46 protein-coding genes are annotated in these 46,898 nt (G+C 56.5%); 37 read left to right on the top strand and 9 right to left on the bottom strand.

The window, feature by feature from the left end:
* Nucleotides 1–172: 172 nt before the first annotated feature.
* Nucleotides 173–1,132 carry an IS5 family transposase gene (locus ACR0CE_RS18785; protein WP_480773483.1) on the top strand — a complete coding sequence of 320 codons (960 nt, stop codon included), beginning with the start codon at nucleotides 173–175 and terminating at the stop codon, nucleotides 1,130–1,132.
* Nucleotides 1,133–1,185: 53 nt separating this feature from the next.
* On the opposite strand, the gene ACR0CE_RS18790 is transcribed toward ACR0CE_RS18785, so the two are convergent.
* Nucleotides 1,186–2,172, bottom strand: a complete 987-nt coding sequence (locus tag ACR0CE_RS18790) for a YeiH family protein (RefSeq protein WP_480484736.1) — start codon at nucleotides 2,170–2,172, stop codon at nucleotides 1,186–1,188.
* Nucleotides 2,173–2,251: 79 nt separating this feature from the next.
* Nucleotides 2,252–3,268, bottom strand: a complete 1,017-nt coding sequence (gene cuyA / locus ACR0CE_RS18795) for a D-cysteate sulfo-lyase (protein ID WP_480833439.1) — start codon at nucleotides 3,266–3,268, stop codon at nucleotides 2,252–2,254.
* A gap of 121 nt (nucleotides 3,269–3,389) precedes the next feature.
* On the opposite strand from cuyA (ACR0CE_RS18795), the gene ACR0CE_RS18800 reads away from it, so the two are divergent.
* Nucleotides 3,390–4,286 (top strand): LysR family transcriptional regulator, encoded by an 897-nt coding sequence (locus tag ACR0CE_RS18800; RefSeq protein WP_480484734.1) that lies wholly within the window; start codon nucleotides 3,390–3,392, stop codon nucleotides 4,284–4,286.
* Between the two features lie 231 nt (nucleotides 4,287–4,517).
* On the opposite strand, the gene ACR0CE_RS18805 is transcribed toward ACR0CE_RS18800, so the two are convergent.
* The 3 genes from ACR0CE_RS18805 to ACR0CE_RS18815 form a co-directional block, all read right to left on the bottom strand.
* Nucleotides 4,518–5,768, bottom strand: coding sequence for a dicarboxylate/amino acid:cation symporter (locus ACR0CE_RS18805; protein ID WP_480833440.1), 1,251 nt, complete (start codon nucleotides 5,766–5,768; stop codon nucleotides 4,518–4,520).
* Nucleotides 5,769–5,970: 202 nt separating this feature from the next.
* Entirely contained in the window at nucleotides 5,971–7,404 is a 1,434-nt protein-coding gene (cuyB, locus tag ACR0CE_RS18810) for a cysteate racemase (protein WP_480833441.1), read from the bottom strand.
* A complete protein-coding gene (locus tag ACR0CE_RS18815; RefSeq protein ID WP_480833442.1) occupies nucleotides 7,401–8,798 on the bottom strand; it encodes an aspartate ammonia-lyase in 1,398 nt (465 codons plus the stop codon). Before ACR0CE_RS18815 ends, cuyB begins: the two co-directional genes overlap by 4 nt.
* A gap of 181 nt (nucleotides 8,799–8,979) precedes the next feature.
* On the opposite strand from ACR0CE_RS18815, the gene ACR0CE_RS18820 reads away from it, so the two are divergent.
* Nucleotides 8,980–9,873, top strand: a complete 894-nt coding sequence (locus ACR0CE_RS18820; RefSeq protein ID WP_480484730.1) for a LysR family transcriptional regulator — start codon at nucleotides 8,980–8,982, stop codon at nucleotides 9,871–9,873.
* Nucleotides 9,874–9,930: 57 nt separating this feature from the next.
* Here ACR0CE_RS18820 and ACR0CE_RS18825 read toward each other — a convergent pair whose 3' ends face one another.
* Nucleotides 9,931–10,818 carry a LysR family transcriptional regulator gene (locus ACR0CE_RS18825; RefSeq protein ID WP_480484729.1) on the bottom strand — a complete coding sequence of 296 codons (888 nt, stop codon included), beginning with the start codon at nucleotides 10,816–10,818 and terminating at the stop codon, nucleotides 9,931–9,933.
* Between the two features lie 129 nt (nucleotides 10,819–10,947).
* Between ACR0CE_RS18825 and cuyA (ACR0CE_RS18830) the strand changes: the two genes are divergently transcribed.
* The 7 genes from cuyA (ACR0CE_RS18830) (at nucleotide 10,948) to ACR0CE_RS18860 (ending at nucleotide 16,559) form a co-directional block, all read left to right on the top strand.
* Nucleotides 10,948–11,994 (top strand): D-cysteate sulfo-lyase, encoded by a 1,047-nt coding sequence (gene cuyA, locus ACR0CE_RS18830; protein ID WP_480484749.1) that lies wholly within the window; start codon nucleotides 10,948–10,950, stop codon nucleotides 11,992–11,994.
* A gap of 30 nt (nucleotides 11,995–12,024) precedes the next feature.
* Nucleotides 12,025–12,888 carry an amino acid ABC transporter substrate-binding protein gene (locus ACR0CE_RS18835; RefSeq protein WP_480484728.1) on the top strand — a complete coding sequence of 288 codons (864 nt, stop codon included), beginning with the start codon at nucleotides 12,025–12,027 and terminating at the stop codon, nucleotides 12,886–12,888.
* A 76-nt stretch (nucleotides 12,889–12,964) separates the two neighbouring features.
* Nucleotides 12,965–13,681, top strand: coding sequence for an amino acid ABC transporter permease (locus tag ACR0CE_RS18840; protein ID WP_480484727.1), 717 nt, complete (start codon nucleotides 12,965–12,967; stop codon nucleotides 13,679–13,681).
* A gap of 3 nt (nucleotides 13,682–13,684) precedes the next feature.
* Nucleotides 13,685–14,341, top strand: coding sequence for an amino acid ABC transporter permease (locus ACR0CE_RS18845; protein WP_480484726.1), 657 nt, complete (start codon nucleotides 13,685–13,687; stop codon nucleotides 14,339–14,341).
* Nucleotides 14,338–15,066, top strand: coding sequence for an amino acid ABC transporter ATP-binding protein (locus ACR0CE_RS18850; RefSeq protein ID WP_480508367.1), 729 nt, complete (start codon nucleotides 14,338–14,340; stop codon nucleotides 15,064–15,066). The genes ACR0CE_RS18845 and ACR0CE_RS18850 overlap by 4 nt, the downstream gene beginning before the upstream one ends.
* Nucleotides 15,067–15,559: 493 nt before the next feature.
* Nucleotides 15,560–16,270 carry an IS6 family transposase gene (locus tag ACR0CE_RS18855; protein WP_480833443.1) on the top strand — a complete coding sequence of 237 codons (711 nt, stop codon included), beginning with the start codon at nucleotides 15,560–15,562 and terminating at the stop codon, nucleotides 16,268–16,270.
* A 100-nt stretch (nucleotides 16,271–16,370) separates the two neighbouring features.
* A complete protein-coding gene (locus ACR0CE_RS18860) occupies nucleotides 16,371–16,559 on the top strand; it encodes an integrase core domain-containing protein (RefSeq protein WP_480484748.1) in 189 nt (62 codons plus the stop codon).
* Between the two features lie 75 nt (nucleotides 16,560–16,634).
* Here the strand turns inward: ACR0CE_RS18860 and ACR0CE_RS18865 are convergent, their stop codons facing one another.
* Both ACR0CE_RS18865 and ACR0CE_RS18870 read right to left on the bottom strand, forming a co-directional pair.
* The gene (locus ACR0CE_RS18865; protein WP_480833444.1) at nucleotides 16,635–17,519 is read right to left on the bottom strand and encodes an amidohydrolase family protein; all 885 of its coding nucleotides are present in this window, start codon (nucleotides 17,517–17,519) and stop codon (nucleotides 16,635–16,637) included.
* On the bottom strand, nucleotides 17,516–18,517 hold the full coding sequence (locus tag ACR0CE_RS18870) for a nuclear transport factor 2 family protein (protein ID WP_480833445.1): 1,002 nt from the start codon (nucleotides 18,515–18,517) through the stop codon (nucleotides 17,516–17,518). The genes ACR0CE_RS18865 and ACR0CE_RS18870 overlap by 4 nt, the downstream gene beginning before the upstream one ends.
* Nucleotides 18,518–18,677: 160 nt before the next feature.
* On the opposite strand from ACR0CE_RS18870, the gene ACR0CE_RS18875 reads away from it, so the two are divergent.
* From ACR0CE_RS18875 to ACR0CE_RS18945, 15 genes are all read left to right on the top strand, one after another.
* Nucleotides 18,678–19,727 carry an ABC transporter ATP-binding protein gene (locus ACR0CE_RS18875; RefSeq protein ID WP_480833446.1) on the top strand — a complete coding sequence of 350 codons (1,050 nt, stop codon included), beginning with the start codon at nucleotides 18,678–18,680 and terminating at the stop codon, nucleotides 19,725–19,727.
* A gap of 83 nt (nucleotides 19,728–19,810) precedes the next feature.
* Nucleotides 19,811–21,037: an ABC transporter substrate-binding protein gene (locus ACR0CE_RS18880; RefSeq protein WP_480477924.1), complete on the top strand. Its 1,227-nt coding sequence runs from the start codon at nucleotides 19,811–19,813 to the stop codon at nucleotides 21,035–21,037.
* Nucleotides 21,038–21,102: 65 nt separating this feature from the next.
* The gene (locus tag ACR0CE_RS18885; protein WP_480833447.1) at nucleotides 21,103–22,131 is read left to right on the top strand and encodes a carbohydrate ABC transporter permease; all 1,029 of its coding nucleotides are present in this window, start codon (nucleotides 21,103–21,105) and stop codon (nucleotides 22,129–22,131) included.
* A gap of 1 nt (nucleotide 22,132) precedes the next feature.
* Nucleotides 22,133–23,014 (top strand): carbohydrate ABC transporter permease, encoded by an 882-nt coding sequence (locus ACR0CE_RS18890; RefSeq protein WP_209507350.1) that lies wholly within the window; start codon nucleotides 22,133–22,135, stop codon nucleotides 23,012–23,014.
* Between the two features lie 179 nt (nucleotides 23,015–23,193).
* Nucleotides 23,194–24,219, top strand: a complete 1,026-nt coding sequence (locus ACR0CE_RS18895; protein WP_480833448.1) for an ester cyclase — start codon at nucleotides 23,194–23,196, stop codon at nucleotides 24,217–24,219.
* Between the two features lie 135 nt (nucleotides 24,220–24,354).
* Nucleotides 24,355–24,885 (top strand): ester cyclase, encoded by a 531-nt coding sequence (locus ACR0CE_RS18900; RefSeq protein WP_209507348.1) that lies wholly within the window; start codon nucleotides 24,355–24,357, stop codon nucleotides 24,883–24,885.
* Nucleotides 24,886–24,896: 11 nt separating this feature from the next.
* On the top strand, nucleotides 24,897–26,237 hold the full coding sequence (hisD, locus tag ACR0CE_RS18905) for a histidinol dehydrogenase (protein ID WP_480833449.1): 1,341 nt from the start codon (nucleotides 24,897–24,899) through the stop codon (nucleotides 26,235–26,237).
* A gap of 83 nt (nucleotides 26,238–26,320) precedes the next feature.
* Nucleotides 26,321–27,370 (top strand): ester cyclase, encoded by a 1,050-nt coding sequence (locus ACR0CE_RS18910; protein ID WP_480833450.1) that lies wholly within the window; start codon nucleotides 26,321–26,323, stop codon nucleotides 27,368–27,370.
* A gap of 1 nt (nucleotide 27,371) precedes the next feature.
* On the top strand, nucleotides 27,372–28,139 hold the full coding sequence (locus tag ACR0CE_RS18915; protein WP_480484716.1) for an SDR family NAD(P)-dependent oxidoreductase: 768 nt from the start codon (nucleotides 27,372–27,374) through the stop codon (nucleotides 28,137–28,139).
* A complete protein-coding gene (locus tag ACR0CE_RS18920; protein ID WP_209599322.1) occupies nucleotides 28,139–29,158 on the top strand; it encodes a LacI family DNA-binding transcriptional regulator in 1,020 nt (339 codons plus the stop codon). Before ACR0CE_RS18915 ends, ACR0CE_RS18920 begins: the two co-directional genes overlap by 1 nt.
* Complete coding sequence (locus tag ACR0CE_RS18925; RefSeq protein WP_480833451.1) at nucleotides 29,155–30,129, top strand: nuclear transport factor 2 family protein; 975 nt, start codon at nucleotides 29,155–29,157, stop codon at nucleotides 30,127–30,129. The genes ACR0CE_RS18920 and ACR0CE_RS18925 overlap by 4 nt, the downstream gene beginning before the upstream one ends.
* Nucleotides 30,130–30,280: 151 nt before the next feature.
* Complete coding sequence (locus tag ACR0CE_RS18930) at nucleotides 30,281–31,243, top strand: cupin domain-containing protein (RefSeq protein WP_480833452.1); 963 nt, start codon at nucleotides 30,281–30,283, stop codon at nucleotides 31,241–31,243.
* A gap of 102 nt (nucleotides 31,244–31,345) precedes the next feature.
* The gene (locus tag ACR0CE_RS18935) at nucleotides 31,346–32,470 is read left to right on the top strand and encodes a cobalamin-independent methionine synthase II family protein (protein WP_480484713.1); all 1,125 of its coding nucleotides are present in this window, start codon (nucleotides 31,346–31,348) and stop codon (nucleotides 32,468–32,470) included.
* Nucleotides 32,467–33,162, top strand: coding sequence for an alpha/beta fold hydrolase (locus ACR0CE_RS18940; RefSeq protein ID WP_480484712.1), 696 nt, complete (start codon nucleotides 32,467–32,469; stop codon nucleotides 33,160–33,162). Before ACR0CE_RS18935 ends, ACR0CE_RS18940 begins: the two co-directional genes overlap by 4 nt.
* Nucleotides 33,159–33,854: an RraA family protein gene (locus ACR0CE_RS18945; protein WP_480833453.1), complete on the top strand. Its 696-nt coding sequence runs from the start codon at nucleotides 33,159–33,161 to the stop codon at nucleotides 33,852–33,854. Before ACR0CE_RS18940 ends, ACR0CE_RS18945 begins: the two co-directional genes overlap by 4 nt.
* A gap of 175 nt (nucleotides 33,855–34,029) precedes the next feature.
* Here ACR0CE_RS18945 and ACR0CE_RS18950 read toward each other — a convergent pair whose 3' ends face one another.
* Nucleotides 34,030–34,575, bottom strand: a complete 546-nt coding sequence (locus ACR0CE_RS18950) for a TetR/AcrR family transcriptional regulator (RefSeq protein ID WP_480484710.1) — start codon at nucleotides 34,573–34,575, stop codon at nucleotides 34,030–34,032.
* Nucleotides 34,576–34,683: 108 nt separating this feature from the next.
* Here ACR0CE_RS18950 and ACR0CE_RS18955 point away from each other — a divergent pair, with 108 nt between their 5' ends.
* The 12 genes from ACR0CE_RS18955 (at nucleotide 34,684) to ACR0CE_RS19010 (ending at nucleotide 46,675) form a co-directional block, all read left to right on the top strand.
* Nucleotides 34,684–35,385: a type 1 glutamine amidotransferase domain-containing protein gene (locus tag ACR0CE_RS18955; RefSeq protein ID WP_480474287.1), complete on the top strand. Its 702-nt coding sequence runs from the start codon at nucleotides 34,684–34,686 to the stop codon at nucleotides 35,383–35,385.
* 57 nt (nucleotides 35,386–35,442) lie between these two features.
* Nucleotides 35,443–36,423: an MBL fold metallo-hydrolase gene (locus ACR0CE_RS18960; protein ID WP_480474286.1), complete on the top strand. Its 981-nt coding sequence runs from the start codon at nucleotides 35,443–35,445 to the stop codon at nucleotides 36,421–36,423.
* A 15-nt stretch (nucleotides 36,424–36,438) separates the two neighbouring features.
* Entirely contained in the window at nucleotides 36,439–37,116 is a 678-nt protein-coding gene (locus ACR0CE_RS18965; protein WP_480474285.1) for a cupin domain-containing protein, read from the top strand.
* 4 nt (nucleotides 37,117–37,120) lie between these two features.
* Nucleotides 37,121–37,795: an SDR family NAD(P)-dependent oxidoreductase gene (locus tag ACR0CE_RS18970; RefSeq protein ID WP_480474284.1), complete on the top strand. Its 675-nt coding sequence runs from the start codon at nucleotides 37,121–37,123 to the stop codon at nucleotides 37,793–37,795.
* Entirely contained in the window at nucleotides 37,795–38,880 is a 1,086-nt protein-coding gene (locus tag ACR0CE_RS18975; RefSeq protein WP_480833454.1) for a flavin monoamine oxidase family protein, read from the top strand. The genes ACR0CE_RS18970 and ACR0CE_RS18975 overlap by 1 nt, the downstream gene beginning before the upstream one ends.
* Nucleotides 38,881–39,334: 454 nt before the next feature.
* The gene (locus tag ACR0CE_RS18980) at nucleotides 39,335–40,366 is read left to right on the top strand and encodes an ABC transporter substrate-binding protein (protein WP_480833455.1); all 1,032 of its coding nucleotides are present in this window, start codon (nucleotides 39,335–39,337) and stop codon (nucleotides 40,364–40,366) included.
* A 68-nt stretch (nucleotides 40,367–40,434) separates the two neighbouring features.
* A complete protein-coding gene (locus tag ACR0CE_RS18985; protein ID WP_480833456.1) occupies nucleotides 40,435–41,478 on the top strand; it encodes an ABC transporter ATP-binding protein in 1,044 nt (347 codons plus the stop codon).
* On the top strand, nucleotides 41,478–42,323 hold the full coding sequence (locus ACR0CE_RS18990) for an ABC transporter permease (protein ID WP_480833457.1): 846 nt from the start codon (nucleotides 41,478–41,480) through the stop codon (nucleotides 42,321–42,323). The genes ACR0CE_RS18985 and ACR0CE_RS18990 overlap by 1 nt, the downstream gene beginning before the upstream one ends.
* Entirely contained in the window at nucleotides 42,316–43,152 is an 837-nt protein-coding gene (locus ACR0CE_RS18995) for an ABC transporter permease (protein ID WP_480833458.1), read from the top strand. The genes ACR0CE_RS18990 and ACR0CE_RS18995 overlap by 8 nt, the downstream gene beginning before the upstream one ends.
* A gap of 17 nt (nucleotides 43,153–43,169) precedes the next feature.
* On the top strand, nucleotides 43,170–44,240 hold the full coding sequence (locus ACR0CE_RS19000) for an adenosine deaminase family protein (RefSeq protein ID WP_480833460.1): 1,071 nt from the start codon (nucleotides 43,170–43,172) through the stop codon (nucleotides 44,238–44,240).
* Nucleotides 44,237–45,643: an MmgE/PrpD family protein gene (locus tag ACR0CE_RS19005; RefSeq protein WP_480833461.1), complete on the top strand. Its 1,407-nt coding sequence runs from the start codon at nucleotides 44,237–44,239 to the stop codon at nucleotides 45,641–45,643. The genes ACR0CE_RS19000 and ACR0CE_RS19005 overlap by 4 nt, the downstream gene beginning before the upstream one ends.
* A gap of 84 nt (nucleotides 45,644–45,727) precedes the next feature.
* The gene (locus tag ACR0CE_RS19010) at nucleotides 45,728–46,675 is read left to right on the top strand and encodes a LysR family transcriptional regulator (protein ID WP_480833462.1); all 948 of its coding nucleotides are present in this window, start codon (nucleotides 45,728–45,730) and stop codon (nucleotides 46,673–46,675) included.
* Nucleotides 46,676–46,898: the final 223 nt, after the last annotated feature.

Raw genomic sequence — 46,898 nt, forward strand, 5'->3', positions numbered from 1 at the left:
AGAGCGGCCGGGTTATTTTCAACAAGCCGATCAAGCGCGCGAAGCTACTGGCCTTTTTTGAGACGCTTCCGCCCTGCGTCGTAGGCATGGATGCCTGCGGTTCATCCGACCGTGTTGCACGGATCGTTTCATCGGCGTAGCCAGTTGCTTGATTTAATGACGGGATGGCGGGATGCCTTTCAAGCACAACGCGACGCGGCGGGACAAGTTTGAGAAGGCCAAGTACCGGGTCACGAACTGGCCTGAGTACAACGAGGCGCTTCGCCAGCGTGGTGATGTTACGGTCTGGTTCAGCGAGGATGCGGTATCCGGGTGGTGCGCCCCAAGGTCGGGGAAACGTGGTGGTCAGCGGCAGTATTCTGACCTGGCGATTGAGACCTGCCTGACCCTGCGCGCCGTCTTCGGCCTGCCGCTTCGGCAAACGCAAGGGTTTGTACGAAGCCTACTACGGCTCATGCAGATCGACGTTCCCGTTTCGGATTTTTCCACGCTCTGCCGGCGCGCACAATTGCTTCGGATCACACCGAACACCCGGCCCACGAACGGCCCAGTGACGCTGATCGTAGACAGCACAGGGCTTCGCGTTCACAGCGGTCGAGACTGGATGCAGAAGAAACACGGGTTACCGAAGGCCCGTAAAACATGGTGCAAACTGCACATCGGCTTCGTTCCCGAGAGCGCGGAGCTTATGGCCTCCTGCCTGACAACCGAGCACATCGGAGACGCCGGCGCACTGCCCGAATTGCTGGCTGATGTGGCAGGTCCTGTTCATCGTATCATCGGCGACGGCGCCTATGATGGTGCGCCGACCACAGCGACGATCCGGCAGGCGTTGGGATCGGATGTCGAACTGATCGTACCGCCGCCGAAGAATGCCGTCCCAGGTGATTGCAAAACACGCAACGCCCATATCGACATGATCGCCAAGGGAGGTCGTATGGCCTGGAAGAAGGCCACTGGCTATGGCCAAAGATCACGCGGCGAGGCCCAGATCGGGCGCTACAAACAGGTCATCGGACCGGAGCTGCGCAGCCGCAAAATGGAGAGTCAGACAACCGAAACCAAGATCGCTGTCAAAGCTCTCAACCGCATGACCCATCTCGGTCGTGCGACCTATGAACGTGTCGCATAACGAACCGGGGAAAGGGGCAAATGCGGCCCAGCCGCTATTCGTGCAACACAGTCTTAAAAGCCAAAGCCCATGACAAATGCCACGGCAATCGCAAGAAGGAAGAGGGTTTCGACGACAAGAATAAGGCCATAGCTGGGCTTGACGCGCAGAATGGTGGCAAGGCTGGTTTTCACCCCAAGGGCAGAAATCGCGATGACCAGACACCAGCCGGACAGGGTGGCGATTGCATCGGTGATCACCTGCGGCACCAGCCCGGTATTTGTCAAAATCGCCAGCGCGACAAACATGACAAGGAACCACGGCAGGATGATCTTCTGGGATTGTGCGCCGCGAAAGCTCGCCATGACCACAATCATCACCACCGGCAACAAGGCCACGCGCACCATCTTGACGAAGGTCGCAATCACCCCCGCCTCGTCACTGATCGAATATCCGGCACCAACAACCTGGGCCACATCGTGAATGGTCGCCCCGATCAGAAATCCGCTTTCCAGATCGCTCATCCCCAGGGCCGCAAACAAGACCGGATAGGCAATCATTGCGATGGTCGACAGGGCGGTGACGCCGATCACAACAAACAGCGTATCCTGTTCGCGGTCATCTTTCGCGGGCAGAACCGAGGTGATGGCAAGGGCGGCCGAGGCCCCGCAGATCGCCACAGACCCGCCCGCCAACAGGCCAAAGGCCAGTTTGCGACCGAAGAGAAAGGACAGGATTGCCCCGCAGGCCAGTGTTGCCATGACAAAGCCGACAACCGCGCCCACCGCGCCCAGCCCGACACTTTCCACATCCCCAATGCTTAGATGCAGGCCCAACAGGCCGACCCCGAATCGCAACAGCGTTTTGGCGGAAAACTCCAGCCCCGGGGTGAATTTCTGATCGTCATAAAGAAAGTGGAACGCCATGCCGATCAGCAGTGCAAACAGCATCGCAGGCGCGCCGTAATGTTCGGACAGAAAGGTCGCGGCGGCGGCAATCACGCACACCAGAAGAATGCCACCAAAGTGGGTGTCCCAGCGGGACCTGATCAGCGACACCATGGTTCGCTCCTGACTGCGGGAATGTGAAATTGGCGCGCGCAGCCTGTGTCAGGCCGCACACACCTGGTACTGTCTGGCGTCAGCCGACCCAGCGATTGCTGTGATCAAAGGCCGCGTCGTAACCAAAGAGCGCGACCGACCCGCCAGTGTGCAGGAAGACGACACGTTCGCCTTTCTTGAAGTGACCTTTGCGGATCAGATCAATGAAACCCGCGGCCCCCTTGGCGGAATAGACCGGGTCGAGAAGGATCGATTCCAGCTCGGCAAACATCTGGATCGCCTCGATGCCGCTGTCGGTCGGGATGCCATAACCTTCGCCGACGTAATCGGTGTTGGCGACCACATCTTCGCGCTGCACGACACCGGCACAGCCCAGCTTTTCGGCGGTGGCACAGGCGAGGTTATAGACGTTTTCTTCCTGTTTCGGTTTGGGCGCACGTACGCCGATGCCCAGAAGAGGAATCTGTGCGTTCATTGCTTTCAAACCCACAATCAGACCGGCCTGCGTGCCTGCGCTGCCGGTGGCGTGAACGATGTGGTCGAGCTTCAACCCGCGATCATTGGCTTGCGCCAGCATCTCAAACGCGCAGTTCACATAGCCCAGCGCACCGGTCGGGTTCGACCCGCCCCCGGGGATGGTGTACACTTTTTTGCCATCTGCGCGCAGCTTGTCGGCGGCCGTTTCCATCTCGGCATTCATGTCCAGACCACCGGGGCGCTTTTCGGTGGTGGCGCCATGTAGATGGTCCAGCAGAACATTGCCGTTGTAATTGTAGTTGTGGTTGGTGGAGCCGGTGCGATCCTCCAAAAGGATGTGGCACTCCATGCCCAGTTTCGCCGCAAAAGCAGCCGTTTGGCGCGCGTGGTTTGATTGGGTTGCCCCCTGGGTCATCACCATCTCTGCGCCCTGCAACTCGGCCTCGGCCATCAGGAATTCCAGCTTGCGGGTCTTGTTGCCGCCGGTGGACAGGCCGGTGCAATCGTCACGTTTGATCCAGATTTCCGGGCCGCCGAGCTCTGCGGTCAGACGGTCCAGGCGCTCAAGCGGGGTGGGCAGGTGGGCGATGAAGCGGCGGGGGTAACGGGAGAGATGCATCGGAAAACTCCTAAATTGGTTTTCTCGCATTTTATGGAGGTCATTCCCACTATTCTAATTCGAAATATGCGCTATAAAATGCACATCTTGCATAATATCAGTGTGCCGCTATGGTGACATCATGCAGTTGGATTGGATTGATGACATCCTAGCGGTGATCGACACGGGGTCCCTGACACGGGCGGCAGAGCGGCGGTTTCTGACCCAATCGGCGTTCACGCGGCGCGTGCGATTGATCGAAGAGCGCATCGGTGCACCCCTGTTTGACCGGTCCTGCAAGCCGGTCACCATCCTGCCCGGCGTGCAGGCGACGGAACCAGAACTGCGAGAGCTTGGCGCGCGGCTGCGTCGCCTGCAACACGACTTGAAAGCGGCCGCAGAGGGCGCAAAGCGGGATGTGACTTTTGTGTGCCAGCACGCCATCACCACCACAATCTCGCCGTGGGTGGTGCGGCAACTGACCCAATCGCAGGACATTTCCGTGCGGGTGCGATCCGGAAATCGGGACAATTGCCTGATGCTGCTTTTGTCCGGCGAGGCCGATTTCGCAATGACATATGAACGCCCGGAGGCCCCCGGCCCTGCGGTGCCACAGGCGTTTGAAATGCGGCGGCTGGGCGGCGATACATTGGTGCCGGTGGCGTCACCCGATCTTGCGCTCCACGTTGATGACCCCGAGATCCCGTTCATCTCATATCCCCCAGATGTTTTCCTGGGGCGCCTGTTCAGCCAAAGCATTCTGCCCCTGTTGCCCGAAGGCGTGATGCTGTCCCCAAAGGCGGAAACTGCACTGACGCTTGCCGCCTGTGAATACGCGCTGGATGGCATTGGGGTGGCGTGGTTGCCGCTGACCCTGGTCAAGCGGCATTTAACCGAAGGGCGGCTGCGGCGGTTACATGACCTGCCGCATCAGGATCTGGGCATCATGCTGATCCGCCTCTCTGATCAACAGGGCGAGGGGACCGCGCAAATCTGGTCTGATCTGACAAATATTCCCGAACCGTCCGTGGGACTATAGCGCGTTCCAGACCTGCTCGCCGGTTTTGTCCAGACGCTCAAGCGAGCAGAACAAGGACAGGGTCAGCGTGGCCGGCCAATTTTCCCCGCCAACCTGTGTCATTACCGGGGATCAACTTAATTGAATTTACGCGTTGGGATAAGGGCGGAGGGTGACGGCATTAACCAGGCGACGTCCTGAGCAGAAAACGACCGCCCTTTTCGGGGCGGCCGCAGTGATGTGCTTTGTCACTTACGCCCGCGAAACGTCGGGTGATTTTAGCACATGGGGCGTATCGTAGGCATCCAGATCCAGTTGATCTTCGGATTTCGCAACAATAACGGTGCAGGCAGCGTCGCCGGTAACGTTGAGCGATGTACGTGCCATGTCGAGAATGCGGTCGATGCCTGCGATGATGGCTACACCTTCCAAAGGCAGGCCGACCGAGCTCAGAACAAGCGACAGCATCACCAGCCCGGCACCCGGCACACCAGCGGTGCCGATGGAGGCAAGTGTCGACGTCAGAATGATTGTGACATATTCCGACATGCCCAGCTCTATCCCAAAGGCCTGTGCCACGAAAAGAGCCGCAACGCCTTGGTACATGGCGGTTCCGTCCATGTTGATTGTCGCGCCAAGCGGCAGCGTAAAGCTTGCAACCGACCGGTTCACGCCAAGGTTCTGCTGAACCGCCGTCATCGTGACCGGCAGTGTCCCCGAAGAGGAGGTGCTGGTGAAGGCCACGATCTGCGGCTCGATGATGCCTTGGAAGAAGCGGATTGGGTTCAAGCGCGCAAAGATCGAAACAAGCCCGCCATAAACAATGACGGCATGCAGAACGCAACCAATATAGAGCGCAGCAATCACGGTTCCCAAAGGCAACAGGAGATCCAGACCATAGGCTCCAGCGACCCAGGCCATTAGTGCAAACACACCGTATGGTGCAAAACTGATCACAATCTCAGTCAGCTTCAAGATGACGGAATTTAGGGCTTCAAAGAAATCCCTGACCGGCTTTCCAGCGCCACCCACCAGGTTGATGGCCAGACCGAACATAATCGCAAAGAAAATGATCTGAAGCACGTTGCCATCCGCGGCAGCGGCGATTGGGTTCTTGGGAACGATCCCGATAAGTTGCTGGATGAAAGGCGGAGACGCTTTGGGTTCCATTGCGGCTGCGGTGCTCAGATCAATTCCTGCGCCGGGTTGCAACAGCAGGCCCAAAGCGAGTCCAATCGTGATCGCGAATGCAGTTGTGCCCAGATAGAATACAATCGACTTCAGGCCAATTCGCCCCATGCGGGCCATGTCGCTGACCGATGTCATACCGCAAACGAGCGATACGAAGATCAACGGGACAATCAGCATTTTGATAAGCGACAGGAACAGGGTTCCAATGTTCTTGATCATGCCCGCAATTGCTGCGTTTCCGGTTGCGTTCAGCAACACGCCCGTAACCACCCCAAGAACAAGCGCGATCACGATTTGCTTCCAAAGAAGCATATTCCTCCAAGGTGCCATAAACCCTGTTTTGCGACTGGTATTCATCAATAGGTTCTCCCTTTCCATGGCAGTCAACTGGAATGAGCTGCCTGCAGTCGCCGCAAGGTAACACCGTCGTGCCGGTCATGGTCGCGCAAATAGAGAAACGGCATTGCAATATTTGCAATACCGTTTCTTCTGTCGGATAAAGTTTCGGTGGCGCCTAGAATCTTGCGAGCTGTACACATTTTCGGGCGAGCACATCGGTCGGGTCGACAGGAAGCGCCCCCAATGCGTCTGCGCTTTCGGTCACGATGAGCGGCAATTCCGTACAGCCGAGAATGATTGCCTCGGCTCCGCGCGCAACCAGATGGGAAAAGGCCCGGCTAATCTGTTCTTTGCAGAGGCCGTCGGTATATCCAGCTTTGACGCCAAACGGGCCATAAATTGAATCCATGACCAGGTTTTGATGATCGTCATCGGGAATGATGTGGGCAAGGCCTGCCTCATCAAGTGCTGTCTGGTACAAGCCACTTTGTATTGTTCCATCCGTACCGAGGACCCCGACCACACGCGTCTCTGGGGCGGTTTCTTTAATGTATTCAGTGGTCGCGGCAAGGATACTGATGATCGGAATATCAAGGTGGCGCTGAATCCGATCGACATACGCGTGGGCGGTGTTGCAAGGGATGACCAGCATGTCAGCACCACCGCGTTCCAGTTTTTTGCAGGTAGAATAGAGGGCGACAGTTGGATCGGTGCCCTCGCGGACCAGATTTTCGGTGCGGTCAGGAATTTGCGGGTTCTGTTCAACCAAGACTTTTATGTGATCCTGATCGCGGGTCGCCTCGGTCCCTTTGACCAGTTTGGCAAGGAAATCTACGGTTGCGGCAGGTCCGACACCGCCGACCACTCCAACTTTGAACCGGTGACGGCGGTCTGGCTGGGTCTCTTGCAGGGCGTAATCCGCGTAAACCGCCGCCGTGTCTATGGCCGTCATGTTGTCTGGCAGGTCAAGCTGGTTGAGCAACAAGGGCAGTTCAGAAAGACCGGGCACAAACACGGTCGCGCCTTGTTCGAATAGGTTGGTCAGGGCGGCATTTATGGGTTTCAGAACGTCTTCATTGCAGTGTCCTGCTTTGAAACCGATGCGTCCATATACGGCCTCCATGACGGCACTTTCCAGATCTTCCCGGGGATGGAGGATCTGTATTTCCCTGCCAAACAGGTTCTCGAACAAACCAGTTTTCCTGACAAAAGGCGTCGTGATGACACCAATCTTTGTCGGCTCGGGACGCAGTCTGGTAACGGCGGCGGCGATCGCCTCTGTCATGCTGATCAGTTTCAGTTCAAGCTCGTCCTGCAGTTCATGCAGAAAGCTATGGGTAACAAAACATGGAAGCAGCGCCACGTCACATCCATCCCGTTCCATGCGGGACAGTGTGTCAAAAACATAGAGTTTTCGGTGTGATGGGCTGTAGCTCAGCTCTTTGGGGGAGGCTGGCTCGCGCAGCGGTTTCTGGTGAAATATCAATTCCCTGTGGTCTTCTTCCGACCTGACTGGTGTCCTTTGAACAATTCTGTTCAGCAGGTCGGCTCCGGCAAGGGCGCCCAGGCCGCCAACGATTCCTATGCGTAAAGATTGGTTTTTGTTCATTGGGCAATCTCCGGAGCCCTGCCGTGCATGTGCTGCAATGCAGTCTCGGCAAGTTCTCCTGGCAAAGCGGGTTTTGCGGCCTCTTGCAGGTTCAAGCCATGCGCCTGTGCATATTTTGCAAGTTTGGTGGCAGCCTCATATCCGATCACCGGGGCCAGTGCGGTGACATGTACAAGGCTGTTGCTCAGCAACATCTCGCATCTTTTCTCATCCGCAACAATACCGTCCACGCAGCGGGTGCGCAGCACATTCATTGCATTGGTCAGAGACCCCATGGTTTCCAACACTTTATGGATGATGACCGGCTCCATCGCGTTGAGCTGGAACTGACCGGCCTCGGCGGCCATTGTGACGGTCAGGTCATTTCCGATTGCCTGATAGCAAACCTGATTTACAACTTCGGGAATAACCGGGTTTATCTTGCCGGGCATAATGGACGATCCTGCCTGAACCGCGGGCAGAATGATTTCTCCAAGCCCAGCCCGCGGTCCAGAGGACATTAGGCGTAAATCATTACAGATCTTAGACAGTTTGATGCCAACCCGCTTGAGCGTACTTGAGAACATCACAAAGGCACCCAGATCAGATGAAGCCTCAATCAGGTCCGGGGCCAGTTTAAGTGGCTCGCCGGTAATGTCGCGCAAATGCGCCAAAGCGACTTCGCCAAACCTATCTGGGGCATTGATGCCGGTGCCAATGGCCGTGCCTCCAAGGTTCACTTCTGTCAGAAGGCGCGACAGGTCCCTCAACCGGTCAGCATCTTCGTTGATTGTTGTGGCATATCCCCGGAACTCCGCACCAAGTGGCATGGGTACAGCGTCCTGAAGTTGGGTACGCCCGACCTTCATAATATGCTGAAACTCACATGCCTTTTGGTCGAAGGATTTGGTTAGAAGATGCATTGCTTCAATCATAGGCGCGATCCTGGACAGAACAGCCAGACGGATTGCTGTGGGGTAAACGTCATTTGTGGATTGTGACCGGTTCACATCATCATTCGGATGAAGCTGGCTGTAATCGCCATGATCTGCCCCAAGCTTTTCCAGCCCAAGATTTGCAATGACTTCATTGGCATTCATGTTGGTCGATGTGCCAGCACCACCCTGCATGACATCAACAACAAACTGATCGTGATGGCCCCCGGCAATGATCTTGTCACAGACATCCGTAATGGCCGACGCTTTCCGGTGGGGCAGGACGCCGAGGTCCTTGTTGGCCATAGCACAGGCCTTTTTGACCGACGCCAGTCCGACAATCAATTCCGGATAGTGGCTGATCGCCACCCCCGTAATCGGGAAATTTTCCAGTGCCCGCTGGGTCTGGCTGCCCCAGGTCGCTGCCAGCGGGATCTTTACCGGGCCAAGGCTGTCGGATTCTGTTCTGTGTTGTTTCATGATCTGAGACCTTTTTGTGGTCTTGCGGCCTGCATCAAATGCGAGGGGCCGAGACTCTGTGAGTGTGTTGGTCTGACCGTACCGCCATCAAGTCCGTCCACCCATGACAACTTTCGCAAAGGTGTTGCGAATTTTGCAACATGCTTCTACCGTGTGAAGTTTCTGCAATTGGAGAATTTTGATGGAGATCGATTGGCTGGAAGACTTCTTGGCACTTTCAACTGCTGGGGTATTTGCCCGCGCGGCGGATGCGCGAAACATAAGCCAGTCGGCTTTCACGCGGCGGATCAAAAACTTGGAAAACTGGACCGGTACCCCATTGTTTGACAGGAGCGTACACCCGGTTGAGCTTACGTCAGCAGGTCATGCATTCAAGCAAACCGCAATCGACACGGTTGCCGCATTAAAACAATCCAAAAGCGATATCCGTGGCTTATCTCGCCAGGAAGCATCGGTGCTTGATTTCGTCGCGCTTCATTCTTTGGCAATTTCCTTCTTCCCGAACTGGCTGACACGAATGTCCAGCCATCTTGGTCCCACCAAAACCAGGCTGGTCGCGGAAAACTTCTCCGGCTGCGCCGAGGCAATTTTATCCGGAAGCGCAGACTTTATGTTGTGCTATTCCCATCCGACAGTGCCCACTATTTCAGATGAAAACCGATACCCGTCTTCGACCATTGCAAAAGACCGGATCATAGCCGTCAGCGTTGTCAATGCTGATGGGCGTGCCAAATACAGCCTCGAAGGGAAAAACCCGGTTCCGTTCCTGTCATACACTCCTGACAGTTTTCTGGGCCGCGTGTCCCAGGTTTGTCTGGATCGCGGAGGTCTGAGTCACATTGTGAGCCCCATCTATGAAAACTCCGTTGCCGAGGCGCTTAAGTCCGCTTGTCTTGCGGGAATTGGCGTTGCATTCCTTCCCGAAAGCGCGGCGGATCGAGAGTTGAAAGACGGGAGTTTGCAGAAGATCAGCCAACCAGAATTCGAGCTTTCAATCGACATCAAACTCTACCGTTCGATCGAGAGGTCCCGAGCAGAGTTGGAACGCTTTTGGATGATGGCTCAAAACCTGTAAGGCACATCGCAAGTCTGTAATGGAGAAGGGTGATGCTTACGGCGGGTTTCCTGGCCCTTACTCTGTTTCGGCGACCATCTTTCTGAAGTTCGTACCGCGCGGGTTGGAAACGTGGGTGTATAGAACAATATCCAGCGGCAGGCGGCCGTATTCCGGAGAGAGGATGACAGCATCGCCAGTAATTATGTGATTCTGGATGAGCGAGTGAGGAACCCAGGCAGCGCCGCTTCCTTCCAAAACCATCTGGGAGATCCCCACCGAAAACGCGCTTTCCACAGCCGATCTTCCCGTCCAGGCACGGTCCGCTTTAGCTTGATGCAGTAACACAATCTGCCCAAAAAAGCTGTCTGCGGGGAAATCAATGCAGGGGGCTTCCGGTGGTAGGATCTGACCTTCCAGCAGCTCATATTTTAGTGCGCCTCCGACGACCGGAAGCAAAGTGTCCCGCCGCCAAATGTAACGATCAACGGTGTCATCGAAAGGCACCTGGGGCAGCTCACGGAATTCATAGCTCACCAGAATGTCGCATTCATGGCGCAGGAATGTGGACATTGCTGTCACCTGGTTCTGCGTGCGCAATCGGATTTGCGGCAATCCGCTGCGTGCGCGGAGTTTGCGAAGAATCTCTGGAACGACGGACACCGAAAGCGAGTGCTGCGTCGCCATCACCAGCGGTTCTCCGATGCCTTCCGGGTTATTAAGATGCCCATGCAATTGCCGCAAATGCGCGAGCAGCGACCGGATTTGAGGTTCGCTTTGTAGTAGCGTCGGAGACAGCTCTACCCGGTTGGCCTCACGGACCAGCAAGCTTTTTCCGATCCAATGTTCCAGTGATCTAATGCGCCGTGAAAAGGCGGGTTGTGTTACATTCCTACGCGCGGCAGCGGCGGTCAAGCTGCGCTCTTCCAACAGGATCAGAGCGTCTTCTAGAAGGCGTGTATCCATGCTTACCCATACCTTATGTACGGGTACACTGCAATATTGGCATTATCCAACACGATTTTTTGCGTTTAGCCTTACTTAGAATACGTAAAGGGAATGTACACAATGCAAACCGCAGCGGCAGAAAGTGCTATGGCAGTGGGCGGCAACCTCGCGCTTGTAAGGCGCGCGCTTGAGAACTTTCCACGTGTGCGTTTTGGTCATTTTCCGACCCCGTTGGAGCCGCTGGAAAGGTTGAGTGACGAGCTGGGCGGGCCGCGCATCTGGGTCAAGCGCGATGACTGCACGGGCCTTTCGTCGGGCGGCAACAAGACTCGCAAACTGGAATTTCTGATGGCCGACGCCATGAAGCTGGGTGCTGACACAGTGATCACGCAAGGCGCCACCCAGTCCAATCATGCACGACAGACAGCAGCCGCAGCAGCCCGGTTGGGGCTGAACTGCCATATCCTGCTTGAGGATCGCACCGGGTCGAATGACGAGACTTATAACTTCAACGGTAATGTTCTGCTGGATCAGCTACATGGCGCAACCGTTTCCAAACGAGCAGGTGGTGCCGACATGAACGCTGAAATGGAAGCCTTGGCCAGCACGCTGCAAGATCAGGGCCGCAAGATCTACATCATCCCGGGCGGCGGCTCCAATCGCGTTGGGGCGTTGGGTTATGTGAATTGTGCCGCCGAGTTGGAAGAGCAAGCCGGAAACATCGGTCTCAAGATTGACGCCCTGGTCCATGCCACCGGCAGTGCGGGAACCCAAGCAGGGCTGGTGGCGGGACTTGCTGCCCTTGGCAGCAACATTCACTTGCTTGGGATCGGTGTTCGGGCACCTCAGGGGAAACAGGAAGGCATGGTCTATGACCTGGCCTGCAAGACCATGGATTACCTTGGAATGGGGGCCGTGATTGAACGTACCTCGGTGCGCGCGAACTGTGATTATGTTGGCCCAGGCTACGGCCTGCCGACCGACGGCATGCGTGCGGCGCTTCTGAAACTGGCTCAACTCGAAGGGCTTTTGTTTGACCCGGTCTATTCGGGCAAAGGGCTCGATGGCCTGATTGATCAAGTTCGCAAAGGCTACTTCGAAGGAATGGATAATGTTGTGTTTCTGCACACCGGTGGAAGTGCAGCGTTATTTGGATATTCCGGCATTTTCGATCTGCCGGGCTATCAGGACTAACAAAAGCAACAGAAACTAAGGGAGAAAACCATGAAATATATGAAACCAGCGGCCGTATTGGCTTTTGCCTTGGCCTTTTCTGCTCCAGCTGTGGCTGAGGATCGCACGGGAACTTTGGCCAAGATTGACGCCTCGGGCGAAATTGTCATTGGACACCGGGAAAGCTCTGTTCCGTTTGCCTATCTGGACGAGAACCAAAATCCGGTTGGGTATTCGATCGACCTTTGCATGAAGGTGGTCGAAGCGGTTTCCGCCGAGCTGGGTAAGGAACTGACGATCAAATATGTGCCGGTGAACCCCAAGACCCGGATTGCACTGATGGCCAATGGCACGATTGACCTTGAATGCGGCTCGACCACGAACAACCTGACCCGTCAGGAGCAGGTCGAATATCTGCCCACGACCTTCATCACCGGTACCAAACTGATGGTCCGTAAAGACTCCGGCATCAATTCGGTTGCAGATCTGGGCGGCAAGGCCGTTGCGTTGGCGCAGGGCACCACCAACGAGCGTGCCGTCAAGGCGGCAATTGAAGAGCTGGGGCTGGACGTGAAGGTTCTTCCGGTGCGGGATCATGCCGAGGGCATGTTGTCTTTGGAAACTGATCGTGTGGATGTCTATGCCACGGATCACATCCTTCTGTTCGGGCTCATTGCAAAATCCAAGACCCCCGAAGATTTCGCGGTGGTCGGTGATTTCCTGTCTTTCGATCCCTATGCGTTGATGGTGCGCCGCGACGACAGCGCCTTTGAACTGATCGGCAAGAAGGCTATGGCAGATGTGTTCCGCTCGGGTGAGATCAACGACATCTATGCCAAGTGGTTCGATCCGCTGGGTGTCGGTCAGACAGACCTGCTGAAGGCTGCGTTCCAGCTTAATGCGCTGCCGGAATAACCTCCTCCTGTAGCAACACTGTCGGGCCTGCACCGTGCGCGGGAGGCCCGGCACCATTCTTATCAGGGTAGAAAGCATGAACTACAACTGGAACTGGGGTGTCCTCTTTGAAGAGGAATACCTTGGCTGGCTGATATCGGGGCTGGGGTGGACCTTTGCGGTCGCGCTTGTGGCCTGGGTTCTTGCGCTGGCCGTCGGTGTTCTAATTGGCGTCGGGCGCACACTGCCATCGCGGCCTGTTGCCTTACTTTGCACCACCTACGTTGAACTTTTTCGTAATGTGCCGCTTCTTGTACAACTGTTCCTGTGGTACTTCGTCATGCCTGAGATCGTTCCGGACGATCTGGGTCGTTGGATGAAGCGGGACATGCCAAATCCCGAGTATGTTACGGCTGTTATCGGTCTAGGACTTTACACCGCAAGCCGCGTTGCCGAACAGGTTCGTGCCGGGATCAATGCCGTCGGTCACGGGTTGACCAGCGCAGCCTATGCCAATGGCTTCTCGACTGCGCAGACATATCGCTACGTGTTGTTGCCGATTTCCTTCCGGTTGATCGTGCCGCCGATGACCTCTGAATTCCTGACTATCTTCAAGAATTCCTCACTGGCGCTGACCATCGGCCTTCTTGAACTGACGGCGCAAAGCCAGCAGATCGCGGAATACACTTTTCAGGGATTTGAGGCCTTTACCGCAGCGACGGTCATCTACGTCGTCATCGCTCTTGGTGCGACAGTCATCGCGCAGACTCTTGAAAAATACACCCGCATCCCGGGTTTTGTCGGAAAAGGCTGAATTATGGGTGATTTTGATCTTTCCGTCATCTGGAACAATCTTCCATTTCTGTGGCAGGGCTTGCAGCTCTCGCTATGGCTTACCTTTCTTGCTGTGATCGGCGGTATCATTTTGGGGACCGGCCTTGCCTTGATGCGGCTATCTGGTATCGCGCCATTGGCTCTCCTCGCCGCAGGTTATGTGAACCTGATCCGCTCGGTGCCGCTGATCTTGGTGATCTTCTGGTTCTACTTCCTGGTGCCTCTTGCTTTGGGTCGGCCGATTGGCGGCTTCTATTCGGCGCTGATCGCCTTTGTCATGTTCGAGGCGGCCTACTATTCAGAAATTATCCGGGCAGGCATTCAGTCAGTCCGCAAAGGACAGGTGCATGCCGGACAGGCCACTGGCCTCAGCTACTGGCAGATCCAGCGCTATGTGGTCCTGCCACAGGCGTTCCGGAACATGATCCCGATCCTTGTGACGCAGGGCATCATTCTGTTCCAGGATACCAGCCTTGTCTTTGTTGTCAGCTTGCGCGACTTCATGACCGCCTCATCTATTGTCGCCCGAACCGAGGGCCGGCTTGCTGAGATGTATATCTTCGCCGCCCTTGTCTACTTCAGCATTTGCTTCGCCGGTTCACTTGTTGTCCGGCACCTTCAGAAGGCCAAAACAGCATGATCAGCATTGAAAACATCTCTAAATGGTACGGCAACTTTCAGGTGCTGACCGATTGCACCACCAACGTCAAAAAAGGCGAGGTTGTAGTGGTCTGCGGTCCGTCCGGATCAGGAAAGTCCACCCTTATCAAATGCGTTAACGGGTTGGAGCCGGTGCAGCAGGGCCGCATTCAGGTTGAAGACGTGGATGTCACCGCAAAAGGCACCAATCTTACCAAGCTGCGCTCGCGCATTGGTATGGTGTTCCAGCACTTTGAGCTTTACCCACATATGAGCGTGCGCGAGAACCTTTGTCTGGGTCAGCAGAAAGTCCTGGGCCGGTCACGTGACGAGGCCAACGCCAAAGCTGAAGCTCTGATCAATCGGGTTGGGCTCCTGCCACATATCGAAAAATTTCCCGGGCAGCTTTCAGGTGGACAGCAGCAGAGGGTCGCCATCAGCCGGGCGCTGGCTATGGACCCGATTGCGATGCTGTTTGATGAACCGACTTCGGCCCTTGATCCGGAAATGATCAATGAGGTTCTGGATGTGATGGTCGAACTGGCAAAGGACGGTATGACAATGATGGTTGTCACGCACGAGATGGGCTTTGCACGCAAGGTGGCGGATCGGGTGGTGTTCATGGATGCTGGTCTGGTAATTGAAGACCGTCCCACCGAGCAGTTTTTTAGCAACCCGGAAAGTGATCGAGCGCAGGATTTTCTGAGCAAGATTCTGAACCACTAGGCCTGCGATAGCGTGTATACCACTGAAACTGGTTCAGTTTTTAAGAGACACACAGCGTGTTGATGAGTAAACTTTTCCCCTGCTCTCGCTGGAAAAGAGGTTGAAGATGACAAGGGATACAGCCAGCCAATCAGATATGCGGGACGCGCTGGCAGCACGACTAAACCACCTCGCTAAACAGGTTGGGTCAGTGAAATTCTTGGCTGATGTTGCAGGTGTGAACCGTACGCAAATGAGCCGATACTTGGCCGGAACGTCGGTGCCCAGGGCCGAACTTTTGGCTCAGGTTGGAAAGCGCCTAGCAATCCCCTTGGATTGGTTTTTTGAAACTGGAGAGCCGGGCAGAGACCTTGCAGAGCTCAAATTTGGGATGTCTTTCCGGAACGCAGTTGTCGGTGGGAAATTTGGTTGTGTCGCGAATTTTGACCGAGGTTGACGAAATCGCGTGCCCTGGTGCTTGTTGCTTTCAAATCAATCGCGAGCAGGTTTCAGAATGGTTTCTTTGAAAGGCTGCCACTTCCCGAAGGATGTGGTTTTGTACGCTGTGTTTTTCTATTTGCGCCACACTGTTTCCTATCGCGACCTTGAAGAAATTATGGCTGAACGGGGCGTTTCCGTCGATCACGCCACGTTGAATAGATGGGTTGTAAAATATTTTCCGATGATCGCTGCGCGGGCGCAATCGAAAAAGCGTCCAACACAGAAATCTTGGAGAATGGACGAAACCTACCTCCGTGTGCGCGGTAAGTGGGTGTATCTCTATCGGTCCGTCGAAAAAGCAGGGAACACCCTTGATTTTATGCTGTCTGAGCGAAGAATCGGTCCCGCAGCAACCAGGTTCTTTACCAAAGCGCTGTCATCAAACGGAATCCCAGACAAAGTCGTCATCGATAAGAGCGGAGCCAACGCAGCCGGCATTCGAGAAGTGAACAGGATTCTGAAGCGGTTTGGTTGCCAAGCCAAGGTGCAGACAATCAGGTCCAAATTTTTGAACAATATGATCGAGCAGGATCATCGGTTCATAAAACGGCGTGTTCGACATATGTGTGGGTCCAAATCATTCGCATCCGCGTCCGCTACGTTGGATGGCATCAAAGTCGTCAACATGATCCGGAAACAGCAATTCTTCAGCGCAGCCACCTCTGGCTTTCGGGTGTTTGCTGAGATCGTAGGATATGTGTGCCTGGTAAGACGCTTACTTTGATCGTTCCAAAAATTTGCAACACAACCGTTCCAGGTTCTGTCGCAAACTTCGCCCCTACCTGTCAGTTCGAGCGCATTTCTGCTAGCGCTCAAACGAACATATCTTCGGCAACCTGGCTGAAGCCCGAAAGATCATCAAAAACTGGAGGATTGACTACGATACACAGCGACCGCACATTTCTCTCGGCGGACTGGCACCAGCCGTTTACGCTAATCTTAACCGTACCGCCCGGCCTGCTTCGCTTGAGCTGCGCAACGGTTCCGCTCAGCAGGCCTTGACCGCAACCTAATCACGAGAAAGAAACGGGAACGGATTCTACATCCGATCGGCCCGGATCAAGGGGCCGAGTCATTGAATATCACTCTCAGGGCACCTCGAGATCATAGAAGTGTGCGGCGGTTTCTCTGAAAACCGCCGATTGTGCTTCAGCCGGAACCAGATCACGGTAAGCCTTTACCAGCGATGTGTAATTGCCATAGAGTTTGTCGACCGGGAAATTCGAGCCAAACATGACCCTTTTAGGTCCGAATTGTTCAAGGCAAATCTCCACGATCGGGCGAATACTCTCAGGCGCCCAGTTGTGATCGAACATGCCCAGACCTGAGAGCTTGCATGAGACGTGCGGCAGATCGGACAGCGCGCGCAATCTTTGAGCCCAGCTTTTCAGGCCCGCCGGAGTGCGGTCATATGGTGATCCGGCATGGCATAGAGCGACTCGTGTATTCGAGGCTTGAGCGAGAATTCGCGCGGTTTTTACGATCAAATCAGGAATGAGCTGCAGATCAAAGCTGAGGTCACGCCGTCCAGCCTCCTTCAGTCCGTCCAGAAACCGCGGATCGTCCAACAGGAAATTGGTTCCCGTCTGCGCGTCCTCTCCGGGTGCGCGCCCGACGATCTGGCGCACACCGCGTACAGTTGGAAGGGCCTGAAACGTATCAAGCTGGGCGTGTAGGTCAGCCGAGGTCAGGTCACAGAACACAACCTGCGCCATTGGCCAGTCTGGATTGGTTTCGGCGACAGCTTGAACCCACCGGGCTTCGTCCAGACCGTTTTTGGCCCCCACCTGGATATGGATCGAGGCACCGACTCCGCAGGGCGCGGCTTCGGACCGGAACTCGCGCAGCAGATAATCCCGTTGAATCGGCGTCGGGTCGCCAAAGAACCTTTCCACCCCGCGCGCCATCAGCCAGGTGTAGTTTACAGCTTCAAGGTCCCAAAGGTGGTGATGGGCATCGATCCAGCCGGTCATGTTCGCGGTACTTTCGACATGCGCCCCAAAATATCGACACCCTGTTGTTTCCAGAAGTGCAGCAGGTCAATGAAAACCCAGTTCTCGGCCAGCTTGTCACCCGCGCGACGATATATGTCGATCACACGGAATTCACCGGCCTTGTCTGTGGCGGGCATACCCATGAACCCGCCGGTGGGCCGCGCCGTGAAATTCGGCCAGCCGAAAAAGCCGCCATAGTGACCCTCAGCCAAGCGGCAAATGTGCTTGGTCTTCGAGCGGTCCGTTAAGGATGCGCGGAACGGGCCTGAGTGCTGCTTTGCATAACGCTCAATCGTATAGGTCGCACCGATCCCGGCGGGCCCCCACCAAATCATGTCTTCGCTCCATGTCTGGCGCAATTCTTCCTCAAGTCTCAAGCCGCTGTTCCATTGGCCGAGATCGGAAATCATGGCATTGATCGTGTCGAGAGTTTTCTCGCCTTCTTCGGCAGGCTGCGGGCTGAACATCAACCCGTCATGCGTCATCGGTCCGGGTTGAACCAGATGGGCTGCAGTTTGAGGCGGGAAGGGCTGCAACCCGACCTGCATCATGAAATGCGGGATGTCGAAATACATCGCCGTTTCGGCGATCTTGCCATTCTCGATCTTGTTGAACTCACAATAGCGCAAAAACGCCATCTTGCCCGTGGGGGCGATGCCCAGCCACGCATTGTCGAACAGGCCCATCAGATGCCCCATTGAAACAACCCAGACCGAGGTGAATCCGTCCATCTCGTTTTTTCCGGCCATGAACACGTCCATCCGGCGCTGCATTTTCCTTAGACTTTGCTTCAGGGGACGCCAGAATGCCTGTGCTACGTCATGGGTGCCCCGAAGCTCATCAAACGGGTGGAAACCGCGCCACAGGTAGTCTTCTGTGCAGAACTCAGACAACGTGTTGGCGATATCCGATTCTTTTACGCTGCTGAGCGCCGTGTAGTAATCCAAGATGATCGATTTTTGGATTTCATAGGACATTATTATTTTCTTTCAGTTCTTTAGTCGCTGCCAAGGGGCGAATTGTGAGGAAGATGAAGTCGGCTTTTGCACACGCATGCAAAAAAAGCTTGCCAGATGTTTCTTTTGTTGTCTATGGTTTTGCAAGCGTATGCACTACGAGTGCAGCAGGGAGGACAGAATGGCCGAAATTCAACTTCGCAATGTTGGAAAGCGTTGGGGATCGTTTGTCGGAGTTGACAATTTTGACCTGACAATAGCCGACAAGGAATTTCTGGTGCTTCTTGGGCCGTCAGGTTGCGGAAAGACGACGACAATGCGCATGATAGCTGGTCTCGAGGACGCGTCTGAGGGCGATATCCTGATCGATGGCGCCCGAGTAAATGACATGGAGCCCAAAGACCGCGATGTTGCGATGGTGTTCCAGTCATACGCGCTCTATCCGAATATGAATGTATATGAGAACATTCGCTTCCCGCTGAAAGTTCGCGGTATTGACCCTGCTACCCATGACGAAAAAGTGCGGCGCGCTTCGGCGATGGTTGAGTTGGATGACTTCCTGCACCGCAAGCCAGCGGAATTGTCTGGCGGTCAGCGTCAGAGGGTTGCCTTGGCTCGTGCCATAGTGCGCGAGCCGAACGTGTTTCTTATGGACGAGCCACTATCCAACCTTGACGCAAAACTGCGCGTTTCCACCCGCGCACAGATCAAGAACCTCAGCCACGAATTGGCGGTCACCACGATCTATGTCACCCACGACCAGATCGAGGCTATGACACTGGCTGATCGGGTGGTGATTATGAAGCAGGGTGTCGTGCAACAGGTCGGTACTCCGGTCGATATTTACGACACCCCCGCCAACACCTTTGTCGCCAGCTTTATCGGCAACCCGGCAATGAACCTTGTCGATGGCGAGGTTCAGGGTGGCGTGTTCCGCGCCAAAAGCACTGAGGTACACGGGTTGAACGCGCCCGACGGTCCTATCACGCTGGGGTTTCGCGCCGAGGACGCCAATGTTGTAGAAAGCGGCGGCGAGATCAATGCACCGATCTATACACAAGAGCTGTTGGGCGACAGCACCATGGTTTCGGTTCGGATCGGTGGAGCGCTGGTATCTGTCAAGGCCGACAAAACCTATCGGGCCGAAATCGACGATCAGGTCTCGATTCATATCCATACCGATCACTGCCATCTGTTTGATGCGAAAACCGGGGCTCGCCTGGAAGGCTGAGAACCGCAAACAACACCCGTTGGGACGGGGTAACTAGGGTGCAGACTTCGAAGATGCACCCATCCATCTAGGGAGGAATATTGATGTTTCTGAAGAAAATTGCATTGGCCGGCTCGGTAGCCGCCTTTGCCGCAAGCGCGGGATATGCCTGCGAAATCGGCGCACGTGTCAACATAGTCGGCAATGAATTTGCGGCCATCCAGGCCGTCGCAGCCGGAGCGAAGGAATGCACCGGGGCGTCGGTAGAATCCAACCTGACATCCGAGCACCAGACCATCAACGTGGCTGGCCTGTCGGGCAATCCGTCGGAATATACGACCGCAATCATCGCCAATAGTTCGGTTGTGGCACTGATGAACGAAGACGTTATTCGTCCGCTCAATGATCTGGTGGAAAAGTATGGCCAGGACCTGCAGCCTGGGCAGCTGATCAAGATTGGCGACAACATCATGGCTATCGCCTTTATGGCGAACGCGCAGCATCTGATGTTCCGCAAGGACATCCTTGAGCAAGCCGGTGTGGAAGTCCCGACTACCTATGAGGAAATGCTCGAGGTGGCCGAGGCCATTCGTGCGCAGGGCATCATGCAAAACCCGGTTGGTGGGGCCTATGCATCGGGTTGGAACCTGGCGCAGGAATTCAACAATATGTTCCTTGGTTATGGCGGCAGCCATTTTAAACCCGGTACGGCCGAACCCAACGTGAATTCTGAGGCCGGTGTCAACGCCCTGAATATGATGAAGGCTTTGTCGGAATACATGAACCCCGACTTCCTGACTCATGACTCCAACGCCACCAATGCCGAATACCGTGCTGGCAACGTTGCAATCATGAATATGTGGGGTTCGCGCGCATCGCAGCAAACCACCACCGAAGGTGTGTTGCAGGAGGTAATCGACGGCCATGCGATTGGCGCGCCGCTGACAGTTGGTGGCGGAGATATCCCTGCAACGACCCTGTGGTGGGACGGTTGGACAGTCGGAAAGAACATCTCAGATGAAGAGGCCGAGGCCACCTTCATCGCAATGAAACATGGCATCCGTCCTGACATGCTGAACGATGAAACCACTCCGTTGGCGGTCTGGCTGATTGAAGGCTACCAGCCGGGAAAAGATGCCGAGGGCGTGTTTGCTGCGGCCAAAATGGGCACACCACCCTATCCGATGCTACCCTACATGGGGCTCATGCACAGCGCACTTGGCAACGAACTTGCTGATTTCATGCAGGGCAAGGAAAGCGCGGAACAAGCGTTGGCTGATGTAGAAGCCGCCTATCGTGCCGCCGCCATCGAGCAAGGCTATCTGCAATAAGAAGCCCATTGCGCGGGTGCCTTTGATACCCACCCGCGCAATCCTACTCACGCGAGGATTGCAACATGCGCCATAAGACATTCCTTTGGTTCTTCCTGCCCACAGGACTCGCGATGCTGCTGTTCATTGCAATGCCAATTGTCTCGGTGGTGACTCAATCGATCTTCGCGCCCCACCCGGCCGTTCTGTTAGAGGTCGAAAACTGCACCCCGCTTATCGGATGCACAACTGAGACCACTGTTGATCAAGAGGCCACTGCAGCACTTCGCGCCGAGAAACCACTGGGCCGATTTGTGGGATTGGACATTTACTTTAACCGAGGCCATCTGGCGATACAGGAAATTGGTCAAATCTGGGCCGCGAATGAAACATGGGGCGGCTTCTTCACCGAGCTTGGTAATCTACCCTTCTACCGGGCGATGGCATTCACGCTGACCTTCGTTGCTGTCGTGACACCGCTCACAATTGTATTGGGGCTGGTGATTGCGTTGGCAGTAAACTCCCTGCACAGGCAACTCAAAGGTCTGATGATCTTTTTCTCTCTTCTGCCCATGATCGTGACCCCGCTGATCGGCTCGCTCATCCTGTTTTGGATGATTGACAGTCGCGGGGTGATCGGCAACGCCCTCGTATATCTGGCTGGAGATCCGGATTTCAGCCTGAAAGCATCAACAGGGCTGATGTGGGTAGCTCTGATGGTCTATGGTGTTTGGCACGCTGCGCCTTTTGCCTTTGTCGTGTTCTATGCTGGACTGCAAACCTTGCCCCAAGACCAGATTGAGGCCTCTCAGATAGACGGGGCGACGCGCTGGCAACAGGTCAAATTTGTGGTTGTTCCTCACCTCATGCCTCTGGTCACATTTGTTGCGCTGATCCAGTTGATGGACAACTTCAAGGTGTTTGAACCGATCATCGGCTTCAGCGCACAAGCGCATGCGCAATCACTCAGCACCTTCATCTTTTACGATCTCGGTGGCGAGACTCGGCAACTGTCTTCCGCTGCCGCTACCTCTGTGATGACGATAATTGGGGTCGCCATTCTTCTGTCGCCCGTGCTTGTCCGCACCTGGCGCGATTTCAAAGGAGCAAGATAATATGGCCAGCCGCGCACAAAGAATGCCTACAAGCCTTCGGATCGCCTCATCCCTGTTTGTGCTCCTATGGTTTATCCTGGCCGCCTTTCCGTTCCTCTGGACGGTTTGGGGCTCGTTCAAGGTCGAACTGGATTTCTTCTCGATCGCTGACTGGACCAACGCCCTGACTGGTGCCCGAACCGAAGCGGTTTATGGCTCGCCGTTCACCACCACCGGATATGAGGGTGCTTGGATTCAGGAAGAGTTCTGGCGAAATGTTCTGAACACCGGGATCGTCTGTTTCTTTGTTGTTACCATCTCACTGACTATCGGGACTTTAGGGGGCTATGCCCTTTCGCGGTCTACTTACAACTACACATTCTGGCTTTTGATCACAGCGTTGATTTTCCGTGCAATGCCGCCAATCACTCTGGTCTCAGGTTATCTGTTACCCTTCTTTGAATGGAATGTTTGGGGAATTCTTCCAACCACCATTATCGTGCTTGTGGCGATCAACCAGCCGTTCACTCTTTGGATGTTGCATTCCTTCTTCAAGAACATCCCGAGCGAGTTGGATGAAAGTGCCAAGGTCGACGGATGCAACCAGTTTCAGGCTTTCCGACGTGTGATCATTCCGGTGATGTGGCCAGGCGTCATCACGACCGGGCTGTTCTCGTTCCTTCTGGCCTATAACGACTTTGCCGTGGGGGCGATGCTGCTGTCTGAAAGCAACCGTACTATGGTGCCTGCCATTGCCGCATTCCTCGGTACAACGCAAACCGAGGGCAACGTGATGTTCGCTGTTGCAGCCGTGGTTTCAGCCACTGTTCCACTGTTCATACTGGTGATGTTCTTCCAGCGCCAGATCGTCGGCGGCCTGACCGCCGGGGCTGTGAAAGGCTGACATAAATGGGGCGCACTCATCCTCAGTCCGTATCTGCCCATGCGCACGCAGCCAGCCTGAACTTGGCTGCGCGCCGGGCCCGACGGCCGGGACGAATTCCATTTGCCTTGATGCGCGCGGGTCCTCGTGCCTGCACACCGCCACAGCGAATAGGAAAACGTCCTAAAAAGGAAAGCGCCATGAACAAGCGCGCAAATCGCCCAGCGATGGGTATTGCTACCGGAACCACGTTTGAAAACAAACAGCTTTATCGTCAGTTTCTCGAAAGCTTTGATAAGGGCCTCGGCGAGACCATGGAGACGGCCGCCAGCGAGATTTTCGCCGCAACGGCCACTACCGAAGCGAGCCATCCGATCAATGCAGCCCCCGATGGCAACGGCTACGTCAGCTCTGTCATCTTTCCGATATCAGAAGCGTTCGAGGGGCTCACCCGTCAGAACTATGTGGTCACGGGTGGCGAATACCTGGGAAGCGAGTGGGTCACCTCAACCGGGTATTTCCATGGTCATTTCACGCGACCGCTTTGTGGTATTCCACCCAGTGGCAAACTGGCATTTCTGCGGTTTGGTGAATTCCACCGAATGGAAGATGGCAAGATCGTCGAATCCTATGTCTTTCTCGGCTTTGCCGAGTTGATCATCGCGCTTGGCCTCTGGCCGCTGGAACTGCAGGGCTATGAAGGTGTCGTGCCAGGTCCGGCAACGCATGACGGCATCGTCATTGGGCCTTCAGACCCAGCGCAGTCACGCGCCACAGCAGATCTGGTCGAGGACATGCTAAAACAGCTAACGACCGAGGACCAAAGCTGGCGGCCTTATTGGGATGACCGAATGGTGTGGTACGGTCCCGGCGGGCTGGGGTCCTATGCCACGGTCGATGCCTTCGCCGAATTCCAATCCCCCTTCGAGGACACGTTCGAAGGCTGGGGCGACGGCAAGGACGCAGGCGTCACCGGCGTCGGTTCGAATTGCAAAGCCGGGGATGGCGACTATGCATTCCTGTGCGGCTGGCCGCAGATCACCGGCGTCCACGTCAAATCCTTCCTGGGCCTGGAGCCAACGGGAAAGCGCGTTTTTATGCGTGACTGCGACTGGTGGCGCTGCGCAGAAGGCAAGATCATCGAGAACTGGTGCATGCTCGATATTCCACATCTGCTGGTGCAACTGGGTTTCGACCTTTTTGCCGAAATTTCTGAACAGACCTAATGAGCTGTTCCGCCAGACATAACGCCATTGCGCGCCACCCGGCGCTCAACCGGATGCCAAGGGATTTTCTGACGGCCGACCAACCCTCCCCGTCCAGACAGAAAACCCCTTGGTAACCATAAAAGGAAAAGACACATGAAGGGCTCCCGCCCCGAACAGGCCGTGCTGACACGTGACACGGACATGAGAAAAACCGACGAGACCCGCGCCGTGATCGAGGGGATGGTCGATGGTTTGAACGATCACCGCATCGACGATATTGGCGAATTCTTCGCAGAAGGGTTCCGCTGGATCGGCAACCGGGGCTGCGGCACCAAAACTGGGCTCAAGGAGTTTCAGGAAAACTGGCAACGCCCGTTTCAGGCGGCGTTCTCGGACAAGACCTGCATTGATGAGGCCCGGCTTTATATGGGCGAATGGGCTGCGGCCTTTGGCCGCCAGGAGGCAACCCACTCGGGCGAGTTTCTGGGCATCGCGCCCACCGGCAAGCGGGTCGAGATCCGATACATGGATTTCTGGAAAGTCGTCGATGGCAAGATCGTTGACAACTGGGTGAACGTCGATTTCGCCCACGTCGCCGCGCAGCTTGGCGTTGATCTGTTCAACGGCGAAGGCTGGGAAGCATTTGACCGGGGAGAAAAAACTCCACCCCGGCCCGAAAACTGAGGATAGAGACAATGGCTATTGAATACCTGAAACGCGGCAAACCTGAAGCTGATCGGGCGGAAGACGATGCCAAAACCCGAGCTGTTGTCGAAGCAACGCTGGCGGATATCGAAACCCGCGGCGATACCGCTGTGCGCGAGCTGTCAGAGAAGTTCGACAACTACTCGCCGGAAAGCTTCCGCCTGAGCCAGGATCAGATCGACGAGTTGATCAACTCGCTGACTGAACGCGAACTGGCCGATATCAAATTCGCGCAGAAGCAAGTGACGAACTTTGCGCAGGCACAACGCGACTCGATGCTGGATATCGAGGTTGAAACTCTGCCAGGAGTGATCCTTGGTCACAAGAACATCCCTGTTCAGTCAGTGGGATGCTATGTCCCCGGTGGCAAATTCCCGATGGTGGCTTCGGCGCATATGTCAGTGGCAACTGCCAAGGTCGCCGGTGTTCCGCGCATCATAGCTTGTACCCCGCCCTTCCAGGGCAAACCCAATGCGGCCGTGATCGCAGCGATGCATCTGGGCGGCGCGCATGAGATCTATGTCATGGGCGGGATCCAGGCCATCGGTGCCATAGCGATAGGGACTGAGACCATTGATCCGGTTCACATGCTGGTTGGCCCCGGCAACGCCTTTGTGGCCGAAGCCAAGCGCCAGCTGTTTGGCCGGGTGGGCATCGACCTGTTCGCCGGGCCGACCGAAACCATGGTCATCGCCGACGAAACCGCAGCGGATGCGGAGCTCTGTGCGACCGATTTGCTGGGACAGGCCGAGCATGGCTATAACAGCCCCTGCGTTCTGGTCACCAACTCGCGCAAACTGGCCGAAGAGACACTGAGCGAGATCGACCGTATCCTCGAGATCCTACCCACCGCCGGCACTGCCAAGGTCAGTTGGGAGGAATACGGCGAGGTCATCGTCTGCGACACCTATGACGAGATGCTTCAAGTGGCCGATGACATCGCGTCAGAGCATGTGCAGGTCATGACTGACCGCGACGACTGGTTCCTGGAAAACATGACCTGCTATGGCGCGCTGTTCCTTGGTCCGCGCACCAACGTGGCCAACGGCGACAAGGTGATCGGTACCAACCATACACTGCCGACCAAAAAGGCCGGGCGCTATACCGGCGGGCTCTGGGTCGGCAAATTCATGAAAACCCACAGCTATCAGAAGGTCGTCACTGATGAGGCCGCAGCGATGATCGGCGAATACGGCTCACGTCTGTGTATGCTGGAAGGCTTTGTCGGCCATGCCGAACAATGCAACATCCGTGTCCGGCGTTATGGGGGCATCAACGTTCCCTATGGTGAAGGCGCACCATACCGCGAGACGGCCGATGCGACTTCGTAAGCGTGACGAATCTTGCGCAGGGATTCGACCGGGGCCCTACAGAATTTTTTGGATAAGAAGTTAAAATAATGCGAGATTTCGCAATGGATACTCACTCTACCCACAAGGTCCTGATCGCGCCCCTGCGCGAGGCAATGTATAAATTCGACGAAGCCGGAGTACGAGCGGCGCTGGAGGCGGTGATCGCGCCCGATGCTGCCATCCACATGTTGTATCCATTCGGAGATCTGACCGGCCCGCAGGAACTCTATGACACCTGTTACGCGCCACTTCTGAAATCCATGCCCGATCTTGAGCGTCGCGATTGGATCGTCATGGGTGGTCGGACAGAACAGGGCAACGACTGGGTTGGCTGCGGCGGCCACTACTTCGGCACCTTCGTCGCCCCCTGGCTGGACATCCCGCCGACCGGGCATCTGACCCACATGCGGTTCCACGAATTCTACCGCTTTGAAAATGGCAAGGTTGTCGAGATTCAGGCACTCTGGGACGTTCCCGAAGTCATGATGCAGGCGAATGCCTGGCCAATGGCCCCGTCTCTGGGGCTGGAGTTCTGCATTCCCGGCCCGGCGACTCTGGATGGCGTTGCGTCCGGACCGTGGGATGAGGTGAAATCTCTGGCCTCGTGCAATCATATCGTCGACATGCTGAAACATCTTGAGAAACACCCCAGCCAGGGTGGGCCCGAAGTGATGGAGATGGAGCGGTTCTGGCATCCGCGCATGAACTGGTACGGTCCCGCAGGGATCGGGACAGCGCGCGGTATCGCGGGATTCCGCAACTGGCACCAGATTCCCTTCCTCAACGGAATGCCCGATCGTGGTCAGTATGCCGACGAGATCACCTTTCACTTTTTTGGTGATGGCGACTACGCCGCTGTGACCGGCTGGCCGAACATGATCCAGACCGTCACCCATGACGGCTGGATGGGGATTGCGCCTTCGGGCAAACGGATCACTTTGAAGTCACTTGATTTCTGGCGTCTGGAAGGTGGGCTGATCCGCGAGAATTGGGTGTTGGTCGATCTGCTGGATGTGTATCGGCAATTGGGCGTAGATGTTTTTGCCCGACTGCGTGAGTTCAATAAGGCACGTGTACCCGGCACCATCCCATTCCCGGTCGGCGAGGTCTGATATGCCACATTTTCCCAGCACCCCCAGTTTCGACCTGAGCGGCAAGCGAGCTTTGGTCGCCGGAGCCTCGTCGGGCATAGGCATGGCCTGCGCTGTGGCGCTGGCGGAACATGGTGCTGAGGTCACTTTGGCGGCGCGCCGTGCTGGTGCGCTTCAGGATATTGCAAAAGATATGTCGGCGCAGGGATGGTCTGCCAGAGTTCTGGAACTGGATGTTTCGGACGTGGCGGCAACCGCTGAAGCCGTAGCGCAAAATGGGCCGTTCGATATTCTGCTGAACTCAGCCGGGCTTGCCCGACACAGCAAGGCCGTGGAAACACAGCCGGAAGATTTCGATGCGGTGATAGGCGTCAATGTCAAAGGTGCTTATTTCCTGACCCAGGCTGTTGCCAAAGGCCTGCTCGACGCTGGCCGCCCCGGTTCGCTGATCAATATCTCTAGCCAGATGGGCCATGTTGGTGGTCGCGAACGCGCGGTTTATTGTGCGTCGAAATTCGCGGTCGAAGGCTTCACCAAGGCGATGGCGCTTGAGTTCGGACCGGCAAAGATCCGGGTTAACACGATTTGCCCCACCTTCATTCTGACGGATCTGACAAAGTCGACTTTTGACGATCCGGACAAGCGGGCCTGGATTCTGGACAAGATAAAACTGGGTCGCCCCGGAGAGGTTGAAGACATCATGGGGGCGGTGGTTTATCTGGCATCGGATGCGTCGGCGCTGGTGACGGGCACGGCATTGATGGTTGACGGAGGTTGGACGGCAGACTGATGGCGACACAAAAAGTTACATCACTGGAAGTTGCCCGTCTCGCCGGGGTCAGCCAATCTGCGGTCAGCCGTGTGTTCACCCCCGGCGCGTCTGCGTCGAAAAAAACCGTTGAAAAGGTGCGCAAGGCGGCCAAGGAACTGGGCTATCGCCCGAACGTTCTGGCCCGCGCTGTAGTGTCCGGGAAAAGCCGGATCATCGGGCTTGTCGTGGCCTATCTGAACAACCAGTTCTATCCCGAGGCGCTGGAGAAGCTGACAAACACGTTACAGGAACGTGGATACCACGTGCTGATATTCATGGCCTCGCATGAATCTGGAAACATCGACAATGTGGTCGAGGAAATACTCGACTTTCAGGTCGAAGGGATTATCGCCGCTTCAGTGGCTTTGTCCTCGGATTTGTCAGACCGCTGCCGAACGGCCGGTATACCGATGGTGTTGTTCAATCGGGCACAAGACGACACGGCGATGTCGTCAGTTACATCTGACAACGTTGCCGGTGGTCGAAAGGCTGCCGAGTTCTTGTTGGCAGCTGGGCACCAAAAGATCGGATATATCGCCGGGTGGGAAGGAGCTTCGACCCAGCGTGACCGCGAAACAGGGTTTGTTGCGACCTTGCAGAAAGCCGGGGTTACGCTGCACGCCCGCGAAGTAGGAAACTTTTCGACGGAAGAAGCCCGGCAAGCCACGCTGCGGATGTTCGAAGCCGATCCGCCTGATGCGGTGTTTGTCGCCAACGATCACATGGCCGTTTCCGTGATGGACACGCTGCGGTTCGAATTGGGGCTGAATGTTCCGGGGGACGTTTCGGTCATCGGGTATGACGATGTCACTGTCGCCTCATGGCCAGCCTACAACCTGACCACCATTCGACAGCCCGCCAATCGCATGGTCACCGAAACTGTCGATATTCTGCTCGGCAAGATCGAGGACCCCGATGCCGGCCCGCGTCGGGTCGAGATTGACGGACCGCTAATTGTGCGCGGCTCCGCCCGCATACCTGAAGGATGGAAGACATGAAGGGATTTGATCCCAAGTTCAAAGATTTCCCCGACTACATAATCGGGATTACCAAAGAAATCTGGGAAGATCGTGGCATTGCCACACTGCACGACTATTATGCCACGGACATCGTCGTGCGTTCACCTGGGTCGGTGGTTGTCGGAAACCAGAATGTCATTGCTGCCACTATGGCAACTCTGGCAGAATTCCCTGATCGAACGCTGTTGGGCGAGGATGTGATCTGGTCGGGAACGCCGGAAGAGGGCATGCTGTCGTCGCATCGCCTTTTGTCCACAGCGACCCATATGGGTGACGGTGTGTATGGCAAGGCGACCGGCAAGAAACTGGTCTACCGCATTTTAGCCGACTGCCACGCCATCAACAACCAGATCAACGATGAGTGGCTCATCCGCGACCAGAGCGCGATCGTGCAGCAGATGGGTTGGGACCCCAAGGAATATGCCCGCGATCTGATCGCGCGCGAGGGTGGGGCTGACGCCTGCGTGCAACCTTTCACACCGGCGAACGATCAGCCCGGCCCCTATAAAGGCCGTGGCAATGACAATGAATGGGGCCAGAAATACGCGGATATCCTGACCCGGATCATGAATGCCGATATGAGGGTGATCGAGGCTGAATACGACCGCGCTGTTCTGTCAGAATATCCCGGGGGCAAGACCGGCCACAGTTGGGGGCCGGTTGATCGGTTCTGGATGGGCCTGCGCGCGGCGTTCCCACTTGCCGAATTCAAGATCCACCACCAGATCGGCCGTGATGACCCGATGATGCCGCCGCGCGCCGCGATCCGCTGGTCTTTGCATGGCACACATGACGGCTGGGGCGTGTTCGGTGTGCCCACAGGGGCCGAGGTCTTTGTGCTGGGCATCAGCCAGGCCGAGTTCGGTCCATGGGGTCTGCGCAAGGAATACACCTTGTTTGACGAAACCTCGATCTGGAAACAGATTCTTCTGAAAACCGGCGATCTCTAGAATGTCGCACCGTATCTCAAATCTGGATGCCGGGCAGGCGTTGCGGCGGTACCACGCCCATCGCGCCAGCCTGCGCGCCCGGCGACTGAACAATCGTCCGCCGGGTGGTTTGGTTTGATCCGATCAAACCCAAATCAAAAGGAGAAAAGATATGAGTACCATCGAAAGCCGCATCGTCCGTTATGGCGAACTGAAGCCATGTAAAACCGCGTTCATCGACGCGCACACTCCGGGCTCGAACCAGAAAGAAAATTTTACCATCATTGGCGGTGGGGTCAGCGAAAGCCCGGATCAGCACGTCCACATCACCGACAAGATCGGGTTCAACATCGGTGCAGCGGGTCAACCGCCGAAATGCCGCAACTCGCTGCACAGCCACACCACCGCCGAGGTGTTCTTTGTTGCTAAAGGTCGATGGCGGTTCTTCTGGGGTCGTTATGGCACGGCTGGCGAGTTCATCGCCGAAGAAGGCGACATCTTCAACATCCCGACCGGGATCTTCCGCGGCTTCGAGAATGTCGGCCAGGACTATGGGATGATCATGTCGATGCTTGGTGGCGACGATGCCGGTGGCGGCGTGACCTGGGCTCCGCAAGTCATTCAGGATGCGCAGGCCCATGGCCTGATGTTGGGCAATAACGGCGTCCTTTACGATAGCAAAAAGGGTGAGGAACTGCCACACAATGTGCAGCCGATGCCGCTACTGACCGAGGAAGAACTGAAAGCCTACCCTGAGGTTCCCGTTGATGCGGTGATCGGCAAATACGTCGCTCGCTACTGGGACCTGATGGCGCTGGCAGCGGACAAACCTGCGGTTGTGATCGGTGAAAATGGCCTGATCAAAGACAAGCCCGGTTTCGAGGTTGATTTTTTGACGCGCGGTTCGGCTGTGGCTGAACTGGTCAAGGCGGACAAACCCGTGGTTCTGATGCCGGCGAGTGGCCATTGGCACATCAAGATCAATGAGGTCGAGGTTACCCTGTCCAACGGTGATACCGCTCTGGTTCTGCCCGGTGAAAGCTACAGCGCTGAACCGTCTATGACCGGGCAAGCGGGTCTGTACCGGATCACCGCAACCGACGACCCTGCTGGGGCGACCTGGACAGGAGAATAACGCCGAAATTACACGTCCCGGTTTCAATCGGGGCGCGCGCAGCACATCCATCGCCGGCTTTCCGGCCCGGCGATGGACCTAGATTTGAATGGAGATCCTAACATGACCCGCGTTTCAACCACCCATGTGGGAAGTCTGCCACGAAATCAGGAGGTCGTTGACTTCATCTTTGCACGCGAGCGAGAGGAACCGTTCGATCAGGCTGCATTTGACGCCTGCATGACAGCGGCCGTGTCCGAGACCGTGCGGAAACAAGTCAAGGCTGGGGTTGATATCGTCTCGGACGGTGAGACCTCAAAGATCTCTTACGCCACTTACGTCAAGGACCGCTATACCGGCTTTGCAGGTGACAGCGCGCGCAATGCGCCGGCTGACCTCAAGATGTTTCCGGGCTTTCTGCAACGATTGGCCGATGACGGTGGAACGCCCCAGTATGCTCGACCCATGTGTGTGGGCGAGGTGCGCTCAAAAGGGCAGGGTGAGCTGCAGAAGGACATCGACAATCTCAAAGCCGCGATGGCCGAGCACGGGGTCGAGCGCGGTTTTATGAACGCCGCCAGCCCCGGAGTTATTTCCCTGTTTCTGCAAAATGATTTCTATCCGACGCGCGAGGCCTATCTGGCCGCGCTGGCCGATGCGATGAAGGAAGAATATGAGACCATCGTTGGTGCGGGTCTGGATCTGCAATTGGACTGCCCCGATCTGGCCCTGTCGCGCCATATGCTGTTCACCGATCTGTCCGACGACGAGTTCGTGAAAATCGCCAACATGCATGTTGAGGCATTGAACCACGCATTGCAGAATGTCCCATCTGACAAAGTGCGTGTCCATATCTGCTGGGGCAACTACGAGGGGCCGCATTGCTGCGACATCGGCATGGGCAAGGTGTTTTCGACGCTGATGTCGACCAAATCGCGCTATGTGCTGTTCGAAACCTCTAACCCGCGACACGCGCATGAATGGACGGTGTTCCGTGACCGCAAGGGTGAAATTCCGGGTGACAAGGTTCTTGTGCCCGGTGTGGTGGACACCACGACGAATTTTGTCGAACACCCGGAACTGATTGCTCAGCGTACCGAGCGGTTTACGAACATAGTTGGAAATGAGCGTGTAATCGCCGGATCAGATTGCGGCTTTGGCACCTTTGCGGGCTTTGGTGCGGTAGATCCGGATATCGCCTACGCCAAGCTGGGCGCACTTGCCGAAGGGGCTGCCCTGGTCAAATGACGCCGCTTATCCTCCTGCCCGGAATGATGTGCGATGCGCGGTTGTTCACCCCGCAGATCGACGCTTTGTCAGGCAAGTACCCGATCCTGTGCGCACCAATCGGAGGCCATGAAACGATGCGGGCGCTGGCCTCCGATGTGTTAGCCTATGCGCCCGAACGCTTTGCTCTGGCAGGACTCTCGATGGGTGGCATTGTGGGGATGGAAATCCTGCGTCAGGCACCGGACCGTGTGGCTGGTTTGGCGTTGATGGACACGAACCCGCTTGCTGAATTGGACGAGGTCAAAGCCAGGCGCGGCCCTCAGATCGATGCGGTCGGACGTGGCAACCTGCGCAAGGTCATGGCCGAAGAGATGAAACCGAACTACCTGACTGAAGGTCCGCGCCGCGCCGCCATTCTGGACCTGTGCATGGATATGGCCATGGATCTTGGCCCGGACGTTTTTGTCAATCAATCTAAAGCTCTGCGTGATCGCCCTGACCAGAGCAACACTCTGCGCAACTTCACCGACGCAGCACTCATTCTCTGCGGGCGCGACGATGCCCTGTGCCCTGTTTCAAGGCATGAATTGATGCACGATCTGATGCCACAGAGCCGGTTGGAAATCATAGAAAACGCCGGCCACCTGCCGACACTGGAACAACCGCGACAAACAACGGCGGCTTTGATCCGCTGGCTGGAGTTGATATGAACCAATCCTTGCTGGACCTGCTGAAAAAGATCGACACGCCGACTGTTTGTAACGCAATCGAAGTGGCGCAGGGCAAGCGCGGATTCAATGAATTCACCCGGGGCACGATGTTATGTTCTGATCCCGATGCGGGCGCGATGGTTGGATATGCCCGTACCGCGAAGATTGCCGCCGTGAACCCGCCGTCAGAACCGCCTGAGGAGATCCGCCAACGTCGGATGGATTATTACAGGCATATGGCAACTGGGAGCGGCCCGGCTGTCACCGTGGTTGAGGATTTGGATTATCCAGATTGCATCGGCGCCTTTTGGGGTGAGATCAATACGACGATCCACAAGGGCTTCGGCATCAGTGGTGCGCTGACCAACGGGGTAATGCGCGACCTGGGCGATCTACCCGGTAACTTCCCGGTTGTTGCCGGGTCAATCGGGCCCAGTCACGGGTTCGTACATGTGCGCAAAATCGGCACCTCGGTTTCTATCTTTGGTCTGAAGATCCAGAACGGCGATCTTGTGCACGCGGACCGTCATGGTGCGCTGGTTATCCCGTCCGAAGTCGTGGGCAAGCTTGAACGGGCGATCATCAAATTGCTTGAAACCGAAAAACTGATTCTGGATCCCGCCCGCGCAACCGGGTTCGATTTCGATGCCTTCGAAAAAGCATGGGCGGCGTTTGAAGCCTCTCGGACTTAAACTTGCGATCTGTATTCCCCGGTTCTGAAGGTGTAGACCCCGCTGGGATCTGTTGCAAATTTTCGACTTCAATATTCCGATATCCATTCACTCGAGGCACTTATGAGCGTCAACAGTCAAAGGTTTGCAACAGATCCCCGCCCCTGCGCATGGGACGCACTGCTAGCTTCTGTTCCTAAATCGTACCAACGCCGCGAATTGCAGCTTTGGCAACCTGTTCAAACATCGATCGATCGTTTGACGCTGATGCGACGATCATGCCCCCTTCAAGGGCGGCGACGATGAGGTTTGCCTTGTCAGCGGCATCCTTGACCCCATGCTTGACGAGCAGATTTTGGAGCCATGCCTTGTTCATCTCGAAGAAGGCTTTTGTGCGTTGGTTGATGTTTTCCGGCAGTCCGATGGCCTCGGCGCCCATGACGGCGCAAAGGCATATCGATTCGTTCAGCACAAGCGCTTTGGAGTAGAGCGAAACGAAGCAGTCCAGAGCGGTTTGCAGATCGTTCAGGTCAATCTTGTCCAGTTCTGCCTTGAATTGCTCGGCGTAGCGGGTGACGAGAGCCTCCCCGAGATCCGGTTTGGTGGGGAAATGGTAGTGTACGCTGGCACTTTTGATTCCCACATCGTTCGCCAGGTCACGGAAACTCATCTCCGAAAAGCCCGCACTGCGCACGCGTTTCTCGGCGGCGATAAGAATTTTTTCTTTCATTGTCAGTGGCATGACTACCTCCAATCTACCGATTGATAGATAAACGTTGACAGCCCAGGAATCAACTTCTAACTGTTATCTACCTAGTGATAGATAGATATTGATGAAAGGATCACGCTGATGGCTACTGGAAACAAACAAAAACGCGTCTTGCTGGTCATGTCGTCCGTTGACGAAATGGGCATCTCGGGCAAGCAAACCGGCACCTGGTTCGAAGAGGTCGCAACCCCGTATTACGTCCTGACGGAAGCGGGCTATGAGGTTGTCTTTGCCTCGCCCAAAGGCGGCAACGCGCCGATTGACCTGCTGTCGATGAAGGCTCCGTTCACTACCGAAAACACTGACCGCTTCTTCAACGATCCGGTGGCCATGTTCGCGGTACAGAATACCCGCAAACTGCGCGAGATCGACTATTCGACCTTCGATGCGCTTTTCGTACCCGGCGGTTATGGATTGATCTGGGATCTGGCGTCGGACAGCCATGCTATCAAGATGATCCGGGAGTTCTACGAATCCGAACGGCCTGTCGCGATGGTCTGCCACGCGCCGGCCATACTGCGGGATATCAAGAAGTCAGACGGCAGCTACCTGGTTGAGGGCCTCAGCCTGACCGGTTTCAAGAACGACGAAGACAGTGAGATCGAGCTTCTGCATCACCTTCTGTTCTCTCTCGAAGATGAACTGAAACGCCGTGGCGCCACCTACGTCAGCAAGGCCAACTGGGAGGCCAACGTGGTCGAAGATGGCGCCCTGATGACCGGCCAAAGCCCGGCGTCGGCACCACCACTCGCGGAAGCGCTCAAGCAGCGCCTGGCTGCCTGACGCCTTACGTCGGGGCGGGCACCTGTCCGCCCCGGCAATTCGAAATGGAGAAGTCCCATGTCCGCCGATCTGCAACCCATCGACAGTGTCGAGATTCTCGTTCTCATCGACAACCGGACGGACAGCCTGTCCAGCGTGCCCGAGGGGTTCACCCATGAGTGGATCAACCTCCACAACGTCGGGATGAAGCAAATCTCGGGCGCCGGTCAGTGTTGTGCCAATCACGGCTTGGCGTTGATCATCACAGCCCGGCGCGGTGTGACGGAACATACATTGCTCTTTGACGCCGGGCCGGTGGATTTTGCCGTCGAGTTCAACGCATCACGCCTTGGCAAATCCTTTGCAGCCATCGAGGCGATCGCCCTGTCGCATGGGCATTGGGACCATGCAGGCGGCATTCCAGCGGCAATCGACCTGATCCGCAAGGATGGCCAGACCGGCGAGTTACCGGTTTATCTGCATCCCGGGATGTTCCGCAAACGCGCCTTTCCGCTTTCATCGGGGGAACTGATCGAAATTCGCGAAATCGCCACGCCCGAAGCCCTGGCTGCGCAGGGGGCTACACCCGTTGTTACGGATCAACCGGTCAGCGTGCTGGACGATATGTTCTATATTTCGGGCGAAATTCCCCGTGTCACGGATTACGAGGTCGGATTTCCGGGTCATGTCCGCCGCACCGAAGACGGCGCGGGTTGGGAAGACGACCCGTTGCTCATGGACGAACGCTATGTGGCGGTGAACATCGCGGGCAAAGGGCTGGTGGTGTTTTCGGCCTGTAGCCATGCGGGTATCGTCAATGTCCTTCATGCCGCTCAAAGGGATATCCCCGGAGTGCCGATCCATGGCCTAACCGGCGGCTTTCACCTTGCCGGTGGCAACGAAAAGATCATCGACCGGACCGTCGCCGACTTTGCGCAGTTCGACATCGACCTGATCATGCCCGGCCACTGCACAGGTTGGCGTGCGACAAACGCGCTGGAACGCCAATACGGCGAACGGGTTGTGCCGATTGCCGTCGGCATGAAGATCAACCTTTGAGAAAGGGAATGAGCCATGGAAATCAATGCAAACTTTGATGAACGCGCTGTCGTCCACTCGGAGAACGAGCCCTGGGTCCCCTCGCCAATGAAGGGTGTCGACCGTCGCATGCTCGACCGGATCGGCGACGAGGTTGCACGGGCAACAACGATTGTCCGCTATGCACCAGGCAGCGCCTTTTCGGCCCATACCCATACCGGTGGCGAAGAGTTTCTGGTGCTTGACGGCGTCTTTCAGGACGAGCACGGGGATTTTCCCGTCGGCACCTATGTGCGCAACCCGCCGACCACGTCGCATACGCCAAGCGCGGCGGACGGAGCAACGATCCTGGTCAAGCTTTGGCAGTTCGACCCGGAGGACCGCACACAGCTGACAATCGACACAAACGCGCAGGACCCGCGCCCGGTTGCAGATGGCATATCCGAAATCCCGCTTTTCGAGGATTCCCGTGAACGGGTCCGGATCGAGCTTTGGGATGCATCGGCCAATGTGACCGTGACCGACCACAAGGGGTTCGAGGCACTGGTGATCGAAGGCAGCTTCTCTGAGCACGGAGAGATCTTCGAGAAGAATTCATGGCTGCGTCTGCCGCCGGGTATGGCGCTCGATGCCACGGCCGGGCCCAAAGGCGCGCGCCTGTGGGTCAAATCCGACCACCTGGCAGAACCGCCGGTCATCCCGGGCAAAGGATAGGATCATGGGCAAACCCCTTGCAATTGTCGCTGGTGCTGGTCCGGGGCTTGGGCAGACGCTGGTTTCGGCATTTGGTCAGAATGGCTATACGGCATTTGGTCTCAACCGGACGATCCCGTCGGGTGCCGACCAAATTCTGCAAGTCGACCTGGCGGATCCGAAACACACAAAGGCCAAGCTGCGCAACATCATCTGCACCCATGGCGCGCCGAAGCTTGTTGTTCAGAACACCGCGAAACTCGTGATCGCGCCGTTCGAGGAAACAAGCATCGAGGATTTCGAAGCGACCTGGCGGGCCATGGTCCTGTCAACGGTCAACCTGGCACACCGAATTTTGCCCGCAATGGTTGATACCGGGGGCGGCACCTTTATCGTCTCTGGTGCCACAGCCAGCCTGCGCGGTGGCAGGAACTTTGCAGCCTTCGCTTCGGCCAAGGCGGGTCTGCGGGCATTGACCCAATCCCTGGCCCGCGAATACGGGCCGCAAGGCGTGCATGTGGTGCATGTGATTCTGGACGGGATCGTCGACACCAGGGCCAGCCGGGATCTGCACAAGATGGATCCGGCGCGGATGATGAAACCTGTGGACATCGCTCAGACCTATCTGGCGCTGGCCAACCAACCGCAATCCACCTGGACCCACGAATTGGATCTCAGACCCAAAGGGGAGGCATTCTGATGCAAACCGATACTCTGATTGTTGGCGGAGGTCTCTCCGGCCTTGCCCTTGCCGATCAGCTGACACGAAACGGCACGGATTTCCTTCTGATCGAGGCGCAGGACCGCCTGGGCGGGCGCATCCTGACCAAAGACCTGTCGGGCGGAAAGTTCGACCTTGGCCCGGCCTGGTTCTGGCCCGGCCAGCCGCGAATGGCCGCCTTGGCCCGGCGTTTCCGAATCCCGGTGTTCGAACAGTTTGCCACCGGCGATCAGATGTATCAGGACCAGTCCGGCGCCGTCCAACGTGCCCGCGGCTATGCCTCGATGCAGGGCTCCTACCGGCTTGCCGGGGGCATGGGCGCCATGATCGACGCGCTTGCCGGATCTCTGGATGCCGGTCACGTCTTGACACAGGCGAGCCTCAAATCGGTCAATCATTCTCCGGGCATGATCACTGCATCTCTCGACCATGACGGCACGGCCCTTTCCGTTGAAGCCCGGCAAATCATGCTGGCGATCCCGCCGCGGGTGATTGCGGAAACCGTCAAATTCGAGCCGGCGCTGGATGCAGCACAGATCCAGGCCTTGAAAAACGTCCCGACCTGGATGGCGGGGCAGGCCAAGATCCTCGCGGTTTACGATGAGCCCCACTGGCGCAATGCCGGGCTTTCGGGTGACGCCATGAGCCATCGCGGCCCTATGGTCGAAATCCACGACGCCTCTCCCATGAAGGGCGGTCCCTACGCGCTGTTCGGTTTCGTCGGCTATCCCGCCGACACGCGCGAGGCACACAAGGACGCCATGATGGACGATGCCCTGGCGCAACTTACGGCGATGTTTGGCCCCAAGATGGCGCAGCCCCTCGATCTGGAACTGCAGGACTGGGCCACAATCCCGGAAATCTCCCGCACGCAGGATCGCGTTCCGGTGCGCTTCCACCCAAGCTACGGCTCGCCTTCAATCCTCGGCAGCTTGGCGGAACGGGGTGTGCATTTCTGCTCGACCGAAACCGCACGCGGGTTTGGCGGATTTCTTGAAGGCGCGCTGGAGGCTGCTGAGAGAGTTGCAGCATTCGCAGATGAAACCATCATAGCTGAGGCCTGACCGAGCTTTCACTGTCGCCCTTTGTCTTGAATGATCGCTCACGTATGGAAGATGGTTCGATGGCGGGATATCACGGCGCTGCTACAAAGACCGCTCACAACCGCAGTTGGAGGTGGTTAAACATCAGATCGAATGCCTACTATATTTCGGCCCTCGTGGACGGCCCATAAGAGACATTCACCATGCATCTGAAATGCTGCGGTTGCAGTTCGCATTGCTGCCATTCGCCGCGGCCACGAAACCCGGTGTTTGTCGAGCCCAACTAGGCGCTGCTCTTCCTAGGATGAAAGTCTATGATGATTAGAACCGCCATAATCCAACCAAACCGGATATGGGAAATCTCCATCAATAGACAAATGCTATCGTTTGCATTGCAATCAATATTAGATGCCTACCTCCAAAATTTGTAGTCTGCTCTCAAATGGCCGATGTGCCTCAACACGGGAGCGACAAGATGTTCAGAACACAACCCTTGAGATATTCCGCCGCGCTGGCTTTGTCCTGCACAATCGCCGCGCCTGCCATTGCGGCAGATCTGACGATCTCGCTGTGGGGTGGCGGCTATGGCGAAAACTTCACCAAGCACTTGATCGAACCGTTCGAAGAAGAAAACGGCGTCGATATCGTGGTCGACGGCGGACGTTCCTCAGAGCGTCTCAGCAAGCTGATCGCCACCAAGGGACGAGGCGCTGACCTGGTCTTCCTGTCGGACTTCCAGATGTATGAGGCACATTCGCGCGGCCTTCTGCAGAGCATCAATGTCGACAACGTTCCCAACCGCGAGAATCTGCGTGAATTCGCCCGCGATCCGTTTGGCGGCGACATGTGCCCCGCCTTTGTGGTGCTAGGCGCCGGCCTGGCTTACAACACAGATGAGTTTTCCGATGCGCCACCGGCGTCGTGGAACGATCTCTTGCGGGATGATCTGAAGGGAAAAGCTGGCTACCCGGACATCGGAATTTCTTATGCCACGCTTCTGGCGATCATGATGGCGGAATTGAATGGCGGTGGCATCGACAATGTTGCAGCTGGCTTTGACGCTCTGAACGCGGCGCGGGAAAATCTGCAATTCTTTGCCTCCCGAGAGGTGCTGGAATCCGTTGTGCGGGGCGATGTCTCGCTGGCCCCGCAGCTGAACATCTTCGTCAAGAAGGAAGACGGCGTCCCGATGGATTTCGTCTGGCCGGAAGAAGGAGGATTGGGTGTTCTTAACCTGATGTGCGTCGTCAAGGGTTCGAAGAATGCCGATCTGGCCGAGAAATTCATCAACTACATGCTGTCGGACGAGGTGCAGACCAAACTTCTGACCGAACAGGGCGAAACGCCGGTGTCGGCAAATGTCGACATGACGACGGCGGTCGGCTCGCCACGCAACATCCTGACCCAGGACGTGATCGAGAAGTTGAATTTCTGGGACATCGAAACCATCGCCAACTCGAAGAGCGATTGGGTTAGCCTGTGGCAGGAAACCGTCGTCGCGAACTGATCCTCCCTGAAACTGGCGCGGGACGTTCGTGAAACGTCCCGCCTCTTTTCCTCAATTGAGGTGATGAAATGTCATCGGTCGAAGTTAAAAACCTGATCAAGAAGTACGGTGAGTTCACGGCCGTGCGAGATGCGAGCTTCAAGGCGGAATCCGGTTCCCTAATCAGCATTCTGGGCCCCAGCGGCTGCGGCAAGACAACGACCTTGCGCACTATTGCCGGGTTCGAGGATGCGACAAGCGGGGATATCTTGCTGGACGACCGGTCTGTGTCGCAGATACCTGCCTGGCGCCGAAATATCGGCATCGTGTTTCAGTCCTACGCGTTGTTCCCGTTCATGACGGTCGGTGACAATGTCGGCTACGGGCTCAAAATGCGGAAATTGCCCAAGGCGGAGATTGCCCGAAAGACAACGGATGCCCTCAAACGGGTTGGCCTGCCAGGCAGCGAGGCCAAGTACCCGCGGCAACTCAGCGGCGGCCAGCGCCAGCGTGTCGCCCTGGCACGGGCGCTGGTTATCGAACCGGACGTGATGTTGCTGGACGAACCGCTGTCGGCGCTTGACGCCAAGCTGCGCGACGAAATGCGGTTCGAATTGAAACGCATTCAGCAGCAGTCCGGCGTTACGACTTTGCTGGTGACCCACGATCAGGAGGAGGCGTTCACGCTCTCGGACCAGATCGTTGTGATGAACAATGCCGTGGTCAAGCAGGTCGGGTCCCCTCGCGAGATCTGGGACCGCCCCAACTGCGCCTTCGTGGCCGATTTCATAGGGGTCGAGAATATCCTGCCCTGCGACGCAACTGACAATCAGATTGTGATCTCAGGACAAGCGTTCTCCGCTTCTGTCAATGGCGTGGCGGGTGCATCCGCGATGGCGGGCTTCCGCTCTTCCGATCTTGAAGTTTTGTCGGGCAACGATGACGACAGCCTTAATCTGATCACAGGAGATGTTGTCGGAGAGGCATACACCGGTGACAGCAATGTCTATCAGGTGCGCACCGCACTTCGGGAGGCACCGATCATCGTCAAATCTGACAAAGATCAGAAACTCTCTGGCAACGTTCGGTTGCGCCTGCCGGGAGAGAAAATCATGATCCTGGAGGCGGACTGATGCCCACGCTGTCCGCAACCCAACGCGACTGGGCGCTTTCATTGCCCGCCTTCACGATTGTCAGCCTCCTGGCCGTGGTACCGGCGGTAATGCTGTTCATTTCAGCCTTCTCGTCACCGGACGTTGAGGGCTTTACCCTGATCAACTTTCAGAACCTCTGGGAAAGCAAGCTGGCGACCCAGGCATTCTGGCGCACTATCTGGGTCGCGATCAGTGTTACACTGATAACCATTATCCTCGGCTATCCGCTGGCCATCGGATTCTTACGTGCAAGCAACCGACTGCAGCCGATCCTGCTGACGCTCTTGGTCTTTCCGCTGATGGTATCGGTCGTGGTGCGCGCCTATGGCTGGATCGTGGTCCTTAGCCCCAGCGGGATCGTAAATCAGGTCCTGCTGGGCCTGGGGATCATCAGCGAGCCGATCGACGTGCTCCACACCGAGTTCGCCGTCATTCTGGGCGAAAGCCAACTGCTGCTGCCCTACATGGTGCTCTCATTGATCGCGAGCTTGCAAAAGGCTGATGCCAACCTCGAAGAAGCGTCGATGAGCCTGGGTGCCAATCCGGTAACCACGTTCTTCCGCATCGTCATTCCCGTCAGTGTGCCGGGTCTCCTGACCGGCACTTTGCTGGTCTTCGCACTGGCGCTCACCGCCTTTGCCACCCCGCTCCTGCTGGGAGGCGGTCGAACACCTCTGCTGACGACACTGATCTACACGTTCGCGTTCACCACCTTCGACTGGTCTGCTGCCGCGGCTGTCGGACTGGTGCTGATTGTGCTGGCGCTGGTCTTCGTCACCCTGCAGCGCTGGATCGGAAAAAAGGTTTTGAAATCCTATGAATAAAGTCACGAACCCGACATTCCGTGGTGAGGGCGCGCTGCTCCTGGCCGGAAAATCTCTCTCCGTCGCGATGATGGTATTCGGGTTCCTATTCCTGCTGGGGCCAATCCTGATCGTCGTGATCTCTTCTTTCACATCGGCGTCCTACCTGACGTTCCCTCCGCAGGAGTTCTCGGTGAAATGGTACCGTGAAGTGCTTTCGCTCTCCTGGTTCTCGAACTCGATCGTTACCAGTTTCATCATAGCCATTCTCTCGACAGCCATCTCGGCGGTGATCGGCATTCTTGTCGCCCGCGCGTTGGCGCGCGGACGGTTCAGGGCCAAGGCATTTGTGGAGTTGGTGGTTCTGACACCGCTTTTGCTGCCTGTGATTGTTCTTGGCTTCGCTCTTTTCAACATACTTGTGACCTTCGCGCTTGAGGGCAACAACTTCATCAACCTGATCGGCGGTCATATTCTGATCACGGTTCCATTCGTGGTGCGCTCGGTCTGGTCGGCGATGGCGGGTACGGACATCTCGCTGGAGGAGGCAAGTCTTGGCCTTGGCGCGACGCCCTTTACCACATTCATCAACATCGTGCTGCCGATGGCACGACCCGGGATCGTCTCGGGTGGCATTCTGGCCTTCACATATTCGTTCAACGATGTCTCGCTGTCGATCTTCCTGACCGGTCCCGGCGCCACAACCCTGCCGGTCCAGATGATGTCCCATATCGAGTATTCGGCCGACCCAACCCCGGCCGCGATTTCGACGATCATGTTGGCGATCACCCTGGTGATCTTCGTCATCACCAGCCGCACCGTCGGTCTGAAGATTTTTGCCGAAAAATAAGCTACGGAGGCGGCCAAATGCTTGATCCAGGTGCCGATCTGAATTCCTTCTTCCAGGATATCCCGAAAGTAGACCTGCATTGCCACCTCTACGGTACGATCCGCGAAGCGACGCTGCAGGAATTCGTCCGCGAGTCTGATGCGCCAATGAGTGCAGAGGACGTGACTGGATTTTATGTGCGCGGAGAAAAGCCAAAAGGGGTGCTGCACGCGTTCCGGTTCATGGAAGAGCACATTTTCGACAGGCCAGCGCGACTTCATCGTCTAACATTCGAAGCTTTGGAGGATCTCTGCGCCGAGAATGTGCGTTATGCTGAAGTGTTCTGGAACTCCACCGGCACGCTGGGCTATCATCCCGCGTTGACGTTTGAGGACTGCCAGACCGCAATCACCGACGCGATGGCGGAGGCCGAACGCGAACTGGGCATCGTCGCACGGCTTATTCACGCGATCGACCGGCAGGCACCGCCCGAAGACGCCGTGAAGATGGTGGAATCGATGATCCGCCACCCCGACAGACGTGCGGTTGGCGTCGGTATCGACTATCTGGAGACCGATCATCCGCCGGAGAATTTCTGGAAAGCCTACAGAATGGCGCGGGATGCCGGTTTCAAAACCACAGCCCATGTGGGCGAATTCGGGTGCCACTGGCGCAACATCGATACCGCCATCAATCTGCTGAATGTCGATCGGCTGGATCACGGCTACACCATGCTCGATAATCCCGACCTCCTGAACGAGTGCATAGAGCGAGACCTGATTGTCACTGTGGTGCCAACCAACTCTTACTACATGCGCACACTCGACAAGTCCGAGTGGGCGGAGAAACACCCGATCCGCCAGATGGCTCGGAAAGGCCTGCGTATTCACCCGAACACCGATGATCCGACTTTTCACAATGTAACGCCCGCCCTCGTGTGGCGGATGATGCATGAGGATTTTGGTTATGGCTTCCAGGATCTTCGCCAGTTCATGTTGAACGGCCTCGAAGGCGCTTGGGTCGGCGACGAGACACGGCGATCCATGAAGGTGCGTTTCGAGGCCGAGTTCGACGCCGCGCTGGAAAACTGCAAAGTCGCCACCTTGTGAACCTTTCGGCCAATCGCACTGCAAGCCAGACAGAGCTGTTTTCAAGGTTCGCTTTCGGCTTTCGCCTATGCGACGCTCCGGACGCTGTGCAGCGTTACGCGCGGCTTTTGATCATGGACCTGATCGGCTGCGCGATTGGGGCACTGAACACACCGGAAGCGATTTCTGCATCGAGGGCGGCAAAGGCACTCGACCCCGCGCCCGGCACTGCCGCGCTTTGGGGAACGGGGCGCAGCGCGACGCCGCAGACGGCGGCACTCTTCAACGGGATCATCGCCCACACGCTGGAACTCGACGATTTTCTCGGCATCGATCACACCGGCGCCGTGGTCATACCCGCACTTATTGCGGTCGCCGATCATCAGGGCGATTGGGATGAAGAACGGTTTCTGGAGGCAATGATCATCGGGTACGAGATCGGGCGCCGGTTGCTTGATACTGCCGGTGGCTACTCAGTTCATAACCGGACTGGATGGCATACGACCGGAACACTTGGAGGGTTCGCCGCGGCTGCAGCGGTCAGCAAGTACTTGGGTCTCGATGTCGAACGCACGACCTGGGCGCTCGGTCAGGCAGGCAGCGTGGCTGGCGGAACCTGGGCATTCAGAGCCGATGGCTCAATGAGCAAGCGCCTGCATCCCGGCATTGCTGCACAGCATGGACTGACCGCGGCGTTTCTCGCGCGCGAGGGTTTTACCGGTCCGAGAGTAATTCTTGAAGCGGATTGGGGCGGCTACTTCGCCTTGTTCGCTGCCAACCACAACTGTGACGTTGAAAGAGTTTTCACTGATCTAGGAAGTGACTTTCGGTTGGGGTGGACGGGGATCAAACCCTATGCCTGCTGCCGTGGCTGTCACAGCGCCATCGATGCGGTTTTTGCAATCAGAGATCGGGAGGGCAACTTTGAAGACAAGGTAACTGGTGTCGAAGTCACCTGTTCTCCTGCGCAATATCGCCAATTGGGCAATACGACACCGACGAACAATGCCGAGGCTCAACTTAGCCTTCCCTACGCTATCGCAATAGCAATCCGGTTCGGCGATGCGTCTCTCGACCGCTTTACTGCCCGCGCAGTTGCAGACCACGACACGCTTCGGATCAGCCGGCGTGTGACATTCTCTGTGGTAGAGGACTGGCCGCCCGACAAAGAGCCGGAAGTCACTATCTCGCTTTCGGACGGGCCCGAGTATCGCGAGCATATCCAAGTGGCGACCGGCGACCCAAGAAATCCACTTCCCACAAAAGCTGTTGTCGACAAGTTTCTAGGCCTCACTTCTGGGTATCTCAGTTCGCGTCAGCAAGAAGACTGGATCGGGTTCGGGTGCTCTGAGCGGAGTGTCGGGTATCTGAATTCGGCATCCGCGAGCCTTCATCAATGCCTGGCCCTTGCGACAAACCAATAGACAATCGTTATCGGTTTCAGGCAACTCTATACGCATAACCTTGAATACCTTGAAGAACCTGCGCATTCTTCGGCAATGCAATCGATGCTCGAACGTCTCCGCACTCATAATTTCGACTCTCGGGTCAACCGCCGGAATCTGAGTTTCTTCTACGCTGCTGCCGTCGAGGAGAATTTTACCAGAGCGGCCAAGATCTGCGGCGTCGCGCAGCCCTCGCTCAGCCGCGGCATCACGCTGCTGGAAGATGCCATTGGCACACCGCTGTTTGAGCGGACCGGGCGATCTGTTGAGGTGACGGAGAGGGCGAAGGAGATTTTGCCGGAAGTCGAACTGTATCTGAACCAGAGCATGAGCTTCGTTGAGCACCTGACGTCGCGAAACCGCGGCGAACCAACCGAATTGAGGATTGCGGCGATCTCAACATTGACGGCAGGCCTTCTCCCGGAAATCGTCACTCGGTTCGAGGCGTCGCATCCCGGCGTCGCGGTTGCATTGATGGACGGCATAAATCAGGAAATCGTTGACGCCGTGAATGTGGGCGACGCCGACATCGGAATCGTCGCCACACCAGAAGACCCGGCGAGATTTCGCACAAGGCTGCTGTTCACAGATCGCTACTTTCTTGTCGTAAACCTCGACCACCGTATGGCGGATCGGACTAGCGTTCGTTGGGAAGAGTTGGCCGACGAGAACATCGCGACCTTTCGCAAAGGTTCCAGCACGTTCGACACAATCAGAAACACTCTCAATATGATCGGTATCCATTTCGATCCGGTGTCACAGGTCAACTACCGAAACACGCTTATGGGGCTGGTCGAACATCGTGGCGTAGCGACAATCCTGCCAAGAACCGCCGTGCAGCGTCGTGATGAGGAGGTCATCCGTGCCATCCCGCTGATCGACCCGATGGTCGAACGAAGCTACTATCAAGTAATGCGAAAAGGCCGGCTTGGTACGCGAGTGGCTGATGCATTTAGCAGCTACCTCCAGTCCGAGTTTATGTCGTTGGATTTTGGAGCTGGCGGGCCTTAGCAAGACAACTGACGCTGCAAGTTGCAGGTGCCTGCGGCCCCAACCGGACGCTGAGTGTGCGGTTCAATGCTGCATCGCAGCGTTCCCGTAAGCAGACATTGACCGATGGTAGCGGACGCCCCTCCTCAACCCAGTGTCCGCCATCAGCACCCATGGAACAGACTAGGTTGATTGCGTAGCGGAGGATTTCAGGCTCATCGTAACCATCAGAGAGTGGAGATGA

The sequence above is a fragment of the Ruegeria sp. L11 genome (genome assembly GCF_056531755.1).

Bases quoted from the DNA above. Each gene is read 5' to 3' on its own strand.
- ACR0CE_RS18785 (WP_480773483.1), top strand. From the start codon at position 173: ATGCCTTTCAAGCACAACGCGACGCGGCGGGACAAGTTTGAGAAGGCC.
- ACR0CE_RS18790 (WP_480484736.1), bottom strand. From the start codon at position 2,172: ATGGTGTCGCTGATCAGGTCCCGCTGGGACACCCACTTTGGTGGCATT.
- cuyA (WP_480833439.1), bottom strand. From the start codon at position 3,268: ATGCATCTCTCCCGTTACCCCCGCCGCTTCATCGCCCACCTGCCCACC.
- ACR0CE_RS18800 (WP_480484734.1), top strand. From the start codon at position 3,390: ATGCAGTTGGATTGGATTGATGACATCCTAGCGGTGATCGACACGGGG.
- ACR0CE_RS18805 (WP_480833440.1), bottom strand. From the start codon at position 5,768: ATGCTTCTTTGGAAGCAAATCGTGATCGCGCTTGTTCTTGGGGTGGTT.
- cuyB (WP_480833441.1), bottom strand. From the start codon at position 7,404: ATGAACAAAAACCAATCTTTACGCATAGGAATCGTTGGCGGCCTGGGC.
- ACR0CE_RS18815 (WP_480833442.1), bottom strand. From the start codon at position 8,798: ATGAAACAACACAGAACAGAATCCGACAGCCTTGGCCCGGTAAAGATC.
- ACR0CE_RS18820 (WP_480484730.1), top strand. From the start codon at position 8,980: ATGGAGATCGATTGGCTGGAAGACTTCTTGGCACTTTCAACTGCTGGG.
- ACR0CE_RS18825 (WP_480484729.1), bottom strand. From the start codon at position 10,818: ATGGATACACGCCTTCTAGAAGACGCTCTGATCCTGTTGGAAGAGCGC.
- cuyA (WP_480484749.1), top strand. From the start codon at position 10,948: ATGGCAGTGGGCGGCAACCTCGCGCTTGTAAGGCGCGCGCTTGAGAAC.
- ACR0CE_RS18835 (WP_480484728.1), top strand. From the start codon at position 12,025: ATGAAATATATGAAACCAGCGGCCGTATTGGCTTTTGCCTTGGCCTTT.
- ACR0CE_RS18840 (WP_480484727.1), top strand. From the start codon at position 12,965: ATGAACTACAACTGGAACTGGGGTGTCCTCTTTGAAGAGGAATACCTT.
- ACR0CE_RS18845 (WP_480484726.1), top strand. From the start codon at position 13,685: ATGGGTGATTTTGATCTTTCCGTCATCTGGAACAATCTTCCATTTCTG.
- ACR0CE_RS18850 (WP_480508367.1), top strand. From the start codon at position 14,338: ATGATCAGCATTGAAAACATCTCTAAATGGTACGGCAACTTTCAGGTG.
- ACR0CE_RS18855 (WP_480833443.1), top strand. From the start codon at position 15,560: ATGGTTTCTTTGAAAGGCTGCCACTTCCCGAAGGATGTGGTTTTGTAC.
- ACR0CE_RS18865 (WP_480833444.1), bottom strand. From the start codon at position 17,519: ATGACCGGCTGGATCGATGCCCATCACCACCTTTGGGACCTTGAAGCT.
- ACR0CE_RS18870 (WP_480833445.1), bottom strand. From the start codon at position 18,517: ATGTCCTATGAAATCCAAAAATCGATCATCTTGGATTACTACACGGCG.
- ACR0CE_RS18875 (WP_480833446.1), top strand. From the start codon at position 18,678: ATGGCCGAAATTCAACTTCGCAATGTTGGAAAGCGTTGGGGATCGTTT.
- ACR0CE_RS18880 (WP_480477924.1), top strand. From the start codon at position 19,811: ATGTTTCTGAAGAAAATTGCATTGGCCGGCTCGGTAGCCGCCTTTGCC.
- ACR0CE_RS18885 (WP_480833447.1), top strand. From the start codon at position 21,103: ATGCGCCATAAGACATTCCTTTGGTTCTTCCTGCCCACAGGACTCGCG.
- ACR0CE_RS18890 (WP_209507350.1), top strand. From the start codon at position 22,133: ATGGCCAGCCGCGCACAAAGAATGCCTACAAGCCTTCGGATCGCCTCA.
- ACR0CE_RS18895 (WP_480833448.1), top strand. From the start codon at position 23,194: ATGAACAAGCGCGCAAATCGCCCAGCGATGGGTATTGCTACCGGAACC.
- ACR0CE_RS18900 (WP_209507348.1), top strand. From the start codon at position 24,355: ATGAAGGGCTCCCGCCCCGAACAGGCCGTGCTGACACGTGACACGGAC.
- hisD (WP_480833449.1), top strand. From the start codon at position 24,897: ATGGCTATTGAATACCTGAAACGCGGCAAACCTGAAGCTGATCGGGCG.
- ACR0CE_RS18910 (WP_480833450.1), top strand. From the start codon at position 26,321: ATGGATACTCACTCTACCCACAAGGTCCTGATCGCGCCCCTGCGCGAG.
- ACR0CE_RS18915 (WP_480484716.1), top strand. From the start codon at position 27,372: ATGCCACATTTTCCCAGCACCCCCAGTTTCGACCTGAGCGGCAAGCGA.
- ACR0CE_RS18920 (WP_209599322.1), top strand. From the start codon at position 28,139: ATGGCGACACAAAAAGTTACATCACTGGAAGTTGCCCGTCTCGCCGGG.
- ACR0CE_RS18925 (WP_480833451.1), top strand. From the start codon at position 29,155: ATGAAGGGATTTGATCCCAAGTTCAAAGATTTCCCCGACTACATAATC.
- ACR0CE_RS18930 (WP_480833452.1), top strand. From the start codon at position 30,281: ATGAGTACCATCGAAAGCCGCATCGTCCGTTATGGCGAACTGAAGCCA.
- ACR0CE_RS18935 (WP_480484713.1), top strand. From the start codon at position 31,346: ATGACCCGCGTTTCAACCACCCATGTGGGAAGTCTGCCACGAAATCAG.
- ACR0CE_RS18940 (WP_480484712.1), top strand. From the start codon at position 32,467: ATGACGCCGCTTATCCTCCTGCCCGGAATGATGTGCGATGCGCGGTTG.
- ACR0CE_RS18945 (WP_480833453.1), top strand. From the start codon at position 33,159: ATGAACCAATCCTTGCTGGACCTGCTGAAAAAGATCGACACGCCGACT.
- ACR0CE_RS18950 (WP_480484710.1), bottom strand. From the start codon at position 34,575: ATGCCACTGACAATGAAAGAAAAAATTCTTATCGCCGCCGAGAAACGC.
- ACR0CE_RS18955 (WP_480474287.1), top strand. From the start codon at position 34,684: ATGGCTACTGGAAACAAACAAAAACGCGTCTTGCTGGTCATGTCGTCC.
- ACR0CE_RS18960 (WP_480474286.1), top strand. From the start codon at position 35,443: ATGTCCGCCGATCTGCAACCCATCGACAGTGTCGAGATTCTCGTTCTC.
- ACR0CE_RS18965 (WP_480474285.1), top strand. From the start codon at position 36,439: ATGGAAATCAATGCAAACTTTGATGAACGCGCTGTCGTCCACTCGGAG.
- ACR0CE_RS18970 (WP_480474284.1), top strand. From the start codon at position 37,121: ATGGGCAAACCCCTTGCAATTGTCGCTGGTGCTGGTCCGGGGCTTGGG.
- ACR0CE_RS18975 (WP_480833454.1), top strand. From the start codon at position 37,795: ATGCAAACCGATACTCTGATTGTTGGCGGAGGTCTCTCCGGCCTTGCC.
- ACR0CE_RS18980 (WP_480833455.1), top strand. From the start codon at position 39,335: ATGTTCAGAACACAACCCTTGAGATATTCCGCCGCGCTGGCTTTGTCC.
- ACR0CE_RS18985 (WP_480833456.1), top strand. From the start codon at position 40,435: ATGTCATCGGTCGAAGTTAAAAACCTGATCAAGAAGTACGGTGAGTTC.
- ACR0CE_RS18990 (WP_480833457.1), top strand. From the start codon at position 41,478: ATGCCCACGCTGTCCGCAACCCAACGCGACTGGGCGCTTTCATTGCCC.
- ACR0CE_RS18995 (WP_480833458.1), top strand. From the start codon at position 42,316: ATGAATAAAGTCACGAACCCGACATTCCGTGGTGAGGGCGCGCTGCTC.
- ACR0CE_RS19000 (WP_480833460.1), top strand. From the start codon at position 43,170: ATGCTTGATCCAGGTGCCGATCTGAATTCCTTCTTCCAGGATATCCCG.
- ACR0CE_RS19010 (WP_480833462.1), top strand. From the start codon at position 45,728: ATGCTCGAACGTCTCCGCACTCATAATTTCGACTCTCGGGTCAACCGC.